This is a genomic window from Luteibacter sp. NPDC031894, assembly GCF_050273135.1.
Taxonomy (GTDB): Bacteria; Pseudomonadota; Gammaproteobacteria; order Xanthomonadales; family Rhodanobacteraceae; genus Luteibacter.
The window spans coordinates 1-55745 of sequence record NZ_JBNNMV010000002.1 but is presented as its reverse complement, the minus strand read 5'-3'; the positions used below and the strand labels follow the sequence as shown (position 1 = coordinate 55745).

At 67.0% G+C, this 55745-nt stretch carries 54 protein-coding genes (1 of these 54 running past the window's edge); 35 read left to right on the top strand and 19 right to left on the bottom strand.

Annotated elements, in window-relative coordinates:
• A protein-coding gene (locus tag ACQKIE_RS06190) for a M14 family metallopeptidase (protein ID WP_427456924.1) crosses the window boundary here: on the top strand, positions 1 to 571 show its 3' portion. It extends 356 nt beyond the left edge of the window; only the last 571 of its 927 coding nucleotides appear in the window; the start codon falls outside the window, past its left edge; its stop codon occupies positions 569 to 571.
• 4 nt (positions 572 to 575) lie between these two features.
• Here ACQKIE_RS06190 and ACQKIE_RS06185 read toward each other — a convergent pair whose 3' ends face one another.
• Both ACQKIE_RS06185 and ACQKIE_RS06180 read right to left on the bottom strand, forming a co-directional pair.
• Positions 576 to 1223: an HD domain-containing protein gene (locus ACQKIE_RS06185; RefSeq protein ID WP_427456922.1), complete on the bottom strand. Its 648-nt coding sequence runs from the start codon at positions 1221 to 1223 to the stop codon at positions 576 to 578.
• Positions 1224 to 1233: 10 nt separating this feature from the next.
• A complete protein-coding gene (locus ACQKIE_RS06180; protein ID WP_427456920.1) occupies positions 1234 to 1650 on the bottom strand; it encodes a cupin domain-containing protein in 417 nt (138 codons plus the stop codon).
• A 93-nt stretch (positions 1651 to 1743) separates the two neighbouring features.
• Between ACQKIE_RS06180 and ACQKIE_RS06175 the strand changes: the two genes are divergently transcribed.
• The 3 genes from ACQKIE_RS06175 (at position 1744) to ACQKIE_RS06165 (ending at position 6853) form a co-directional block, all read left to right on the top strand.
• Positions 1744 to 3150 (top strand): PLP-dependent aminotransferase family protein, encoded by a 1407-nt coding sequence (locus tag ACQKIE_RS06175; RefSeq protein ID WP_427456918.1) that lies wholly within the window; start codon positions 1744 to 1746, stop codon positions 3148 to 3150.
• Between the two features lie 117 nt (positions 3151 to 3267).
• Entirely contained in the window at positions 3268 to 5454 is a 2187-nt protein-coding gene (locus tag ACQKIE_RS06170; RefSeq protein WP_427456916.1) for a penicillin acylase family protein, read from the top strand.
• Between the two features lie 73 nt (positions 5455 to 5527).
• Positions 5528 to 6853 (top strand): amidohydrolase family protein, encoded by a 1326-nt coding sequence (locus tag ACQKIE_RS06165; RefSeq protein ID WP_427456914.1) that lies wholly within the window; start codon positions 5528 to 5530, stop codon positions 6851 to 6853.
• On the opposite strand, the gene ACQKIE_RS06160 is transcribed toward ACQKIE_RS06165, so the two are convergent.
• A complete protein-coding gene (locus ACQKIE_RS06160; protein WP_427456912.1) occupies positions 6850 to 7092 on the bottom strand; it encodes a hypothetical protein in 243 nt (80 codons plus the stop codon). The genes ACQKIE_RS06165 and ACQKIE_RS06160 overlap by 4 nt on opposite strands.
• Positions 7093 to 7516: 424 nt before the next feature.
• Between ACQKIE_RS06160 and gmk the strand changes: the two genes are divergently transcribed.
• From gmk to ACQKIE_RS06125, 7 genes are all read left to right on the top strand, one after another.
• Positions 7517 to 8134: a guanylate kinase gene (gene gmk, locus ACQKIE_RS06155; protein ID WP_427456910.1), complete on the top strand. Its 618-nt coding sequence runs from the start codon at positions 7517 to 7519 to the stop codon at positions 8132 to 8134.
• The gene (locus tag ACQKIE_RS06150) at positions 8131 to 8943 is read left to right on the top strand and encodes an ABC transporter ATP-binding protein (RefSeq protein WP_427456908.1); all 813 of its coding nucleotides are present in this window, start codon (positions 8131 to 8133) and stop codon (positions 8941 to 8943) included. The genes gmk and ACQKIE_RS06150 overlap by 4 nt, the downstream gene beginning before the upstream one ends.
• Positions 8940 to 9707, top strand: a complete 768-nt coding sequence (gene mlaE / locus ACQKIE_RS06145; RefSeq protein WP_427456906.1) for a lipid asymmetry maintenance ABC transporter permease subunit MlaE — start codon at positions 8940 to 8942, stop codon at positions 9705 to 9707. The genes ACQKIE_RS06150 and mlaE overlap by 4 nt, the downstream gene beginning before the upstream one ends.
• A gap of 58 nt (positions 9708 to 9765) precedes the next feature.
• Positions 9766 to 10641, top strand: coding sequence for an outer membrane lipid asymmetry maintenance protein MlaD (gene mlaD, locus ACQKIE_RS06140; protein ID WP_427456904.1), 876 nt, complete (start codon positions 9766 to 9768; stop codon positions 10639 to 10641).
• A gap of 21 nt (positions 10642 to 10662) precedes the next feature.
• Positions 10663 to 11340 (top strand): MlaC/ttg2D family ABC transporter substrate-binding protein, encoded by a 678-nt coding sequence (locus ACQKIE_RS06135; RefSeq protein WP_427456902.1) that lies wholly within the window; start codon positions 10663 to 10665, stop codon positions 11338 to 11340.
• A 17-nt stretch (positions 11341 to 11357) separates the two neighbouring features.
• Positions 11358 to 11642 (top strand): STAS domain-containing protein, encoded by a 285-nt coding sequence (locus tag ACQKIE_RS06130; RefSeq protein ID WP_427456899.1) that lies wholly within the window; start codon positions 11358 to 11360, stop codon positions 11640 to 11642.
• A 78-nt stretch (positions 11643 to 11720) separates the two neighbouring features.
• The gene (locus tag ACQKIE_RS06125; RefSeq protein ID WP_427456897.1) at positions 11721 to 13373 is read left to right on the top strand and encodes a serine hydrolase; all 1653 of its coding nucleotides are present in this window, start codon (positions 11721 to 11723) and stop codon (positions 13371 to 13373) included.
• Here the strand turns inward: ACQKIE_RS06125 and ACQKIE_RS06120 are convergent, their stop codons facing one another.
• Positions 13374 to 14201, bottom strand: a complete 828-nt coding sequence (locus tag ACQKIE_RS06120) for an MlaA family lipoprotein (RefSeq protein ID WP_427456895.1) — start codon at positions 14199 to 14201, stop codon at positions 13374 to 13376.
• A gap of 174 nt (positions 14202 to 14375) precedes the next feature.
• Here ACQKIE_RS06120 and rpoZ point away from each other — a divergent pair, with 174 nt between their 5' ends.
• From rpoZ to recG, 4 genes are all read left to right on the top strand, one after another.
• On the top strand, positions 14376 to 14666 hold the full coding sequence (gene rpoZ, locus ACQKIE_RS06115) for a DNA-directed RNA polymerase subunit omega (protein ID WP_072323734.1): 291 nt from the start codon (positions 14376 to 14378) through the stop codon (positions 14664 to 14666).
• 112 nt (positions 14667 to 14778) lie between these two features.
• The gene (locus ACQKIE_RS06110; RefSeq protein WP_427456892.1) at positions 14779 to 16959 is read left to right on the top strand and encodes a RelA/SpoT family protein; all 2181 of its coding nucleotides are present in this window, start codon (positions 14779 to 14781) and stop codon (positions 16957 to 16959) included.
• Positions 16960 to 17000: 41 nt separating this feature from the next.
• Positions 17001 to 17384, top strand: a complete 384-nt coding sequence (locus ACQKIE_RS06105) for a RidA family protein (RefSeq protein WP_427456890.1) — start codon at positions 17001 to 17003, stop codon at positions 17382 to 17384.
• A gap of 16 nt (positions 17385 to 17400) precedes the next feature.
• Complete coding sequence (gene recG / locus ACQKIE_RS06100) at positions 17401 to 19518, top strand: ATP-dependent DNA helicase RecG (RefSeq protein WP_427456888.1); 2118 nt, start codon at positions 17401 to 17403, stop codon at positions 19516 to 19518.
• Positions 19519 to 19538: 20 nt separating this feature from the next.
• On the opposite strand, the gene ACQKIE_RS06095 is transcribed toward recG, so the two are convergent.
• Positions 19539 to 20531 (bottom strand): mitochondrial fission ELM1 family protein, encoded by a 993-nt coding sequence (locus ACQKIE_RS06095; protein ID WP_427456886.1) that lies wholly within the window; start codon positions 20529 to 20531, stop codon positions 19539 to 19541.
• A 98-nt stretch (positions 20532 to 20629) separates the two neighbouring features.
• Between ACQKIE_RS06095 and ACQKIE_RS06090 the strand changes: the two genes are divergently transcribed.
• The 6 genes from ACQKIE_RS06090 to ACQKIE_RS06065 all read left to right on the top strand — a co-directional run bounded on the left by ACQKIE_RS06090 (position 20630) and on the right by ACQKIE_RS06065 (position 25468).
• Positions 20630 to 21223, top strand: a complete 594-nt coding sequence (locus ACQKIE_RS06090) for a malonic semialdehyde reductase (protein ID WP_427456884.1) — start codon at positions 20630 to 20632, stop codon at positions 21221 to 21223.
• A 75-nt stretch (positions 21224 to 21298) separates the two neighbouring features.
• Positions 21299 to 21889: a YceI family protein gene (locus ACQKIE_RS06085; RefSeq protein ID WP_427456882.1), complete on the top strand. Its 591-nt coding sequence runs from the start codon at positions 21299 to 21301 to the stop codon at positions 21887 to 21889.
• Positions 21890 to 21997: 108 nt separating this feature from the next.
• Positions 21998 to 22204, top strand: a complete 207-nt coding sequence (locus ACQKIE_RS06080) for a zinc-finger domain-containing protein (RefSeq protein WP_427456880.1) — start codon at positions 21998 to 22000, stop codon at positions 22202 to 22204.
• 60 nt (positions 22205 to 22264) lie between these two features.
• Complete coding sequence (locus ACQKIE_RS06075) at positions 22265 to 23404, top strand: glycosyltransferase (protein ID WP_427456878.1); 1140 nt, start codon at positions 22265 to 22267, stop codon at positions 23402 to 23404.
• Positions 23401 to 24684, top strand: a complete 1284-nt coding sequence (locus ACQKIE_RS06070; RefSeq protein ID WP_427456876.1) for an O-antigen ligase family protein — start codon at positions 23401 to 23403, stop codon at positions 24682 to 24684. Before ACQKIE_RS06075 ends, ACQKIE_RS06070 begins: the two co-directional genes overlap by 4 nt.
• A complete protein-coding gene (locus ACQKIE_RS06065; protein ID WP_427456874.1) occupies positions 24677 to 25468 on the top strand; it encodes a glycosyltransferase family 2 protein in 792 nt (263 codons plus the stop codon). The genes ACQKIE_RS06070 and ACQKIE_RS06065 overlap by 8 nt, the downstream gene beginning before the upstream one ends.
• Here the strand turns inward: ACQKIE_RS06065 and ACQKIE_RS06060 are convergent.
• Positions 25415 to 26329, bottom strand: coding sequence for a VirK/YbjX family protein (locus tag ACQKIE_RS06060; RefSeq protein WP_427456872.1), 915 nt, complete (start codon positions 26327 to 26329; stop codon positions 25415 to 25417). The two genes, ACQKIE_RS06065 and ACQKIE_RS06060, sit on opposite strands and share 54 nt — an antisense overlap.
• Before the next feature lie 105 nt (positions 26330 to 26434).
• Between ACQKIE_RS06060 and ACQKIE_RS06055 the strand changes: the two genes are divergently transcribed.
• Positions 26435 to 27067 (top strand): REP-associated tyrosine transposase, encoded by a 633-nt coding sequence (locus tag ACQKIE_RS06055; protein WP_427456870.1) that lies wholly within the window; start codon positions 26435 to 26437, stop codon positions 27065 to 27067.
• A 112-nt stretch (positions 27068 to 27179) separates the two neighbouring features.
• Here the strand turns inward: ACQKIE_RS06055 and lpxL are convergent, their stop codons facing one another.
• Entirely contained in the window at positions 27180 to 28097 is a 918-nt protein-coding gene (lpxL, locus tag ACQKIE_RS06050; RefSeq protein ID WP_427456868.1) for an LpxL/LpxP family Kdo(2)-lipid IV(A) lauroyl/palmitoleoyl acyltransferase, read from the bottom strand.
• Between the two features lie 80 nt (positions 28098 to 28177).
• Between lpxL and waaA the strand changes: the two genes are divergently transcribed.
• Positions 28178 to 29443, top strand: a complete 1266-nt coding sequence (waaA, locus tag ACQKIE_RS06045; protein WP_427458387.1) for a lipid IV(A) 3-deoxy-D-manno-octulosonic acid transferase — start codon at positions 28178 to 28180, stop codon at positions 29441 to 29443.
• Positions 29444 to 29504: 61 nt separating this feature from the next.
• Here the strand turns inward: waaA and ACQKIE_RS06040 are convergent, their stop codons facing one another.
• Positions 29505 to 30905 carry a TolC family outer membrane protein gene (locus ACQKIE_RS06040; protein ID WP_427456866.1) on the bottom strand — a complete coding sequence of 467 codons (1401 nt, stop codon included), beginning with the start codon at positions 30903 to 30905 and terminating at the stop codon, positions 29505 to 29507.
• 34 nt (positions 30906 to 30939) lie between these two features.
• Positions 30940 to 31599 carry a protein-L-isoaspartate O-methyltransferase family protein gene (locus ACQKIE_RS06035; RefSeq protein ID WP_427456864.1) on the bottom strand — a complete coding sequence of 220 codons (660 nt, stop codon included), beginning with the start codon at positions 31597 to 31599 and terminating at the stop codon, positions 30940 to 30942.
• Positions 31600 to 31926: 327 nt separating this feature from the next.
• Between ACQKIE_RS06035 and ACQKIE_RS06030 the strand changes: the two genes are divergently transcribed.
• From ACQKIE_RS06030 to ACQKIE_RS06020, 3 genes are all read left to right on the top strand, one after another.
• Positions 31927 to 32592 (top strand): TetR/AcrR family transcriptional regulator, encoded by a 666-nt coding sequence (locus ACQKIE_RS06030; RefSeq protein ID WP_427456862.1) that lies wholly within the window; start codon positions 31927 to 31929, stop codon positions 32590 to 32592.
• Positions 32593 to 32690: 98 nt separating this feature from the next.
• Complete coding sequence (locus tag ACQKIE_RS06025; RefSeq protein ID WP_427456860.1) at positions 32691 to 33263, top strand: ferritin-like domain-containing protein; 573 nt, start codon at positions 32691 to 32693, stop codon at positions 33261 to 33263.
• Positions 33264 to 33308: 45 nt separating this feature from the next.
• On the top strand, positions 33309 to 34328 hold the full coding sequence (locus ACQKIE_RS06020) for a DUF2333 family protein (protein WP_427456858.1): 1020 nt from the start codon (positions 33309 to 33311) through the stop codon (positions 34326 to 34328).
• Between the two features lie 60 nt (positions 34329 to 34388).
• Here ACQKIE_RS06020 and ppa read toward each other — a convergent pair whose 3' ends face one another.
• From ppa to ACQKIE_RS05990, 6 genes are all read right to left on the bottom strand, one after another.
• Complete coding sequence (gene ppa / locus ACQKIE_RS06015; RefSeq protein ID WP_427456856.1) at positions 34389 to 34922, bottom strand: inorganic diphosphatase; 534 nt, start codon at positions 34920 to 34922, stop codon at positions 34389 to 34391.
• 86 nt (positions 34923 to 35008) lie between these two features.
• On the bottom strand, positions 35009 to 37087 hold the full coding sequence (locus ACQKIE_RS06010) for a prolyl oligopeptidase family serine peptidase (RefSeq protein WP_427458385.1): 2079 nt from the start codon (positions 37085 to 37087) through the stop codon (positions 35009 to 35011).
• Positions 37088 to 37247: 160 nt separating this feature from the next.
• The gene (locus ACQKIE_RS06005; RefSeq protein WP_427456854.1) at positions 37248 to 39296 is read right to left on the bottom strand and encodes a sodium-translocating pyrophosphatase; all 2049 of its coding nucleotides are present in this window, start codon (positions 39294 to 39296) and stop codon (positions 37248 to 37250) included.
• A gap of 90 nt (positions 39297 to 39386) precedes the next feature.
• Entirely contained in the window at positions 39387 to 39782 is a 396-nt protein-coding gene (locus tag ACQKIE_RS06000; RefSeq protein WP_427456852.1) for an RcnB family protein, read from the bottom strand.
• A 15-nt stretch (positions 39783 to 39797) separates the two neighbouring features.
• Positions 39798 to 40226 (bottom strand): RcnB family protein, encoded by a 429-nt coding sequence (locus ACQKIE_RS05995; RefSeq protein ID WP_427456850.1) that lies wholly within the window; start codon positions 40224 to 40226, stop codon positions 39798 to 39800.
• 148 nt (positions 40227 to 40374) lie between these two features.
• Complete coding sequence (locus ACQKIE_RS05990; RefSeq protein WP_427456848.1) at positions 40375 to 41661, bottom strand: amidohydrolase family protein; 1287 nt, start codon at positions 41659 to 41661, stop codon at positions 40375 to 40377.
• Positions 41662 to 41739: 78 nt separating this feature from the next.
• On the opposite strand from ACQKIE_RS05990, the gene ACQKIE_RS05985 reads away from it, so the two are divergent.
• Together ACQKIE_RS05985 and ACQKIE_RS05980 are read left to right on the top strand one after the other, a co-directional pair.
• Positions 41740 to 42954, top strand: coding sequence for a putative DNA modification/repair radical SAM protein (locus ACQKIE_RS05985; RefSeq protein ID WP_427456846.1), 1215 nt, complete (start codon positions 41740 to 41742; stop codon positions 42952 to 42954).
• A gap of 2 nt (positions 42955 to 42956) precedes the next feature.
• Entirely contained in the window at positions 42957 to 44375 is a 1419-nt protein-coding gene (locus tag ACQKIE_RS05980; RefSeq protein WP_427456844.1) for a UdgX family uracil-DNA binding protein, read from the top strand.
• Between the two features lie 121 nt (positions 44376 to 44496).
• Here ACQKIE_RS05980 and ACQKIE_RS05975 read toward each other — a convergent pair whose 3' ends face one another.
• A complete protein-coding gene (locus ACQKIE_RS05975) occupies positions 44497 to 45753 on the bottom strand; it encodes a 6-phosphofructokinase (RefSeq protein WP_427456842.1) in 1257 nt (418 codons plus the stop codon).
• 201 nt (positions 45754 to 45954) lie between these two features.
• On the opposite strand from ACQKIE_RS05975, the gene ACQKIE_RS05970 reads away from it, so the two are divergent.
• The 6 genes from ACQKIE_RS05970 (at position 45955) to ACQKIE_RS05945 (ending at position 52472) form a co-directional block, all read left to right on the top strand.
• Complete coding sequence (locus ACQKIE_RS05970) at positions 45955 to 46536, top strand: adenylate kinase (RefSeq protein ID WP_427456840.1); 582 nt, start codon at positions 45955 to 45957, stop codon at positions 46534 to 46536.
• 32 nt (positions 46537 to 46568) lie between these two features.
• Positions 46569 to 47927 (top strand): UDP-N-acetylmuramate:L-alanyl-gamma-D-glutamyl-meso-diaminopimelate ligase, encoded by a 1359-nt coding sequence (gene mpl, locus ACQKIE_RS05965; protein ID WP_427456838.1) that lies wholly within the window; start codon positions 46569 to 46571, stop codon positions 47925 to 47927.
• 10 nt (positions 47928 to 47937) lie between these two features.
• Complete coding sequence (locus tag ACQKIE_RS05960) at positions 47938 to 48540, top strand: LON peptidase substrate-binding domain-containing protein (protein WP_427456836.1); 603 nt, start codon at positions 47938 to 47940, stop codon at positions 48538 to 48540.
• 11 nt (positions 48541 to 48551) lie between these two features.
• Complete coding sequence (locus tag ACQKIE_RS05955) at positions 48552 to 49370, top strand: SDR family oxidoreductase (RefSeq protein WP_427456834.1); 819 nt, start codon at positions 48552 to 48554, stop codon at positions 49368 to 49370.
• A gap of 206 nt (positions 49371 to 49576) precedes the next feature.
• A complete protein-coding gene (locus ACQKIE_RS05950; protein ID WP_427456832.1) occupies positions 49577 to 50914 on the top strand; it encodes a sigma-54 interaction domain-containing protein in 1338 nt (445 codons plus the stop codon).
• 307 nt (positions 50915 to 51221) lie between these two features.
• Positions 51222 to 52472, top strand: a complete 1251-nt coding sequence (locus ACQKIE_RS05945) for an acetylornithine/succinylornithine family transaminase (RefSeq protein ID WP_427456830.1) — start codon at positions 51222 to 51224, stop codon at positions 52470 to 52472.
• A 143-nt stretch (positions 52473 to 52615) separates the two neighbouring features.
• On the opposite strand, the gene hemL is transcribed toward ACQKIE_RS05945, so the two are convergent.
• Together hemL and thiE are read right to left on the bottom strand one after the other, a co-directional pair.
• On the bottom strand, positions 52616 to 53893 hold the full coding sequence (gene hemL / locus ACQKIE_RS05940; protein WP_427456829.1) for a glutamate-1-semialdehyde 2,1-aminomutase: 1278 nt from the start codon (positions 53891 to 53893) through the stop codon (positions 52616 to 52618).
• Entirely contained in the window at positions 53890 to 54537 is a 648-nt protein-coding gene (thiE, locus tag ACQKIE_RS05935) for a thiamine phosphate synthase (RefSeq protein WP_427456828.1), read from the bottom strand. The genes hemL and thiE overlap by 4 nt, the downstream gene beginning before the upstream one ends.
• A 72-nt stretch (positions 54538 to 54609) precedes the next feature.
• On the opposite strand from thiE, the gene ACQKIE_RS05930 reads away from it, so the two are divergent.
• Positions 54610 to 54801, top strand: a complete 192-nt coding sequence (locus tag ACQKIE_RS05930; RefSeq protein ID WP_036116149.1) for a rubredoxin — start codon at positions 54610 to 54612, stop codon at positions 54799 to 54801.
• Positions 54802 to 55048: 247 nt separating this feature from the next.
• Here ACQKIE_RS05930 and ACQKIE_RS05925 read toward each other — a convergent pair whose 3' ends face one another.
• On the bottom strand, positions 55049 to 55492 hold the full coding sequence (locus ACQKIE_RS05925; protein WP_427456827.1) for a DUF192 domain-containing protein: 444 nt from the start codon (positions 55490 to 55492) through the stop codon (positions 55049 to 55051).
• Positions 55493 to 55745 lie beyond the last annotated feature (253 nt).

The following is a 55745-nucleotide window of genomic DNA, read 5'->3' as shown; positions in this document are numbered from 1 at the left end:
CTGCGTCAGTCCCTGGGCCTACGAGCGCATCAACCGCTGGAATCCGGATGCCATCGATCCGAACCGGAACTTCCGTGAGGGCAGCCCGTCCGGCGAGGCGGCGGCCCTGGTGAAACTGCTGGCACCGCTGCGCGACCGCATCCTCATGCACATCGACCTGCACGAGACCACCGACTCCGACGAATCCGAATTCCGTCCCGCCTTGGCGGCACGCGACGGAAAGGTTTTCGAGCCCGGCGAGGTGCCGGACGGTTTCTACCTCGTGGACGACAGCGACAAGCCGCAACCGGCGTTCCAGCAGGCGATCATCGACGCCGTCGCGCAGGTCACCCACATCGCGCCGGCCGACGCCAGCGGCGAGATCATTGGCTCCCCGCAGGTGGCGCCGGGTGTCATCGAGTACGCGTTGAAGCAGCTCGGGCTGTGCGCGGGCATCACGAACGCCCGCTACACGACCACGACCGAGGTTTATCCCGATAGCCCGCGCGCCACGCCGCAGCAGTGCAATGACGCGCAGGTGGCGGCGGTGCGTGCGGCCATCGATTACGCGCTGGCGCACGCGGCAGGCTAGGGCCTCAGTGCGCCCAGGGCGATGCGGCGATGACGCTGCACATGTCCACGCGCTGGAAGCTCGGATCCCTGCAAGCGATGAAATCGTCGTTGAACGTGCCGGTGGTGCTGGCGGGACGGTGCTTCATGCCGTCGTAGAAGACGTCGATGATGTCGTTCTTGAAGGTCTTCTCGCGCGGATACGCGTGTGTCACGGCCTCGAGCTCCTCGTCCGTGAACTGGGTGTAGTGCCGCCCCGCCACGTCCATGCCCGCGCCGACGTGGAGCAAGGTGGCTTCCGCATGCAGGAACTCGGGGATGCCGGGCGTGGTGTGGAAGGCGATGGCCGCCCAGGTCTTCTGTGCGTCCGCTTCGGCGATGCCATGGCCGCGCAGGAAGTCCCGTGCCGCGTTGGCGCCGTCCACTTCGAAGCGTAGCTGGCTCGTGTGGAAGCGCTCCGTCAGGCCGAGGTCGTGGAACATCGACGCGGTGTAGAGGAGCTCCGGGTCATACGCCAGGTTCTCGCGCTTGCCGAGCAACGCCGCCCAGAAGTACACGCGGTGCGAATGCTGGAACAACAGGTGGTGCCCGGTATCGCGGAGGAGCTCCGCCGCTTCGCGAGCGATGCGACTGTCGGGAATGGCGACGCCGAGGCGGTGGGTGGACAGGTTCACGACGGCCACCTCATTTATCCGGCGTCGTCAGGGTCGTTTCGTTGCTGTCGACGACGAACACGGCGAGCAGCTTCGCGGGTTCCGTCTTGCTCGCATTGCGGCTGACGCCATGGTGCTGGCCGGGCTCTTCGTAGAACGACTCGCCCGCCTTGTATGTGCGCGTCGCGCCATTGTCGACCTGGCTTTCGATCGCGCCGGAGACGACATAGGCGTAGATGAAGGCGGATTTCGCGTGGGTGTGGGGCTGGCTCGAGCCGCCCGGCGGGTACATGACTTCGACCGCGGTGAGTGTCTTGCCGGGGATGTTCGGAATGGCGTGCGAGAAGTTCGGCTTGACGTTGTCGCCGGCACCGTGCGCTTCCGCACCCGCCGACACGGCGGTGAGGCTGGCGCACAGCAGGATCGTGAGGATTCGACGCGGTTTCATGGGGTGACTCCGTGGGGGATGCGCCATGGTGCGCCGCCCGTCAGTGCACAGGAAAGGACCAGGAATACGCGACCCGGATGTACCATCTCGTTCATGACGCCGTTGCTGGATATCCGCCTCGATCGCGCCGCCAGCACTACGCTGGCGGAGCAGATCCGTCTTGGCGTTCTCGCGGCTATCGAAAGCGGCGCGCTGGCACCGGGTGCAAGGCTTCCGTCCTGGCTCACCCTGGCGGCGCAGCTCGGGGTTGCACGGGGTACCGTCAAGTCGGCCTACGAGCGGTTGGCGGACGAGCAGGTCGTCGTGTCGGCCGGTTCCGGTGGCACCAGGGTGGCCAAGCAAGCCGTTCGAGCGGGCAGTGGCATCCCGTCCGAGACTCTCGAAGCGACGCCCTCGCAGTACGCGCACCTCCTTGCGCCGCCAACCATGTTCCAGATGGGCGTGCCGTCGTCGGACCGTTTCCCCGTCGGGCTGCTCGGTCGTCTGCGGGCGCACGCGGTCCGTGCGGAAACGGCAGCGCGCGCCGTGTACCCCGACCCTCGTGGCGAGCTCGCCTTGAAGCGGGAGATCGCGGCTCATCTTGCGCTCGCCAGGGGCTTCGACTGCCGCCCGTCGCAGGTCTTCATCATGGCCGGTTTCACCGGTGCGCTTGGGCATGTGCTCAGGCTGCTGGAGGTCGAGGGCGGTACCGCCTGGATGGAAGACCCGGGATTCTTCCAGAGTCGCCGCGCGCTCGAGCTCGCGCGCGTCACGCCTGTCCCGGTGCCGGTGGACGACGATGGCATGGACATCGCCCACGGCATCGCACACGCGCCCGACGCCGACGTCGTGCTGGTGACGCCGGGCCAGCAGGCGCCGCTCGGCGGCACCCTGTCGTTGCAGCGCCGTATGGACCTGATCGGATGGGCCGCCCGTCGCGGCGCATGGATCGTCGAGGACGATTATCTCGGCGAGTTGCAGCTGAAGCGGCGTGCCGCCCCCGCGCTCGCCTCGCTCGACGGCTTCGGACGCGTGGTCCACATCGGATCGTTCAGCAAGACCGTCAGCCCGTCGCTTCGCCTGGGTTTCGTGGTGGTCCCGCCAGCCCTGGTGGAGCGCTTCAACGAGCTCGTGCTGTGCTTGGGCTCCTCGCCGGGTCCGGCCGTGCAACATGCCATCGCCGACTTCATGCGCGAGGGACACTACATGCGTCACCTGCGGCGCATGAAGCGGATCTACGCGGAGCGGGGCGAGCTGGTGCGGGCGACCCTCGAAGGCCTCGGTTACGAGGTACGCATCGGTGGCCTCGGCGTGCTCTTGCGCCTTCCCGACGGCGCGCCCGATGTCGCGATGGCGCAGGAAGCGCGTGGCCTGGGACTCGGGCCGGAACCACTCAGCCGCTGGTTCGATCCGCAGAGCCAGGCCGACCGCGGTTTGCTCCTCGGCGTCGCCACGGCGGACGAAACACGCATACCGGACGCATGTCGTACGCTGCACGACCTGATCGCCAAGCACCTCTGAAGACGCACCTCGACGCCCGATGGCGTCGCGGAAGCGCGATGCGGGACGACGGGCACTTGACCCGGCGCGGCGTAACGGCGCTAGCATCGACGATCGCTTCCACGGCAGCCCTCCCCGATGATCCTTCGCCGGAACCTCCTGTTTCTCGCACTGGTCCTTGCCAGCCCCGCCGCGTTCGCGCGTCCGGCACCGGCCGACGACGCGCGCTGGAAGAAGGAGGCGGCCGCGGTAACGATCGTCCGCGACGACTGGGGCATCGCGCATGTCCATGGCAAGCGCGATGCCGATGCGGTCTTCGGCATGGCTTATACGCAGGCCGAAGACGACTTCAATCGCGTCGAGACCAATTACCTCACGTCACTGGGATGGATGGCGCAGGCCGAAGGCGAATCGGCGCTGTGGACCGATCTGCGCCAGCGCCTGTTCGTCGACGAGACGGAGCTGAAGGCGATGTACGGCCGTGCGCCGTCGTGGCTCAAGGGCCTGATGGACGCCTGGGCCGACGGCCTCAACTACTACCTCGCCACGCATCCCGACGTGCATCCCCGCGTGATCCGTCGCTTCGAGCCGTGGATGGCGCTCAGCTTCAGCGAGGGCAGCATCGGTGGCGACATCGAGCGGGTGAAACCGTCCGGCCTTCAGGCCTTTTACGGAAAGGATCCTGCCGGCGCGCTCGCGCAAGTCGTGCCTCCGTCGAGCTGGGCCGAACCGACGGGATCGAACGGGATCGCGATTGCGCCGAAGCTCACCACGGATGGTCACGCGCTGCTGTTGATCAACCCGCACACGTCCTTCTTCTTCCGCTCGGAACTGCAGATGTCCAGTGACGAGGGATTGGACGCTTATGGCGCCGTGACCTGGGGCCAGTTCTTCATCTACCAGGGCTTCAACAAACACATCGGCTGGATGCATACGTCGACCGGCGCGGACGTGGTGGACGAATTCGCGGAAACGATCGAACGCAAGGACGGCAAGCTGTTCTACCGGTACGGAAAGGCGCTTCGGCCGGTGACCGTGCGTGAGATCGTGGTGCCGGTTCGCTCCGCAGACGGTTCAACCGTCGAACGTCATTTCACGACGTATGCCACGCACCACGGTCCCATCGTCCGCGCGGAAGGAGACAGGTGGATCGCCGAGGCGCTGATGAACAAGCCGCTGGAGGCGCTGCAGCAGAGCTGGCTGCGCACCAAGGCCAACGACTACGCCACCTATATGAAGGTAGCGGAATTCAAGGCGAACTCGTCGAACAACACCATCTACGCGGACGACAAGGGCAATATCGCCTACCTGCATCCCCAGTTCATACCGAAACGCGACGATCGCTTCGACTATACGAAGCCGGTGGATGGCAGCAACCCCGACACCGAATGGAAGGGACTGCTGCCGCTGGACAAGGCCCCGCGGTTGTTCAATCCAGCGACGGGATGGATCTTCAACACCAACGACTGGCCGTACTCGGCCGCCGGCCCGGACAGCCCGAAGCAGGGGGACTTCCCGCGCTACATGGATGCCGTCGGCGAGAATCCGCGCGGCCTGCATGCCACCCGCGTGCTTACCGGTCGCCAGGGATTCACTCTCGCCTCGCTCATCGACGCCGCTTTCGATCCCTACCTCCCGGCGTTCGCGCGCCAGTTGCCGATCCTCATCGCGGACTACGACGCACTGCCGGCGACCGATCCGATGAAACGCCAGCTCGCCGGTCCGGTCGCCCTGTTGCGCACCTGGGACTACCGCTGGGGCATCGCCTCCCTGCCGACGTCGCTCGCGGTGTTCTGGGGCGACATCCTCTGGGACAAGGCCAGCAAACTCGACACCGCCGAGGGTCTTTCGATCTACGACGTCATGGCCGAGAAGGCCGGGCCTCAGGCACGCCTCGCCGCATTGGCCGAGGCCGCCGACCGCCTGGAAAAGGACTTCGGCAGCTGGGGCGTGCCCTGGGGTGAAGTCAATCGCTTCCAGCGCGTGGACGGCGCCATCAAGCAGCCGTTCGACGACGCGAAGCCAAGCATCCCCGTGCCCTTCACCTCATCGCGCTGGGGCTCGCTCGCGTCCTTCGGTGCCCACCGCTGGCCCGGCACGAAACGCTACTACGGCACCAGCGGCAACAGCTTTGTCGCCGTTGTCGAATTGGGCGACAAGGTGCGTGCAAGGGCGATCACGGCGGGCGGCGAAAGCGGCGACCCGGCCTCGAAGCATTTCAACGACGAGGCCGAGCGCTATACGACCGGGAATTTGCGGAAAGTCTATTTCTGGCCGGAGGATCTGCAGGGGCATGTGGAGCGGACGTACCGTCCGGGCGATTGAAAACGAGCGACTTGTTCGTTGAAATCGACGTGCCATTTCGGTCATATAACTGGTTTGCGAGGGGAGAAACGTAATGGTTCGACGCACCAGGCTGTGGGCGCTGCTTGCCCTGTCGTTGTTCTCCATGGCGTGCGTCGGTGCCGATGCGCCACCGTCCGTTGACTCGGTCCTGCTCAAGGCCGACCGTGTCTTCGACGCCCGTGACGAGCAGACGCACGAAGGGTGGGTGGTGCTCGTGCAAGGCGGGAAGATCGCGGACGTCGGGCCCGTGGCGAAGGTCAGCGCACCCGCCGGTACGCAGACGATCGACCTGCCCGGCACGACCCTGCTCCCGGGACTGATCGACGCGCACTCGCACATCTTCCTGCATCCGTACAACGAGACGCTCTGGAACGACCAGGTACTGAAGGAGACGCTCGCGTTCCGCACCGTGGAAGCGGTGAAGCACGCGCGCGACACGCTGATGAGCGGCTTCACCGCCCTGCGCGACCTGGGTACGGAAGGTGCGGGCTATGCGGATGTGGACGTTCAGCGCGCCATCGACAAGGGGCTGATCCCTGGTCCGCACCTCTTCGTCGCGACGCGCGCGACCATCGCGGGACATTGTTACGGACCTGGCCCGCTGGGTTTCCGCGACGACATCGACCTGCCGCAGGGCGGCATCCCGGTGAGCGGAACGGCGCAAATGATCGACGCCGTGCGCGACCAGGCGGCGCACGGCGCGGACTGGATAAAGATCTACGCCGACTACCACTGCGGCAAGAGCAAGGGCTCCGTGCCTACGTTCACCGAGGAGGAACTGAAGGCGGGCGTCGACATAGCGCACTCGCTCGGCTTGCCCGTGGCGGTGCATTCCAGCACGGCCGAAGGCATGCGGCGTTCGGTGCTTGCCGGCGTCGACACCATCGAGCACGGTTACGACGGCACACCCGAAGTGTTCGCCCTCATGAAGAAGCACGGCGTCGCGTACATGCCGACGCTCGAGGCGAGTGCGGCCTACGCCGAGTATTTTGGCGGTTGGAAGCCCGGCCAGCCGCCCACGGAGGCCATCGAGAAATCGGCGCAGGCGTTCAAGCGGGCGATGGACGCCGGCGTGACCATCGGCAACGGCAGCGACGTGGGCGTGTTCACCCACGGCACGAACTACAAGGAACTGGAGTGGATGGTGCGCGACGGCATGCGACCCGCCCAGGCCTTGCTGGCCGCCACCGCGGTCGACGCAAAGGTGCTGCGCCAGCAGGACCATATCGGCCAGCTGCGCAGCGGCCTCGATGCCGACATCATCGCCGTCCCGGGGGATCCGACGAAGGACATCGGGACGCTGGCGCACGTGACCTTCGTGATGAAGGGTGGGGTGGTCTACAAGCGGCCCGAGGGCGGCACGGACGACGCGCGCTAGGCGTCGGCCGTTTCGACATCCGCATCGGGTGCGGCCTGGCGAGGCTCGGCAGGGGCCGCGGGCTGCGCAAGATCTCGCGCGGCGATTTCGTCCAGGGTGTGTCCCAGCGCGACGTCATCGCTGGTGCCGTAGTAGCCCGGCGACCAGTTATGCCGCCGGGAGGCGTCCTGCCGCGCGGTCTCGAACTCCAGCTTGTGCGGATAATAGTTGAGCGCATTCATGGTAAGGGCGACGTACATGGCCATGCCTCGGTGCACGAACTCGTGCGGAAGCGGATGGGCGAGCCGGGTCTCGCGTCCTCGCCCGCGGCGACTGCCTAAGGGGCGAGCGTAAATCGATGGACCGGTCGTGCGCCGGGCGGTTGCCCCGACGCAGATTCAGGTTGCGCCGGCGCGCATTAAACACGCGTAATCGAATTGCGTTTTGAGCCCTGTTTTATAGGGGTTTCGTGCATGACTGATGGCACAGGAACGTTGCTTGCGAAACTGATTTTCCAGCTGGCGGACCCACACCCTTGCCGTGCTCGCGTCCCGCGCTGGCCGACCCGGCCCGGAAACCCGGTACAATCCCCTTTTGCACAACAGGATGCGTGCCGATACCGACCCGTTCGGTGCGCCGGTGCCACCGGGAGCGAGCCATGTACCCCCAACGAGTTACCCGCGGATGACCGAAGGCACCCTGTTCGTGGTGGCTGCGCCCTCCGGCGCGGGCAAGTCCACGTTGGTCAACGCGCTGCTCGAGTGCGAGCCGGACATCTCGCTGTCGATCTCGCACACGACGCGCCCGCCCCGGGTGGGCGAGGAGTACGGCAGGCATTACTTCTTCGTGGAGCGGCCGGACTTCGAGCGGGAGATCGCCGATGGCATCTTCCTCGAGCATGCCGAGGTCCACGGCAACCTCTACGGCACCTCCCGCACCGTGGTCGAGGGCACGCTGGCCCAGGGCCGCGACGTGCTGCTCGAGATCGACTGGCAAGGCGCGCGCCAGGTACGTAGCCGGAAGCCCGACTGCGTGAGCGTCTTCATCCTGCCGCCGTCGCGGGTGGAGCTGGAGCGCCGCCTGCGCGGCCGGGCCTCCGACAGCCCCGAGGTGATCGAGCGCCGGCTCTTCAACTCGCGCGAGGAGATCGCCCATGCGCACGAGTTCGACTACATCATCGTCAACGACCGCTTCGAGGACGCCCTGGGCGATCTTCGGTCGATCGTCCGCGCCGTGCGCCAGCGCGCGCCACTGGCCGCGCGCCGCCATGAAACGCTGATCGAGGAGCTCCTCGCCCCATGACCGACGACGCCATCGTCCGCGTGCGCGGACTCACCACGGTCCTCAACGGCAAGACCATCTTCGACAATCTCGACCTCGACATTCCCCGCGGCAAGGTCACCGCCATCATGGGGCCCAGCGGCACGGGCAAGACGACCTTGCTCAAGCACATCACCGGCCAGATGCGCGGCGACGCGGGCAGCGTCGAGGTCGACGGCCGGAACGTGCCGGCGCTGTCGCGCGAGAAGCTGTTCGAACTGCGTGAGCGGATCGGCTACCTGTTCCAGAACTCCGCGCTGCTCACCGATTTCGACGTGTTCGAGAACATCGCCTTCCCGTTGCGCCAGCACACGAAGCTGCCGGAAGAGCTCATTCGCAATATCGTGCTGAACAAGCTCCAGGCCGTGGGCTTGCGCGGCGCCGCGCGTCTCATGCCCACGGAGCTTTCCGGCGGCATGGCCCGCCGCGTGGCCCTCGCGCGCGCCATCGTCTTCGATCCCGCGCTGATCCTCTACGACGAGCCCTTCGTGGGTCTCGACCCCATCGCCCTGAACCAGGTGCTGCTGCTGATCCGCACGCTCAACGAGACACTGGGTATCACCAGCGTCCTCGTGGCGCACGAGTTGGCCGCCGTGCAGAAGGTGGCCGACCACGTGTACCTCATCGCCAACGGCAAGGTCGTGGCGCAGGGCAATCCCGCCACGCTGGCCAGCGACGGCTCGCCGTGGACGGCGCAGTTCTTCGGTGGCGAGGCCGACGGCCCGGTGCCGTTCCAGTATCCCGCCGGCGACTACGCCAGCGCGCTCGGTTTCCCCGGAGGCAAGGCATGACCAGCAGGGACGACAACGTCGTCGTTCGCAGCCTGGCGCAGATCGGCGCCTGCGGGCTGTTCCTCCTGACGATCCTCGCGGCCATCCCGCGCAGCTTCCGGCACGGCCGCGAGACATTGCGGCAAATCTGGTTCGTCGGTGCGATGAGCCTCACCATCGTGATGACCTGCGGCCTCTTCGTGGGCATGGTGCTCGGCCTGCAGCTGTACGACGTGCTCTCGATCTTCGGCGGCACGTCGGCGACCGGCACCGTCGTCGCCATCGCCATCTACCGTGAACTCGGACCTGTCGTCACCGCCTTGCTGTTCGCAGGCCGCGCCGGTACGTCGGTCACCGCCGAGATCGGTCTCATGCGTGCGACCGACCAGCTCGACGCCATGGAGATGATGGCGGTCGATCCGATCGCCTACGTGGCCGCGCCGCGCTTCCTGGCCGGCGTCATCGCACTGCCGCTGCTCGCCGTGGTGTTCTGCGCCATGGGCGTGTTCGGCGGTCACCTGGTCGGCGTGACCTGGCTGGGCATCGACAACGGCACCTTCTGGTCGAACATGACCGCCACCGTCGACATCCATAAGGACATCGTCGACGGCGTGCTCCTCAAGTCCATCGCCTTCGGCATCGTGGTCTCGCTGATCGCGGTGTTCCAGGGCTACACCACCCCGCCCACCAGCGAAGGCGTCGCCTATGCGACGACGCGCACGGTGGTGGCCTCGTCCATCGCCATCCTGGCGCTGGACTTCGTCCTCACCTCGTTCCTGATCTGAGGCACCGGAGACCCGCCATGACCGCCCATTCCCCCATCGCCCACCCGAGGATCGTGCCGTGACCCAGAGACGTTCCTATGCCGTCGGCACCGGCCTGTTCATCGTGCTCGGCTTTGCCGCCCTGGCGTACCTCGCCACCCAGACCACCTCGGTGGCCAATACCAGCCGTGGCTCCACCTATAACGTGGAGACCCGGTTCGCCAACGTCGGGCAGCTCAAGGTCCGCGCGCCCGTGAAGGTCGCCGGCGTCCGCGTCGGCTCGGTGCAGGCCATCGACCTCGTGCCGGGCAAGGAAGAGGCGAAGGTCACCCTCGCCATCGACGACAGCCACAAGGACATCCCCGCTGATTCGGTCGCCACCATCTACACCAGCGGTCTGCTCGGCGACCAGTACGTCGGCATCCAGTTCGGGCAGTCGAAGACCCCGGTGAAGGAAGGCGGCGAGATCGGCCTGACCCGTCCCGCGCAGCAGCTGGAGGAAATGCTCGGCAAGTTCTTCGGCGGCGGCAGCGCGCCGGATCGCCTGGGTGGAACCTTCCACGTGACCGGCAGCTTCACCAATATCGGCGGCCTGCAGCCGGGCGCGGCGGTGAAGATGGCCGGTGTGCCGATCGGCAGCGTCGAATCGGTCGTGGTGAAACCGGGCGCGGTGGAAGCCACGGTGACCCTTGCGATCGACAAGCGCTACTCCCAGATACCGGATGACTCCTCGGCCGCCGTATTCACTAGCGGTTTGATCGGCAGCCAGTATGTTGCGATCCAGCCCGGCGGGTCGCCGGAATACCTGGCGGACGGCGACAGCTTCGTGCTGACGCAGTCCGCGCTGCAGCTGGAAGACCTGATCGGCAAGTTCCTGGTGAACGGTTCGCCGAGCGAGAACAAGTCCGGTGGCGCCCAGGGTGCCACCCCATCCGATAACGCCGGCAAGAAGTAAGGCCGGACCAGGAGACACCGCATGATGCGTCAGCTTTCCCTAGCCATCGCCCTCGCCGTGACCGCGGCGGTGGCCATGCCCGCCATCGCCCAGGATGCCGCCGCGCCGGCGGCCGCGGCTACCGAGTCCCCGCAAGCGATCGTTACCACGATCTCCGACGACCTCGCCAAGGCCATCGAAGGCCACCAGGCCGAACTGAAGAGCGACAAGGAAAAACTCATCGCCGTCATCGACGATGTTTTCCTGCCGCACTTCGACATCGACTACGCGTCCATCCTGGTCCTCGGACAGAACGCGTCGAAGGCCTCCCCGGAGCAGCGCGAGCGCTTCGCGAAAGCGTTCTACAACTCGATCACCCACCGCTACGCCGAAGGTCTGCTGAACTACACCCGTGGCCGCGTGAAGGTGCTGCCGTTCAGCGGCGACCTCAACAACAAGCGCACCGTGGTTCGCACCCAGGTCATGCTCGACGATGGCAAGTCGGTGTCGGTCGACTACGCGTTCCGCAAGTCGAAGACGGGTGACTGGAAGGCCTACGACGTGATCATCGAGGGCATCTCGTACATCACCAACTACCGCAACCAGGTCGATGCCGAGATCAAGAAGGAAGGCCTCGACCAACTCACGGCCGACCTCGAGCAGAAGGGCTCGGCGGCCATCGACGAGATGCAGCAGCAGGGCGGCGGCGCGAAGAAGTGAGCCAGGCCGCGTTCCAGTTGAGCCATCCGGCGCCGGAGACCCTCGCGGTCTCCGGCGCCCTCACGTTCGCGACCGCGTCGGACGTCCTCGACGCCGGCCGGGCCGAACTGGACCGGGGGCGCCAGGTCGCGCTCGACCTCTCCGGTGTCGCCCAGGCCGACAGTGCCGGGCTCGCCACGGTGCTGGCGCTTCTTGCGCACGCGCGCGGCAAGGGCACGGCGCTTTCGGTCGTCGGTGCGCCGGCCGGTCTGCTCGCCCTGGCCCGCGTCTCCGGCGTCGATTCGCTCCTCATCTCCGCCTGAGCACCGCCGACGGCTACCTGTTCCGGCCATTGGCGGCCGTGCTAGCTTTCGGCCACCTCAAGCCAGGTCGGAGCAGCCATGCGCCTTGTCCGGTCCGTCGTCCTCGCCACCGCCATCGCGACCTGCCTCGGCGTCGCGCCCGAGACCCCCGCCCAGTCCGCATCGGCGACTAGCCGGCACAAGCAGGTCGACCGCCTGTTCCAGCCGCCGGATGGCAAGCCCTCGCCCGGCTGCGCCGTGGGCATCTCGAAGGACGGCGCGCTCGACTATGCGCGCGGCTACGGCATGTCGAACCTCGAGCAAGGCGTGCCCATGGCGCCGGACACGGTGCTCCATGTCGGGTCGATAGCCAAGCAGTTCACGGCGTTCTCGATCGGACTGCTCGCCCAAGAGGGCAAGCTGTCCCTCGACGACGATGTCCGGAAGTACGTGCCGGAGATGCCCGATTACGGCAAGACGATCACCCTTGCACACCTCGTCCACCACACCAACGGCCTGCGCGAGCAAGGCCAGTTGCTGAACCTGGCGGGCTGGCGCGGCGACGACGTCTATACGGAAGCGGACATCCTTCGCGTGCTGAGCCGGCAGCGCCAGCTGAATTTCGCGCCGGGAACGGAGGTCGTCTACGGCAACGCCGCTTACACCCTGCTTGGCCTGGTGGTGAAGCGGGTGTCGGGCAAGCCGTTGAGAGAGTTCGCGCAGGAGCGGATTTTCGAGCCGCTGGGGATGACCGACAGCCGGTTCCGCGACGATCACACCGCCCTCGTACCGCGGCGCTCACCGGCCTATGTGGCCCGCGCGGGAGGCGGCTGGGACATCGCCGTCCCGAACATCGACCATTACGGTTCGACCAGCTTGCTCACCACGGTCGGCGATCTGCTGAAGTGGGAACAGAACCTGGTCGATGCCCGCGTGGGCGGCCCCGCGCTCATCAAGTGGATGGAAACGTCCGGCGTACTCAACGACGGCACCCCGATCGAGTATGGCGCGGGCCTGCGCCTCGGCAGCTATCGCGGCGTGCGCATGGTGAGCCATGACGGCGCGGACGGCGGCTACCGTGCGGATTCGATCCTGTTCCCGGACCAGCGCCTCGCGATCGTGGCGCTGTGCAACGCCGGAGGCTCTGGTCCCAACGAGCTCGTGCGGAAGGTGGCTGACATCTATCTCGGGGACAGCGCGCGAGGCCGGAGATTCGCACCGCCGGTCGCGATGCCGGAAGCCGAGCAATCCGTGCTCGCCGGTGCGTACTGGAGCCCGCTCACGGACGAGGTCGTACGGTTGGAATGGAAGGATGGCGCCCTGCGCCAGGTCGACGCGCCGACCGTTATGGTCCCGGTGGGGAAGGGCGTGTTCCGCCTGGGCGAGTCCCAGCAGGAATGGCGGTTCAAAGGCTCCGAACTGACCATCCGGGATTTCTGGCCGACCACGAGGGGCTTCGTTCGCATCACCGATCCGCTGCCCGGGCCTGAGGCGCTCGCGGTGTTGGCCGGCGACTATCGCAGCGAGGAAACGGAGATGACCTACACGGTCCGCGTCGAGGGCGGCAAGTTACGGCTTACCTGGCCGCGCGCCTACGACCTGACACTCGAAGCCGTGGGTGGCGACCGTTTCATCGGCTCGCGCGGCACCGTCACCTTCGCCCGGGAAGCCTCCGGCGAGGTGACCGGTCTGACCATCAGCAATCGCCGCCTGCGCCGGCTGGCCGCCAGCCGGGTCGACGCCGAGAGCTGATCATTCCGGCTGTTCGCCGTTCTTCCGTTCCCACGTGTGCTGTTCTTCCAGCAGCTTGTCGGGATCGAAGTCCTTGCTGTCGTTCAGGCCCTGCATCTGCTCGATCGCTTCCGGCGGCGGGTTGCCGTAGTAGTTCTTGTAGAGACGCTGCTGACGGTAGGCGTCGCGCATGAACACGTACGGATCGTAAGCCGAGGCCAGGAAGCTTTCGGCATCGATGCCGCGCGAGCGAAGGGTCACGAGGTAGAGGACCTGCGGCACGTACTGCTGGTCGTACTTGAACTCGTGGTTACGCGAGTAGTAGCTGATCGGATCGAAGAAATAGCTGTCGACCGGCAGGCGCCAGACGTCGCGGACGGTGGTCGGGCCGACGAAGGGCAGCATCAGGAACTCGCCCTCGGGCACGCCCCACTGGGCCAGGGTCACGCCGAAGTCGTTCTCTTCGAGCGGGAGACCGAGCAGGCTGGCCGGGTCCTTGAAGCCCAGGAAGCCGATGGTGAGGTTGACCACGAAACGGCTGGTGGACTGCAGGGCCTGCTTCGGACGGGCCTGGAGCAGGTCGTTGGCCACCGTGATCGGCAGGCGGATGTTCGTGTAGAAGTCGCTGATCGCCGTGCGGACGGGCGGGTTGGTCACCTTCCGGTACCCGACGGCGACAGGGCGGATGACCGCCTTGTCCAACGTGTCGTTGAAGGCGTAGACCTTACGGTTGAAGTTCTCGTTCGGGTCGTCCGTCCGCGGCGGTGCCACATGGCAGGCGGCCAGGAGGAGGATAACGAGGGCGCCGAGCGCCGTGCGGACCATCCGGGGCAGGTTTCTGGGGTGCATCGATGCGGCTTTGGGGGTGGGGCGGTTCTTTATTGTACCGTGCGGTATTATTATTTGCACCAGGGCCGTCCGTCTTGGCAGAACCGCGCATCATACCCCTCCCCCAATTGCCAGCCAACGGGGCGGGCAAGTACACTGCTCACCCAGAAGTGTCTTTGATGTCAAGGATTTGAAATGGCCCGTATTACCGTCGAAGACTGCCTCGAGGTAGTCGACAACCGCTTTGAGCTCGTGCTCATGGCGACCAAGCGCGCCCGCCAGCTGTCCAAGGGTGCCGAACCGACCCTCGATCCGAGCAACGACAAGCCGACCGTGCTTGCCCTGCGCGAAATCGCCGATCGCCGCGTCAACGACGAGATGATCGACGAGATCGACCGCGCCGCGCGCGAGCGTGCCGAGCGTGAAGCCCTCGAGTGGGCCGCCACGGAAGTGGACGACGACCTCTCGAAGGGTGGGGATGACTGATGACGCCGGGTCGCTGTCGGCCCTGCAATCATCCGGATCCTGCGCACGTTGATGCGCGGCCCCTGAAGCCGCGCGCGGGAGGCTCCGTCGCCTGAAGGCGGAAGGTTCCTCCATGAACGTCATACCTGCGAAAAAACTGACCGACGTGGTCGATGACCGACCGGTGCCTCCGTATGTGCAGGCGCTCGAAGAGCGCGTGGCTGCGTACCTGCCGCATGAGCAGGTCATGCGCATCCGCCGCGCCTTCCTCGTCGGTGCCGCCGCGCACGAGGGCCAGACCCGCAAGTCGGGTGAGCCCTACATCACCCACCCGGTGGCCGTGGCCCACGTGCTCGCCGAGCTGGGCCTGGACGCCGAGACGATCATCGCGGCCATCCTGCACGACACGCTGGAGGACACCCGGCTGGAGCGTGCCGAGCTCGCCGGTGCCTTCGGCGAAACCGTGGCCGAGCTGGTCGACGGCGTCACCAAGCTGGACAAGATGCGCTTCTCCAGTCGCGCCGAGGCCGACGCGGAGAGTTTCCGGAAGATGCTGCTGGCGATGGCGCGCGACCTGCGCGTCATCCTCATCAAGCTCTCCGATCGCCTGCACAACATGCGCACGCTGGGGGCGAAGGATGCCCCGTCGCGCCGGCGTATCGCTCGCGAGACGCTGGAAATCTACGCGCCGATCGCCCAGCGCCTGGGCATGAACAAGTTCAAGGCCGAGCTGCAGGACCTCGGCTTCAAGGCCCTGTATCCCGACCGCCACCGGATCATCGGCGAGCGCATCCGTGCCGCCCTCGGCAATCGCCGCGAGGCCATGGCGAAGATCGAGATGGCCCTCGAGGGCCGCCTCGCCGCCGAGAAGATTCCCGGCCGCGCCGTCAGCCGCATCAAGTCGGCATGGAGCATCTATTCGAAGATGCGCAACGAGCACAAGTCGTTCGCGCAGCTGATGGATGTGTACGGTTTCCGCGTCATCACCGATTCCGCGATGCACTGCTACATGGCGCTTGGCGCGGTGCATGGCCTCTACAAGCCGGTGGACGGACGTTTCAAGGATTTCATCGCCATTCCCAAGGGCAATGGCTACCAGTCGCTGCACACGGTGCTGCTCGGGCCCTTCGGGGCGCCCATCGAGATCCAGATCCGCACCTCGGAAATGGAATCGGTGGCGGAGCGCGGCGTGGCGGCGCATTGGGCGTACAAGAGCGATTCCGGTCCGGCCAACAGCGCACAGGCGCGTGCGCGCGAATGGCTTTCCGCGCTGGCCGACAGCCAAGCGAACACGCCATCGGCGTCGGAGTTCCTCGAGAACGTCAAGATCGACCTGTTCCCGGACGAGGTGTACCTGTTCACGCCTCGTGGCGACATCTTCTCCCTGCCGCGCAACGCGACGGCGCTCGATTTCGCGTACGCCGTGCATACCGACGTCGGCGACCACGCCGTGGCGGCGCGCGTCGACAAGAAGCTCGTGCCGCTGCGCACGCGCCTCGTGTCCGGACAGCAGGTGGAGATCATTACCGCGCCCTCCGCCGTGCCGAATCCCGCATGGCTCGAGGCCGTGGTCACCGGCAAGGCGCGCACGGCCATCCGTCAGTACCTCAAGCACCTGCAGCACGAGGACGCCGTCGACTTCGGTCACCGCATGCTCGATCGCGCGCTGGATGCCCGCGGCCTCAGCCTCGACGCGGTGCCCGCGGCCACGCTCGACCGCTTCCTTGAAGAATCCAAGCTGAAGCGCCTCGAGGAACTGTTGTCCGAGATCGCCTTGGGCAATCGTTTCGCCGACCAGATCGCGGCGCAGCTCGTCGCGCTCCTCGGGCCGCGGGAAGAGCGCGCGGCGCAACCAGCCGAGCACGCCGCGGAAAAGATCCGCATCAGCGGCGCCGAGCGCGGCGTGCTCAGCTTCGGCAATTGCTGCCACCCGCTGCCTGGCGACGAAATCATCGGTTTCCTGTCCTCGGGCAAGGGCATCGTGGTGCACCGGGTGGAATGCCTGAACGTGGCGGAGTTCCGCAAGACGCCGGAACGCATCGTGGCCATCGAGTGGGATCGCGATGTGACGGGCGATTACCGTGCCGAACTGCGCATCGAGGTGCTCAATCGGCCGGGCGTCCTCGCCACCGTCGCGGCGGCCATCGCCGATGCCGGCTCGAACATCGAGAACGTGGAATACATCGAGCGAGACAGCACCGCGGCCACGCTCCTTTTCGCCATCGAGGTGAAGGATCGCAAGCACCTCGCCGACGTCATGCGCCGCGTTCGCCGCACCGGTGTCGTCAGCGGCGTCTACCGCCACCCGTTGTAGGTCTCCTATAAACTGTCCCGATACCCCATCGAGGACAGCCCATGAGCCGCAGCACCATCGCCACCGACAAGGCACCTTCCGCCATCGGCCCGTATTCGCAGGCCGTGCGTGCCGGCAACACGGTGTATTTCTCCGGCCAGATTCCGCTCGATCCCGCGACCGGCAACCTCGTGGAAGGCGACATCACCGCGCAGACGCGCCGCGTGTTCGACAACCTCGTGGCCGTGGCCGATGCCGCCGGCGGGAAGCTCTCCGACATCGTGCGCGTGGGCATCTACGTGACCGACCTCGGCAACTTCGCCGCCGTGAACGCCGTCATGGCGGAGTACTTCCAGCAGCCATATCCGGCGCGCTCGACCATCGAGGTGTCCGGTCTTCCGAAGGGCGCCCAGGTCGAAGTCGACGCGATCCTCGTCCTGCCCTGAGGTTGCAGCGATCCCCGTGGCCGGCAGCCGCACGCCCGCACCCGCAGTCATCCCGACGGATCCGGGGCGCGCGCCGCTGACGTCGCTCGGCGGCGTGGGGCCCGCGCTCGCGGAGACGCTGGGTCGCCTCGGCCTGCGCACCGTGCAGGACCTGTGGTTCCACCTGCCGCTGCGCTACGAGGACCGCACCCGCGTGCTGCCGCTCGCCGACCTGCGCCCGGGCGACCGCGGCCAGGTCGAAGGCATCGTCGACTTCGTCGAACGCGGGTTCCGCTTCCGGCCCCAGCTGAAGGTCGTCATCGGCGACGAGTCCGGTGGTGTCCTGTTGCTGCGCTTCTTCCACTTCCGCAAGGCGCAGGTCGACCAACTTGCCAAGGGCACGCGCCTGCTCTGCTTCGGCGAGGTGCGTCAGGGGCCGCAGGGCCTCGAGATGGTCCATCCGCAGTACCAGCGGATCGAGGCCGATGAGCCCGTCGTGGTGGACGAGCGTCTGACGCCCGTCTACCCGACGACGGAAGGGCTGGGTCCGCGCCGGCTGGCCGGCGTGGTGTCGCGCGCGTTGGCGCACTTGCCCGCCGACGATCGGCTGGAACTCATCCCGGACGGCGTGCCGCTCCCGCCGGGCCTCACGTCGCTGCGCGACGCGCTGCTCTACGTGCACCGGCCGCCGCCGGAAGTGGACCTGCGCCAACTCGGCGAAGGCCGTCATCCGGCTCAGAAGCGCCTCGCTTTCGAGGAACTGCTGACCCAGCACCTCACGCTTCGGCGCATGCGCGCCGCGGTGAAGAAGCGCAAGGCCCCGGCGCTCAAGAGTGCCGGCACGCTGCACGATCGCCTGCTGGCCGCGCTGCCGTTCGCGTTGACCGGTGCGCAGGCGCGCGTGTCCAGCGACGTAGCGCGCGACCTCGCGCGGCCCCATCCCATGTTGCGCCTCGTGCAAGGCGATGTCGGCAGCGGCAAGACCGTGGTCGCCGCGCTTGCCGCCGTCGCCGCGGTGGAAAGCGGGTACCAAGTGGCCTTGATGGCGCCGACGGAACTGCTCGCCGAGCAGCACCTTCGCAACTTTCGCGCGTGGCTCGAGCCGCTTGGCCTAGTTGTCGAGTGGCTGGCGGGCAAGGTGCAGGGCAGGGCGCGCAAGAGTGCCCTCGGCCATGCGGCGGATGGCAGCGCGCACGTCGTGGTCGGCACGCACGCGCTCATGCAGGAAGGCGTGGCATTCGCGCGCCTCGGCCTGGTGATCGTGGACGAGCAGCACCGCTTCGGCGTGCACCAGCGCCTGGCCCTGCGCGACAAAGGCGCCGAGGGCGATCTCATTCCGCACCAGCTGGTGCTTACCGCCACGCCCATCCCGCGCACGCTCGCCATGAGTGCCTACGCGGACCTCGATGTGTCCTCGATCGACGAATTGCCGCCGGGACGCACGCCCGTGCAGACGGTGGCGCTCTCCAACGAGCGCCGCTACGACGTCATGGAACGCATCCACGCGGCGTGCATGCAGGGCCGCCAGGTGTACTGGGTATGCACGCTGATCGAGGAGTCCGAACAACTCGATGCGCAGGCCGCCGAAGTGGCGCATGCGGAACTCACGACGGCGTTGCCCGATCTCGCGGTGGGGCTTATCCATGGCCGCATGAAGCCCAAGGAAAAGCAGGCGATCATGGATGCGTTCAAGTCCGGCGAACTCGCCGTGCTCGTCGCGACCACCGTCATCGAGGTCGGCGTGGACGTGCCCAATGCCAGCCTCATGGTCATTGAAAACAGCGAGCGCCTCGGGCTCGCCCAGCTGCACCAGTTGCGCGGACGCGTCGGGCGCGGTGCCATCGCGTCCAACTGCGTGCTCCTTTACCAGACGCCGTTGTCGCGCCTGGCGAAGGAACGGTTGCAGGTCATGCGGGAAACCAACGACGGGTTCCGCATCGCGGAGAAGGACCTCGAACTGCGCGGCCCCGGCGAAGTCCTCGGCACACGCCAGACCGGCCAACTGCAGTTCCGCATAGCCGACCTCGCGCGCGACGCGCACCTCATGCCCGACGTGCAGCGCGTGGCCGAAGCGATGATGAAGCACCATCCCGAACGCTGCGAGCACCTGATCGCCCGCTGGGTCGGCGACGCCGCCCGCTACGTCGACGCCTGAGCGGTTTCGCGACCCACCGCCTAAAGCAAGCCGAGGTGCCGTTTCACTTCCGCGGCGATCGCCGCCGTCTCGCGAAGAGGAACCTGCTCCGCCGGCGTCACGGCATCCACATCGTGCAGCAGCCCTGCCGAGCGCAGTTCCGTGTGAAACCGCGCCAGCTTCCCTGGCAACGGAGCCGACACGACCGTATGTACCGGCCGTCCCGTCGCGCACGCCTCCGAAAGCATGTTCACCGAATCGGGTGTCACGACGAGCCGATCCGCCCAGCCGAGGATGCCGGGATAGGGGTTCGGGCCATCGGTGCTCCCCGTCCAGACCACCCCGGGCAGATCGGCGAAGGCATCGCGGATGCGGGGCAGGGCCGCCGCGGGCGTTCGCCGTGAGGCAGCGACGAGTACGGAGCCGCCGTCCGCCGCGTGTCGCGCACAGACGGCGGCGAGGAAGCCCTCGCTCGCCGGTGCGTCGAACGGCGCGCCGTGGCGCGCGCCGCCGACGAGGACCCCCAGCCGGGGTCCCGGCAGCAGGGCGAATTGGGCGAAGGCGTCACGACCGTCGGCGAGCCATGCATCGTCGATGGGATGCAGCGAGCCCAAGGGATTGAGCACGTTGTCGCCGCGCAGGCCATCGTGCCGCGGCGCCACCACCAGGTCCCAGTGTGCCGGGTCGATGCGCGGGTCGAGGATCTGCACCGTGAGGGCGGCGCCGGCCGACCAGCGGCGGATGTGCCGCGTGGCCCAGGCCGCCTGGCGCCCGCATCCGATCGCGAGTTTTGGCCAGGGAGGCAGCAGGGTTTCCTCGTCGCGGCCGAGCGCCAGCCTTGCTCCCGGCAGGAGCCGGGGCGCGAACCACGACCAGGGCGCGCGGAGGTCCACGACGATCTCCCGGATCGACGGGGTCAGGGCTTCCGCCAGGGCCAGCGCCTGCCGCCGGTTGCCCGCGGCACCATCCGTCAGGACCCAGCACGACTCCCGGGGCAGCGCGCCGATGGACTCGATTGTTGTCGATTTCGGCACAGTTCGTTCCTTGTTCGACCGGCCACGGGGGCATGGTGACGCTTACACTGTGTGAATGCCGGGATCGCCCTGGCGCACCTCACTGTACAAGGATACCTATGAGCGCCCCGTTGACCGATGCCGCCCTCGACCAGCTCTTCCTCACCGCGCGAACCTACAACGCGTGGCTTCCGAAGGAAGTGACCGACGAGCAGGTCCGCCGCATCTACGACCTCGCGAAGATGGGTCCCACCTCGGCCAACATGTCGCCCATGCGCCTCCGCTTCATCAAGTCGCCGGACGCCAAGGCGCGCCTCAAGCCGTTCCTGAGCGAAGGCAACGCCGAGAAGACCATGGCAGCGCCGGTCACCGCCATCGTCGCCACCGACTTCGACTTCTACGAGCACCTGCCGAAGCTCTTCCCGCACGCCGACGCGCGCAGCTGGTTTGCCGGCAAGCCCGAAGCCATCAAGGAGCACGGGGCCCGTAATGGCACCTTGCAGGGCGCCTACCTGATCATGGCCGCCCGTTCGCTGGGCCTGGACTGCGGGCCGATGACGGGCTTCGACTTCGCCGGCGTCGACGCGGAGTTCTTCGCCGGTACGCAGATCAAGGCGAATTTCCTGGTAAATATCGGCTACGGCGATCCCGGCACGAACATGTTCGGCCGCCTGCCGCGCTTCGAATTCGACGAAGTCGCCGAGATCCTCTGATTCCTTTCCCGCGGTGGCCGCCCCCGGTCCCGCTTGTTGTCTGGCAGTTCCCACTTTCACCGCAGGAGATCCACCATGCGCATCCTTCGTTATGTCGCCCTCGCGGGCCTGCTCGCCACCGCCGGCACCGCCGTCGCCGCCCCGGTGACCTACAAGCTCGACCCGGGCCATACGATGGTCCTGTTCAGCTGGAACCATTTTGGCTTCTCGAACCCGAGTGCCAACCTCGGCCAGGTCGACGGCACGCTCGTCTATGACGAAAAGGATCCCTCCAAGGCCACCGTCGAGGCGACCCTGCCGATGGCCGGCCTCGACACCTTCGTGCCCAAGCTCGACGAGCACCTGAAGTCGGCCGACTTCCTCGACGCCGCCAAGTACCCCAACGTGACCTTCAAGAGCACCAAGGTGACCCCGGCCGGCAAGGGCAAGCTGAAGGTCGTCGGCGACCTCACGGTGCACGGCGTGACCAAGCCGGTGACGCTCGACGTGACCCTGAACAAGGTCGGCCCGCATCCGATGATGAAGATGCAGACGATCGGTTTCGACGCCACCACCACCCTCAAGCGTTCGGATTTCGGCGTGGGCGCCTACGTGCCCAACGTCTCCGACGAGATCAAGGTCCGCATCACCAGCGAGGCCCACGACGCCGCTGCCGAAAAGAAGTAAGCCGCCCCCTTCCTGGTGGGCCACGAAACCCGCGCCGGCAACGGCGCGGGTTTCCTTTTTTGCTACCATCGCTGCTCCCTGTTTCACCGCATCGCCCGGAGTTTCCCCATGCGCCCCAATCCCGCGGCCGCGCCGCTGATCCCGGCGAACGCCGAAAACCGCTATGACGTCACGCGGGCCGACCTCCCGCTGTCCTGCCCGATGCCGGGGATGTACCTCTGGAACTCGCACCCGAGGGTCTACCTGCCCATCGAGGACGACGGCGGCACGTCGAAGTGTTCCTATTGCGGCGCGGTTTACGTACTGAAAGACTGATCGGCCTCAGGGGCATGCTTCCTGCATGTCCTGCGTACCTCCCTCCCATCGGACCGACCCATGGCCACCGTCTCCGCCAACCGGACGATGACCGTTGTACAACTGATCCCCGCCCTTCACTCGGGCGGCGCCGAGCGTTCGACCCTGGAAATCGGTCGCGCCCTGGTCGAGGCTGGCCACCGCTCCATCGTCGTGTCCGCCGGCGGGCGCATGGTCGAGCAGTTGGAGGCGGAGGGCAGCGTGCACGTCACGCTTCCCATCGGCAGGAAATCCTTCGGCACGCTGTTCACCGTGGGCAAGCTGCGCAACCTTCTGCGCGAGCTGCAGCCGGACATCGTGCACGCCCGCTCGCGCCTTCCCGCGTGGATCGGCTGGTGGGCCATGCGCGGCATGAAGCCCCGGCCGCACTTCGTCACCACCGTCCATGGCCTGAACACGCCGGGACGCTATAGCGCGATCCTCATGCGCGGCGAGCGGGTGATCGTGGTCTCGCAGACCCTGCGCGACTACGTGCTCCGGCATTACCCCGACGACGTCGATACGGCACGCATCACGGTGATCCCACGCGGCATCGACACCGACGCGTTCCCTTACGGCTATCGCCCCGACGACACCTGGCAGCGAGCCTTCTTCGAGCAGTACCCGCAACTGGCGGGCGCGCCGCTGCTCACCTTGCCGGGCCGGGGCACGCGGCTGAAGGGCCACGCCGACGCCATCGAACTGATCGCCGACCTCGCCCAACGCGACATCGACGCGCGCCTGCTCCTGCTTGGGGCGGACGAGCCGGGGCGTGAAGCCTACATCGCGGAATTGCGCGCCCTGGTCCACCAGCGTGGATTGGACGACAAGGTGGTGATCACCCCGCAGCGCGCGGATGTGCGCGATGTCTACGCGATGTCCGCCCTGATCCTCCAGCTGTCGCGACGCCCGGAGTCCTTCGGGCGTACGGTGGTCGAGGCGTTGGCCCTGTGCCGGCCGGTCATGGGTTACGCGCACGGCGGTGTCGGCGAACTGTTGGCGGAGCTGTATCCCGCGGGGCGCGTGCCGCTGGGCGATCGCGAGAAGCTGGTCGAGCGCGCGGCGGAACTGCTGCGCTTCGCGCCGCCGATCCCGCCGCCGCGCAGCTACCGGCTGGCGGATATGCAATCCGCCACGCTGGCGCTCTACGCCGAGGTGGTGCAAGGCGTGCCCGCGGCGTGAGCGGGCGCAGCCCCGGCGCGGCGATCCGGGCGGGCCTTGCCTCGCCGCTGCTTCCGATCTGGCTGGTCCCGGCGTTACTGCCCCTCGGCCGTAGCGCCGAGCTGGGCGTCTTCCTGGCGCTGGTGGGGAGCATCCTGCTCCTCGTGCGGGAACCCGCGTCCCTGCGACACCACCCCGGCGCCCGTCTTTTCCTCTGGTTGTTCGCCGCGTACGCGGGCGCGGCGCTCATATCGGCCGTCGACGCGGTCGCGCCGGGGAAGAGCTGGGGCACGGTGGCTGGGATCCTCCGTTTCGCACCGCTCGGCGTGTACACCTGTTTCGCCATGCGTCGGCCCGGCAAGGTCCGCGCGCTGTACGTGGCAACCGCCGCGGTGATTGCCGTCTGGGTCGCCGACGCCTGGGTCCAGGCGGTGACCGGCTACGGCCTCGCCGGGGCATCCGATCCGGAGCGGTTGTCGGGCATCTTCGGCGCGACGAACCTGAAACTCGGACCGGCGCTTTCCGCCCTGTCCCCCTTCCTGCTCTGGGCGGCCCGCGAGCGCTGGGGTCGCCGTGGGCTGGTGGTGGCGTTCCTGCTGGCGCTCGGGCCGGTGCTGCTTTCCGGATCGCGCGCCTCCTGGCTTTGCTACGCGCTCGTGGCCGTCGCCTTCCTGTGGCGCGAGGCCGGGTCGGTCCGTCGCTTCGCCGCCGCGTGCCTCGGCGCCGGGTTGGTCGTGGCGGTGGCCGCAACGCTCGCCTGGCAGGTCTCGCCGCGCTTCCGCGATCGTGTGGCGCACACGGCACCGGCGCTCTCCGGTACGTCCGCGGGCGTGGACTCGGCGCTCACGGGGCGACTCGACATCTGGACGACGGCGGCGCGCCTCTATGCGGCGCATCCCGTCAACGGCGTCGGCGTGCGCGGCTTCCGCGTGGCTTATCCGTCGGTCGCGTCGCCGGACGACCACTTCCTCACGATGGAAGCGTGCGGGGAAGGTGAGGGGGCATGCCATGCGCACCAGGTGCTGCTCGAGGTGGCGACGGAAACCGGCACGATCGGGTTGCTCGCGTGGCTCGCGGCTGTCGTGCTCGCCGTTCGCACGTGGTGGCGAGCCGGTCCCGTCGCGCGCGCGCGGGCCTTTCCGGCGACCGTGGCCCTCGTGGCGATCCTGTTCCCCCTGAACACGCATATGGCCTTCTATTCGGCCTGGTGGGGGTTGCTCTCGGCGTGGCTGTTCGCAGTATGGGTCGCCGCCCTGTTCGCCGACCTTCCCGACGACGCGGGGGGCCGGCGAGGTGCGTGAGCCGCTGTCCGTCGTCGTCACCACGTTCGACAATGCCGCGACCCTCGGCGCCTGCCTTGCTTCCGTCGCCTTCGCGGACGACATCGTTGTCCTCGATTCCGGATCGAGCGACGCCACCCGGGACATCGCCATCCAACACGGCGCGCGTGTCGAGGTGCAGCCGTTCGCCGGGTATAGCGCGCAGAAACAGGCGGCCATCGATCGTGCGCGGCATCGCTGGGTACTACTGCTGGACTCCGACGAGGCGCTTACGACAACGGCTGCCGAGCACATTCGCCGGGTGCTGGAGGCGCCGGATGCCGCCGGCTACGTCCTGCTCCGCCGCGAATGGGTGTTCTGGCGCTGGCAGCCCGATCGCGCGCGGCTCAACCACTATGTTCGGCTGTTCGACAGGACGCGGGCGCGGATGAGCGGGCACGAGGTACACGAGAGCGTCGTTGTCGACGGCCCCGTGCACCGACTCGATGCCATCATCGACCATTACGGCGAACGTGACATCGAAGGCCGCGTCGACAAGGCCAATCGCTATTCCTCGCTACAGGTGCGCGACCGGCATACGCGCGTGCCGCGCTTCCTTCGGCTGCGCATGGTCTTCTATCCCGCTATCGCCTTCGCCCGCTACTACTTCTGGCGTGGTCATTGGCGCGGGGGCTGGGCGGGCTTCGTCGCGGCCCGCGTGCACGCGTTCTATGCGTTCCTGAAATACGCCAAGCTCTACGAGCTTCGCCACTCAGGCGGCGAGCGCCACCGCCGTCCGTTCGAAACCGAACGTCGCGACGAGTAACTCGCAGGCCTCACTGCGCAGCGCTTCGCGCCGGCGGAATTCGGCGCGCCGCTTGCTTTCGATCTCCGAGGCGCAGCGCACGGGCTCGCGCGGCGGAAGCTCGTAGAAGCCGTCGTCACCCAGGACGCCGCCGGCTTCCATCCAGAACGCATCGTAGTCGGCCTTGACCTTGTCGGGGATGCCGGCGAAGACATGGGCGGCATTGCCGATGCCAGCGACACGCTCGATATCGAGTGCCTCGGCCAGTGCGCGGATCATCGACAGGAGGAGGTTCTTCGGTCGCAGGCCGTGGCACTGGCGCGTGAGATCGCGCACCACCTCGCGCCCGGCGTCCTTGGAGGCGCCTTGCAGGCATCCGATGACCATGGCCTGGCCGCCACCGATGATCGTAATGGTGGCGCAGGAGATCTGCAGGCCATTCGCGTCCATGAGCAAGAGACCGATTTCGCCTTCGCGACTGCGACGAAAAGGGGCCTTCAGGAAGAGCGAGAGATGGTCGCCGTCACGCAAGCGCAGTTTGCCGATAAGCAGCTGGCGCTCGCGATAGAGCATGTGGAACAGCGATCGCGGGAAGCGGGCGAGGGCGAAGTCGTAGTGGTCGCGCAAAGCCTGCAATCGTTGCTGCCTGCTCCACGTGAGGTTGATGTAACGGTACTGATAGCGCTCAGGCAACACGCGATCGATCGACGCGATACCGGCCATCGGTGCCGACTCGAGGAAGGCAAGCCAGGCATCGTGCTGGCGCCAGCGCGCAATACAGCGACCGATGTAGGTAAGCGTGGCACTAAGGCCACGCCCGCGTGTGCTGTGCGAGCCGACACGCCCGCTCAACGAGCGTACAAAACGCAGAATGGATGACATGGGAAGATCCGTTTCGTGACCACGACGCACGTTCTACGCGCGTCCATTTTCCGGAGGCTTTCAGCATGACATCATCCCTCTCGCGGTTCTGTCAGCGTTCGGCATATGGAAAGATCAGCGAAAGCCGAACGGTTCGAAAAACCGGTTCGCGCGCCAGCGCGCTTCCCACAACATGGTGAGCGCCGTTGCCATCTGCTGTGGGAAGCGCGCTGGCGCGCGAACGAGCTTACGGCGCCCTTTCATCCGAGCCCGAATCCACTTTCCCGATCATTCTCGATGCTCGACCCTGCATCGGTGCCAATCCGATTTCACAGCCACGCGTTTCGTTCCGGTCGGGTGTCGCTGCCAGGTCACGTTTATCTCGTTACGACGACCACGGCGTCGCGCCTTCCTCTGTTCAGGGATCACGACAAGGCGAGAGTGGTGGCCCGGATATGCCACGCAGCAAACACATGGCCGCGCTCTGCATGTCTGGCCTGGGTGCTGATGCCCGATCATTGGCATGGCCTCATCGAACTCGGCGATGAACCGCTGTCTCGCGCGATGTCCCGGTTCAAAGGCATCGCCTCGCGCGAACTCGGAACGCCCGGGTTATGGCAAAAGGGATTTCACGACCGGGCGCTGAGGGCGGGTGACGATATCAAGCGTGCTGCTCGTTACGTCGTCGCGAATCCGGTGCGGGCCGGGTTGGCGGGAGCGGTGCTGGAGTATCCGTACTGGGATGCGGTCTGGTTGTGATTCGCTCCGGCCGTTCGCGCGCCAGCGCGCTTCCCACACCACGAACACGTAACGCCATCTGCTGTGGGAAGCGCGCTGGCGCGCGAACGGCCAGGGCGAACGCTCCCGTGATTCAATAAACCTTCGGCTCGCCCGGTGGACGCGTCTTGAAGCGCTTGTGCACCCAGAGGTATTGCTCGGGGGCCTCGCGGACCATCTGCTCGATCTGCGCGTTCACGCGTGCCGTGTCTAGTGCGGCGTCCTTGCTGGGGAAGGCTTCCATTGGCGCGCCCAGGCGCATGGCATAGCCGGCGTCGCCGGGCAGTCGGCGATGGTAGAAGGGAATGACCAGCGCGCCGGAGAGTCGTGCGAGGTGGTGAGTGGCGGTGATCGTCGCGGCCTGCACGCCGAAGAACGGCACGAAGACATTGTCCTTGCTGCGCATGTCCTGGTCAGGCGCGTACCACAGCGTGCCGCCGGACTTCAGGTATTTGACCGTGCCGCGGATGTCGTCTTTCTCGAACATCGCGGACGCGTAGTGCAGGCGCGAACGCAGGACCGCGAACTCGAACACGTCCGAGTCCATCCGCCGGTACATGCCCGCGATGCGGATGCGCTGCGACACCAGGCGGGCGCACAGCTCCAGGTGGGAAAAGTGCCCGCCGACGAGGAGGACGCCACGCCCGGCCTTGCGCGCCGTCTCGAGGTGCTCGAGCCCTTCGACGGTGACGGGCACGTTGGCGATGGCGCGATCCGAGCCCATCCAGCCCAGCGCGAATTCGGCCAGCATCATGCCCACGTCGCAAAGGTTAGCGCGCACCAGGGCCGCCTGCGCTGCCGCATCGAGCTCGGGGAAGCACAGGGCGATGTTGGTCGCCGCGACGCGCCGCCGCTCGGGATTGAGGTGCAGGGCCAGGCGACCCGCCAGACGCCCCAGGCGCATCAGGAGGCGGAACGGCAGGTGGGCGATGAGCCAGATGAAGGCGACACCCAGCCACGCCGGCCAGTGGCGGGGCGCGAGCAGGGCACGCGTGAGTTGGGGACGGGGCATACCGGGCATGGCCGGGCATTGTAGCGAATGGGGGCGGCTATACTGCCGGGCTATCGGCAATACCTGGGATACGCGTGCTCCTGCGCCTGCTCTACAACTTCGCCATGTACCTGTTCACGCCGCTGGTGATGCTTCGCCTGATGGCGCGCGGCATGCGCTATGGCGATTACCACGTGCGCTGGCGCGAGCGCTTCGGCCGGTTCCGCGAGCCCCGTCTGGCGGGCTGCCTTTGGGTGCACGCGGTGTCGGTGGGCGAAGTGAACGCCGCCGAGCCGCTGGTGAAGGCCCTGATGGAGGCCTACCCGCGCGCGCCCATGCTGGTCACCACCGTGACCCCGACCGGCTCCGAGCGCGTGCGCCAGCTGTTCGGCGACAGCGTGCACAGCGTTTACCTGCCCTACGACCTGCCGTTCGCGGTCAAGCGCTTCCTGCGCAACACGCGGCCGCGACTGGCCGTCATCGTCGAGACGGAGATCTGGCCGAACCTCTACTTCGCGTGCCGCCGTCACGGCATTCCCCTGCTCATCGCGAACGCGCGCCTCTCGGAACGTTCGCTGCGCGGCTACGCGCGCATGAGTTCGCTGGTGAAGCGCGCACTGCGCTGCGTGAGCCACATCGCCGCGCAATCGCGCACCGACGCCGCGCGCTACCGCCTGCTCGGAGCCGAGCCGAGCCAGCTCACGGTGGCCGGCAACCTCAAGTTCGACATGCCTGTGCCGCAGGCGGCGCTCGAAGCCGGCACGGCGATGCGCGAAGCCTGGGGCACGGGTCGCCCCGTCTGGATCGCGGCCAGCACGCACGAGGGCGAGGAGATGTGCGTCCTCGAGGCCCACCTCGACGTGATGCGTCGCCTGCCCGACGCCCTCCTGCTCATCGCGCCCCGCCACCCGGAACGCTTCAAGGCCGTGGAAGCGGCCGTGCGGAGCCTCGGGTTCAACGTCGCCACGCGCAGCGCCGACGGCGCGCCCGGGCACGCCACGCAGTGTTTCGTGATCGACTCCATGGGCGAGCTGTTGCGCTTTTTCGCCTCGGCCGATGTCGCTTTCGTCGGCGGCAGCCTCGTGCCCATCGGCGGCCACAACGTGCTCGAGCCGGCCGCGCTGTGCAAGCCTGTCCTGGTCGGCCCGCACACGTTCAATTTCGAGGAAATCACCCAGGCCCTGCTCGACGAAGGCGGCGGTCAGCGCGTCGCTGACCAGCATGATCTCGGCGAGCAGGTGCTTTCGCTCCTTCGCGACCGGGAACGGCGCGAGGCGATGGGCACCCGCGCCCGTCACGTGTTCGACAGCGAGCGCGGATCGGTGGGCAAGGTGATGGAGCTGGTCGACCGGCTGTTGCAGGAATAGGCAAAAAAAAAACGGGCCACATGGTGGCCCGTTCTTCAACGCACGGCACGTCCGCTTCGCGTTACTGCAGCAGCGCGTTCACCGCTTCGAGGTCCTTCACGTCCACCGTGCCGGCCGTCTGCTTCAGCAGCAGCTTGTCGAGGATGAACTGGTGGCGGGCCTGCGAGTAATCGCTGAGTGCCTGCGTGAGGTTCTGCTGCGCGATCAGCACGTCGACGATCGTGCGCGTACCCACTTCGAAGCCGGCCTGCGTCGCGTCGCGTGCGCTCTCCGACGACTCCACCGCGGCCTTGGTCGCCTCGACCTTGCTGATGCCGGCAACGACCGAGCGATAGAAGTTCAGCGTGTCGCGGACGACCTGGCGGCGCGTGCCTTCCAATGAGTCCTGCGCGGCGTCGCGCTGGTAGATCGACTGGCGAACCCGCGACTGCGTGGCGCCGCCGGAGAAGATCGGCACGTTGAGCGTGAGGCCGACGGTGGTGCCGCCGCGACCGTTGCCGCCGTTGCCCAGCGTACCGGCCGTGGTGGCGGTACCGGCATTCTGCGTCCAGGCCGTGGTCTTGCTGTAGCCGAGCGTGGCGTCGATCGTCGGCAGGTGGCCGGCGCGCGCGGACGAAATGCTGTGCTCGGCCGAGTCGACGTTGTACTGCGATGCGATGATCGACGGGTTGTTCTTCACCGCTTCGGCCACCCAGGCCTTCGGATCGTTCGGCGACGGCGCTTCCATCGGCAGCTGCTCGCGCAGCTTCTTCAGGTTGTCGGCGGGCTTGCCGGTGATCTGGGTGAGCGCTTCGCGCGAGTCGGCCAGCGTGTTCTCGGCCGTGATGACGGCGGCGACCGCGGTGTCGTGCTGAGCCTTGGCATCCTGCACGTCGGTGATGGCGGAGAGGCCGACGTCGAAGCGCTGCTGGGCCTGCTCGAGCTGGCGCGCGAGTGCCTGTTCGTTCGCCTTGGCGAAGGTCAGCGCGTCGTCGTTGGTCAGCACCTGGAAGTATGCCGTGGCCACGCGGGTAGCGAGCTGCTGCAGGGCGGCCTCGTAAGTGGCGTCCTGCGCCTGCGACGACGACTTCGCCGCCTTCAAGTCGGAGTAGCGGCTGAGGTCGAGCACGCTCTGGTTGATCGTGGCGCTGACGTCGCGGGTGCGCGTGTGGCCGGCATCGCCGGTGAGGACCGGGTTGCCCGCGCCGTCGACCACCGGGTTGCCGGCGGCGTCGGTGACGAACGAGCGCGACGGACCGTTCGGGTCGCTCTGGTTGAGGCTGAGCTGCGCGTTGACCTGCGGCAGCAGCAGGGCGCGTGCCTGGACCACGCCCTCGCCCGTGGCGAGGCGGTTGGAATCGGCCTGCGACAGCACCGGGTCGTTGGCCCGGGCCTGCCGGTAGGCGTCGAGCAAGTCTTCCGCCTGGCTCGCGAAAGGCATCGCAGCCAGTGCCAGCGCGACGGTGAGCAGCTTCAAGCGCATGGTTTCGCCTTGTAAGTGATGGGTAGCTGGTGGGTCAGAGCACGAAGCGCTTCACCGGCGCGGCATGCGCCAGGTACGGCAGGTCCGTTTCGAACAGCGACTCCTCGCGAAAGCGCCCTTCACCCTCATGGGTGAGCAGGACCGCCGTCTGCGCGGGGGAATCGCCGCGTACCACGAACATGCGTCCGCCCGGCTTCAGCCAGCGAACGAACTTCTCGGGAACGGCATGCACGGCGCCCGTGACCACGATGGCGTCGAAAACGCCCGCCGGGGTGTAGCCGTTGACGGCCTCGGCCGTTTCCAGCGACACGTTCGCCACGCCCGCGGCGGCGAGGCGCGCACGCGCGGCCTCGACGAAATCGGCATGCATGTCGATGCTGGTGACCTTGCTGGCGAGGCGGGCGAGGCAGGCGGTGAGGTAACCGGACCCGGTGCCGATCTCGAGCACCTCGTCGACCTTGTTGAGCGCGAGGGCCTGGAGCACGCGACCCTCGATCACCGGCTTCATCATCACTTCGCCGTGGCCCAGGGGCAGGGTGAGGTCGGCGAAGGCGACGTTACGGTGGGCCGGCGCGACGAAATCCTCGCGGCGAACGCTCTTCAGGGTATCGAGGACATCGGCGTCGAGGACTTCCCAGGGACGCACCTGGTTCTCGACCATGTTTTGCCGGGCCTGCTCGAAATTCATCGCCATGGTGGTATTCCGTACGAAAGCTGCAAAAAGATTCGGAAGGATAAGCGCTTAGCGCCCGTTTTCCCAATAGCTCAAGGCTGCGGTGCCGGTGCCCCGGGACGAAGTGCCGGAAGTCACCGGACGGGACTGACGGAAGTCATGCCCGAGTCGCGCCGGATGGCCTCAGGTACCTGAACAACCCTTGGCGTCGGGCCCCGATCCCATGGGGAACCGCCGTTGCACCCCCATTTACCATTCTAAGGTAGACGAGGCGCTCAGGACCCTGCTGGAAATAACTGAACCGCCGCGTATAATAAAGTCATAATCTCTGTTTGTGAAGGTGCAGCCATGAACGCCAGCCCGAAACTCAAGACCCAGGGCCCCGGGCGTCCGAAGGACATGGAGAAGCGCGCGGCCATTCTCGACGCGGCCAAGGCGCTCTTCACCCAGGGCGGTTTCGCGGGTACCAGCATGGACGCCGTCGCGGCGTCCGCGGGCGTGTCCAAGCTCACTGTCTACAGCCATTTCGGCGACAAGGACAACCTCTTCCGCGAGGTCATCCGCGCCCATGTGCAGGAGCGCCTGCCGGACGACCTGTTCGACTTCAGCCAGGGCGCCGACATCCGCGCCACGCTGACCAACATCGCCAGCCGTCACGCGGCCATGGAAACGAATACGGAGTCCGTCGGTACCTTCCGCGCCATCCTTTCCGACTGCCACTCGGGCGGCAATCCCCGTTTCGGCCGGCTGGTGTGGGAAGAAGGCCCGGTGCGCATGCACAAGCTCATGCAGCGCCTGCTCGAAGGCGCGGCCGCGCGCGGCCAGCTCGACATCCCCGACGTTTCCCGCGCCACCACGCAGTTCCTGGCCCTGCTCAAGGGCGACCTGCTGATCCGCCGCCTGTTCGGCTGCGAAGACTGCGCCGTGCAGTTCGCCGAAGAGGTCAAGGCCAATGCCCTGGCCGCGGTGGACATGTTCATGCGCGCCTATTCGCCGCGCAACGTCAGCGTCTGACCGGGCGGATGCCTTAAACGGCCCGATCCTTCACCGGGATTTCCCGCCCGGAGCCCTACCGTCCTCGTCTTCCCAGTCCCATCCCCAGGAGACGAGGCATGTCGGTATCCAAGCCCTTCATCAGCGATATTGAGAACATCCGCAAGCGCGCCCGCGAGCACATCGACAACGGCGCGGTGACGTCCGGCTACCGCGCGGATCGCGAAACCGTGATCAAGCTGCTCAACGAGGCGCTCGCCACGGAGCTGGTTTGCGTGCTGCGCTACAAGTACCACTACTACATGGCGCCGGGCATCCATTCGCAGAGCGTCAAGGCGGAATTCCTCGAGCACGCGAACGAGGAACAGGCGCACGCCGACCGCATCGCCGAGCGCATCACCCAGCTCGACGGCACGCCCAATTTAAATCCGGACGGCCTGCTTTCCCGCAGTCATGCCGATTACGTGGAAGGCACCACGCTGGTCGACATGATCAAGGAAGACCTCGTCGCCGAGCGCATCGCCATCGACAGCTACCGCGCGATCGTGCAGTACATCGGTGACGACGACCCGACCACCCGTCGCATCATGGAAGACATCCTCGCGCAGGAGGAAGAACACGCGGAGGACATGGCCACCCTGCTGGAGAACCTCGGCGCGAAGGGCGACACCGCGGCGCCTTCGGCGCATTGAGCAAGGTAAGCTAGGCGCTCACGTTCGCGACGAAAAGGAAGGCCCATGAATGCGACCGCCACCCCCGCGCCGGCACGTCGCCGGCGTAACCCGCTCGGCCTGGCGATCGCCTTGCCGTTGGCCTTCCTGATCCTGCTGGTCCTGGTGCTCATGTGGTGGTGGGACAAGGAGCCCGCGCCATTCGACCCCGTCGCGGTCACCACGACACACATGAAGGACATCGGCCGGCCGATGAGCACCGGCGCGGTCACGACGTACACGCTGATCCGCTCGGTCGAAACCTTGATGGACAAGCGCGGCGGTTACCTGAGCAACGACAGGTTGCCGCCCGGCGTGTTCATGGACAACGTCCCCAACTGGGAATTCGGCTCGCTCACCGCCTCGCGCGACCTGGCGCGCGCCTTGCGCAACGACTTCAGTCGCTCGCAGACGCAGTCCACCGAGGACAAGGATCTTGGCGAGGCCGATCCGCTGCTCAACAGCCCCAACGATCGCTGGCTGCTGCCCAGTTCGGAATCGCAGTACGGCAAGGCGGTGGACGATCTCGGCAATTACCTCTCGCGACTGTCCGACGCCGCGGATTCGAACGCGCACTTCTACGCGCGCGCGGACAACCTCGCCGACTACCTGCAGACGGTGTCGGCGCGCCTGGGCTCGCTGTCGCAGCGTCTGTCGGCCAGCGTGGGGCAGCTGAAAGTGGATGCCGCGCCGGATGCGGCCGTTGGCGCGAATGCCGGGCCGGCGAAAGCGATCTACGTGAAGACGCCCTGGTCGAAGATCGACGACAACTTCTACGAGGCCCGCGGCTACACCTGGACCTTGCTGGAGCAACTGAGGGCGATCCGCCACGACTTCGCCCCGATCCTGCGCAGCAAGAATGCCGACGCGAGCCTGCAGCAGGTGATCCGGGAGCTGGAAGAATCGCAGAAGTCGCTGGGCAGCCCGGTGGTGCTGAATGGCTCGCCGTTCGGCTTCTTCGCCAACCACTCCCTGGTGATGGCCAACTACGTGTCCCGCGCGAACGCGGCGATCATCGACTTGCGCGCATTGCTCGGCCGCGGCTGAGAGACCCTGCGAGCCAGCGGCGCGCCCGGAAGGCGCGTCCGCGGCCCCGCAACGCTGCGCTTAGTTGTCGGCCTTGTAGCGGCCCATGCCGGCCGTGATCTCGGCCTTGGCCTCGTCCGCGCCAACCCAGCCGTCGACCTTCACCCACTTGCCCTTCTCGAGATCCTTGTAGTGCTCGAAGAAGTGGCCGATGCGCTCCAGCCAGTGGCCGGACACCTGCTTGATGTCACGGATGTGCGCGTAACCGGCGAAGACCTTCTCGACCGGCACCACGACGAGCTTCTCGTCGGCACCCGCTTCGTCGGTCATCTTGAGCATGCCGACCGGATGGCAGCGGATCACCGAGCCCGGCACCAGCGAGAGGGGGAGGATCACCAGGGCGTCGAGCGGGTCGCCGTCGCCGCCCAGCGTGCCCGGCACGTAGCCGTAATTGCACGGGTAGCGCATCGGCGTGGAGAGGATGCGGTCGACGAAGATCGCGCCGCTTTCCTTCTCGACTTCGTACTTGACCGGCTCGGCATCCTTCGGGATTTCGATGATGACGTTGATTTCGTCCGGCACGTTGCGGCCGGCGGAAACGAGGTGCAGACCCATGGGGTTCCTTGATTCTTCTAGGGGTTAGGCGGGCCGTATAGGATACGGCCCGCCCACCCCGGGGGGAACCCTGGGGCCGCCAGGTCCTACTTCAGGTGTTCCCAGAGGTAGGTGTACGCCAGGGCGTTCATGAAGGCCGACTGCTTGTTGTCCGCCGCCGCGCCATGGCCGCCCTCGATGTTCTCGTAGAAGCTGGCGTCGAAGCCCATGGCCTGCATGCGCGCGGCCATCTTGCGGGCGTGCACCGGGCCCACGCGGTCGTCGCGGGTCGAGGTGGTGAACAGCACCGGCGGGTACGTCGTGCCCTTATGGAGGTTGTGGTACGGCGAGAAGGTCTGGATGTACTTCCATTCCTCCGGCTTGTCCGGATCGCCGTATTCGGCCATCCAGGACGCGCCAGCCGACATGTGCGGGTAGCGCTTCATGTCGAGGAGGGCCACCTGGCTCACCACGGCACCGTACAGCTGCGGGTACTTCGTCAGCATGTTGCCGGCGAGGAGGCCGCCGTTGCTGCCGCCCATCATGCCCATGTGCTTGGGGCTGGTGATCTTGCGGTCGATCAGGTCCTGCGACACCGCGGCAAAATCCTCATAAGCCCGCGGCCGATTGGCCTTCAGCGCCGCCTGGTGCCAGCGCGGGCCGTACTCGCCGCCGCCGCGGATGTTCGCCACGACGTACACGCCGCCCTTCTCCAGCCAGGCACGACCCACGCCCGCCGAATACATCGGCTGCAACGGGATCTCGAAACCGCCATAGCCGTAAACCAGGGTCGGATTGCGGCCATCCGCCTTCATCGACTTCGGCGCGATCTCGAAATAAGGCACCTTCGTGCCGTCCTTCGAGGTGGCGAAGTGCTGGCTCACCACGTATTTCGAGGCATCGAAGAACGCGGGACTGTGCTTCAGCGCCTCGCGATCGCCGTGGCCAAGCACGCCGTAGTACAGCGTGGTCGGCTGGAGGTAACCCGACACGGTGAGGAAGTACTCGTCGCTGTCGTCGGCGTCGATGCCCGCGGCCTGCATGGTGCTCAGCGCGGGCGCGCCACCCAGGACCTCGTTCTTCCACTCGCCCTTGGCGGACGGCGTGAGGATGCGCACCTCGTTCACCACGTCGCGCATCACATTGAGGATCAGGTGGTGCCGCGTCCACGAATGGCCGGACATCGAGGTGTGCTCGTCCGGCGTGAACAGCACGACGATGTCGCGCTTGCCCGCCATGAAGTCGTCGAAGTTCGCCGCCAGGAGCGAGCCGGAAGGATAGGTCTTGCCGCCCACCGTCCAGGCCGTGCGCAGCTCGACCAGTAGCCATTCGCGCTCGACATCGGTCTCGGCATCGTTCGGCACGTCGATCTTCGTGAGCTTGCCGTCCTTGCCACGCAGGAAGGTCTCGCTGTTGTAGAACTCCAGCGCGCGCGACACGAAGTCGCGCTCGTAGCCCGGCGTGCGATCGCGGAAGGCCCAGATCGACATGTCGGTCTTCTTGCCTTCGTACACCGTGGTCGCGGACGAGAGGGGCGTGCCACGCTTCCACTCCTTCACGATGCGGGGGTAGCTCGAATCGGTCATGGAACCGGGGCCGAAGTCCGTCGCCACGTAAAGATGGTCGTCGTCGATCCAGGCGACCTGGCTCTTGGCTTCCGGCAGCGTGAAGCCGTCCTTCAGGAAGGTCTTGGTCGTGAGGTCGAACTCACGGACCACGTCGGCGTCGGCACCGCCGCGCGAAAGCGAGACGAGGCACCTGCGGTAATCCGGCTTGAGGCACTGCGCGGCGTGCCACACCCAGTTTTCCTTTTCCGTCGCGGCGAGCGCGTCGAGATCGATCACGGTTTCCCACGCGGGGGATTCCTTGCGGTACTCCGCCAGCGTCGTGCGCCGCCAGAGGCCCTTCGGATGCTGCTTGTCGCGCCAGAAGTTGTAGTAGTGGTCGCCGATCTTGCTGACCATCGGGATCTTCGCCTCGGAATCGAGCACCTCGAGGATGCGCGCGTCCAGCGTCTTGAAATCCTGGCCCTGGGCATACTTCGCCACGGTATCGGCGTTGCGTGCCTTGACCCATTCAAGCGGCTTTGCGCCGTCGATGTCGTCGAGCCAGAGGTTTTCGTCCTCGGCGCCGGCCTGACTGGCGGGCGAGGGAGCGGTCTTCGGGGTGTCGGTGGCGTGTGTCATGCCACAGAAGGTAAGGGCGAGGGCCAGCGCAATCCAGCGTCGATGCATCGGTTCGTTTCCGTATGTGGAGCGGAATCCGGACCTTAGCTCAGCGATCGGCTTGGCGAAGCCATGACTTCCGGCAGGGGCGCTCCCTATCGGGAGCGCCCCCCATGCGGGATCAGAGCAACGGAATCAGCAACAGCGCCACGATGTTGATGATCTTGATCAACGGATTCACCGCGGGGCCCGCCGTGTCCTTGTACGGATCGCCAACGGTGTCGCCCGTCACCGCCGCCTTGTGGGCGTCCGATCCCTTGCCGCCGAGATGGCCGTCTTCGATGTACTTCTTGGCGTTGTCCCAGGCGCCGCCGCCGGTGGTCATGGAAATGGCGACGAAGAGACCGGTGACGATGGTGCCGATCAGCACGCCGCCCAGGGCCTGCGCCCCGGCCAGCGGTCCACCCAGCCATTTGAAGCCGAAGATCACCACGACCGGCACGAGTACCGGCAGGAGCGACGGCACCAGCATCTCGCGGATGGCGGAGCGGGTCAGCATGTCCACCGCGCGCGAGTAGTCCGGCTTGGTGGTGCCCTGCATGATCCCGGCGATCTCGCGGAATTGGCGGCGCACTTCCTCCACCACCGCCCCCGCTGCGCGACCGACCGCTTCCATCGCCATGGCGGCGAAAAGGTAAGGGATGAGGCCGCCGATCAGCAGGCCGATGATCACGTAGTGGTTCGACAGGTCGAACGTCACCGGCGTGCCGCCGAAATGCAGGCCGAGGTTATGCGTGTAATCGGCAAAAAGCACCAGCGCGGCAAGGCCGGCCGAGCCGATGGCGTAGCCCTTGGTCACGGCCTTGGTGGTGTTGCCTACCGCGTCCAGCGGGTCCGTCACACCGCGCACCTCGGCCGGCAGTTCGGCCATCTCGGCGATGCCGCCGGCGTTGTCGGTGATCGGGCCGTACGCGTCGAGCGCCACGATCATGCCCGTCATGCTCAGCATCGCCGTGGCCGCGATGGCGATGCCGTAAAGGCCCGCCAGCGCGAAGGCTCCCCAGATCGCCGCGCAAACGGCGAGCACCGGCAGCGCGGTGGATTTCATCGAGACACCCAGGCCGGCGATGATGTTGGTCGCGTGGCCCGTGGTGGACGATTGCGCCACGTGACGCACCGGCCGGTATTCGGTAGCGGTGTAGTACTCGGTGATGACCACCATGGCGCCGGTCAGCACGAGACCGATGAGCGTGCAGCCGTAGATGCGGCCCGGCCCCGCGCCAGAGTCGGCCATCAGCGCCTGCGTGATCGGCCAGAAGGCGATGGCCGCGAGTACGCCAGACACGGCCACGCCCGCGTACAACGCGTTCATGATCTTGCCGCCGCGCGTCTTCACGAAGTACGTGCCGATCACCGAGGCGACGATCGACGCGCCGCCGAGCACCAGCGGGAAGAGGACGCCGTTCGGCCCGACTTCCGCCGCCATCACGCCGCCCAGCAGCATCGTGGCGATCAGCGTCACGGCGTAGGTCTCGAACAGGTCGGCGGCCATGCCGGCGCAGTCGCCGACGTTGTCGCCCACGTTGTCGGCGATCACGGCCGGGTTGCGCGGGTCGTCCTCGGGAATGCCGGCTTCCACCTTGCCCACGAGGTCGGCACCCACGTCGGCACCCTTCGTGAAGATGCCGCCCCCAAGGCGCGCGAAGATCGAGATGAGCGAGGAGCCGAAGGCGAGGCCGACCAGCGAGTGCAACACGTGCGTTTGCTCATACCCCATGTGGGTGAGCACGCCGTAATAGCCGGCCACGCCGAGCAGGCCAAGGCCCACGACCAGCATGCCGGTGACGGCGCCGCCACGGAAGGCCACTGCGAGGGCAGAAGAAAGGCCGCTCCTGGCGGCCTCGGCGGTACGCACGTTGGCACGAACCGAAACGTTCATGCCGATGTAGCCGGCGGCTCCCGAGAGGATCGCCCCCAGCGCGAAGCCGATCGCGGTACCCCAGTCGAGGAAGATGCCTATGAGAAGGAAAAGTACGATGCCGACGACACCGATGGTGGCGTACTGGCGGTTGAGGTAAGCGCGGGCGCCTTCCTGGATGGCAGCGGCGATCTCCTGCATGCGTTCGTTGCCCGGCGATCTCGCCAGTACCCAACTGACCGACAGCGCGCCGTACAGAATCGCGACGACCGCACATGCCAGCGCGATCCATAAACCGTACTGTTGCAGCATCGAAGCCTCCCCGAATTGTGGGAGCCCAACATGGGGCCCGGCACGAGTATAGGCAGGGGAGGCTTCGAATGCCGTTGTGCGCTGCGGAACTTACTGCGAGACGATGTCCGCGATGATGCCGGTGGCGATCGCCACGAGCAGCAGGTCGTTGTTGTCCGCGCGCACCCAGTGGTAACCGCGCGGCGGTGCCCGCAGGTGGCGCACGCGGTAATCGTTCACGATGACGACGCGCCCGTCGTAGCGGTGACCGCGTTCCCAATGACCGCCCGGACCCGGGTGCCAGTCGCCGCGATGGTTGTCGTGTCCGTAGTGATTGCCGTTGTCGTGGTGGTCGCGGCGATCGTCATGCCGGTTGTCGTGATGGTCATCGTGGCGGTCGTCGTGCCAGTCGCGATGGTCCTGCACCGGAGCCGGCGCGAAAGCGAAGGCCGGGGCGATAACGCCGGCGGCGGCGAGGGAGAAAACCAGCTTGCCAAGGATCTTCATGAGGTGTTTCTCCGATCAGCGGGTGGCGATGTCGAGGATGACGCCGGTGGCGATGGCCACGAGCAGGAAGTCGTTGTTCTCACGAACCCAGTGGTAGCCCCGCGGCGGCGGACGCAGGCGGTAGCTGCCGTAGTCGTAGACAACGACGTGGCGCCCGCCGTAGCGGTGGCCGCGCTCCCAGTGGCCGTAGTGGCCGTAATAACGCGGCGCCGGGTGGTGGTAGTACACCGGGGCCGGACGGTAATAGCCGTGGCCATGCCCGTAGTAGCGCGGCGGCGGACCACGATGCCCGTGCCAGCCGTTGTCGTGGCGCCAGCGACCGCCGTCGCGACGGTCATCGTGCCCGTGGCGGCCGCGATCGTGGCCGTGATGATCGTCGGCGAAGGCCGCGGTGGTAGCGACCATCGCGAGGGCGGCGAAGGCGGTGCGCAGCATCGTTTTCATTCCTGTCTCCCGGTGCGATCGTCACGCCGCGCGTCACGCGGCCGATCGACGATTCGGATGCTAGGAAGGCGAGGCTGAACGCGAAGTCCTACGAATCGAAAGTCCCGCGAAAGCGTTCACTGTCGCGACAGCTATTGAACCGCCGGGTTCAGGAAATCGACCCCGGCCGGAACTCGAGAGTGAGCTCTGACGGGCGTTCCGGCAGGTCTAGGCGTGCAAGCCGTTCAGGTGAGCGGGACAGGATTCGACCTTCGCGGACCACCAGCAGGCGGTTCGCCCTGAGCCGGATCGCTTCATGCACGTCACCGGCCTGCAGCAGCAGGAAGTCCGCGCGGTTTCCGGGGGCGAGACCGTAATCGTCCAGGCCGAGCACGCCCGCCGCGTGCGTGGTGACGGCGTCGAAACATCGCGCGACGCCCTTGGTGGATGTCATCTGCGCCACGTGCAGGCCCATGTGCGCCACGTCCAGCATGTCGGCGGCACCCATGCCGTACCAGGGATCCATCACGCAGTCGTGCCCGAAGGCGACGTTGACGCCGGCATCCATGAGTTCCGGGACGCGGGTCATGCCTCGTCGCTTCGGGTACGTGTCGTGGCGGCCCTGCAGCGTGATGTTGATGAGCGGGTTCGCGATGGCATGCACGCGGGCTTCCGCGATCAGCGGCAGCAGCTTGGACACGTAATAGTTGTCCATCGAATGCATCGACGTCAGGTGCGACGCGGCGACACGGTCCTGCAGCCCGGTGCGGATCGTTTCCGCCGCCAGCGTCTCGATATGCCGCGACAGGGGGTCGTCGGACTCGTCGCAATGCATGTCCACGCGCAGGCCGCGGTCGGCGGCGAGCTCGCACAACCAGCGGATCGAGTCAGCTCCGTCGGCCATCGTCCGTTCGAAGTGCGGGATGCCCCCGACCACGTCCACGCCCATGTCCAACGCGCGGACGAGATTGGCGCGGGCGGTCGGCGCGCGCAACAGGCCGTCCTGCGGGAAGGCGACCAGCTCCAGGTGCAGGTAGGGCGCGACACGACGCTTCACGTCGAGCAGTGCCTCGGTGGCGAGCAGGCGGTCGTCGCAGACGTCGACGTGGCTGCGGATCGCCAGCAGGCCTTGCGCCACGGCCATGTCGCAGTAGGCCATGGCGCGGTCCGCCAGGGCCTGCTGGGTCAGGTCCGGCTTCAGCTCGCCCCAGAGCGCGATGCCTTCCAGAAGCGTGCCCGAGGTATTCAGCCGTGGCAGGCCCAGCGACAGCGTGGCGTCCATGTGGAAGTGCGCGTCGACAAAGGGCGGGCAGACCAGGCGCCCGGCGGCGTCGATCTCCTCCGCGCCCCGCACCGGCAATGCCGGCTCGATCGCGGCGAACCGCCCGCCCTCGATGCCGACGTCCACGTCGATACGGCCGTCGGGCAGGTTGGCGTGGCGGATGACGAGGTCCATGGGGGGCTCCTTGGTGAGGCGACGATCATAACGGTCTTCACGCGCGCGGCAGGGCGTTTTGGCACCATGAATCTCCCCATGAACGTCACCGAAAAGCTCGCCATCCTCGCCGACGCCGCGAAATACGATGCATCCTGCTCGTCGAGCGGCGGTAAGGGCCGCAACTCGCTCAAGAGCGGCGGCATCGGCTCGACCGAGGGCATGGGCATCTGCCATGCGTATGCGCCCGACGGGCGCTGCATCTCGTTGCTGAAGATCCTGTTGACGAATTTCTGCGTGTACGACTGCGTGTACTGCGTGAACCGGCGCAGCAGCAACGTGCAGCGGGCACGCTTCACGGTCGAGGAAGTCGTGGAGCTCACGCTGGCGTTCTACCGCCGCAATTATATCGAGGGGCTGTTCCTCTCCTCGGGCATCATCCAGTCGCCCGACTACACCATGGAACAGCTGGTACGCGTCGCGCGCACCCTGCGCACGGAACACCGGTTCGCGGGCTACATCCATCTCAAGACCATCCCCGACGCCGCGCCCGAGCTGATCGATGCCGCGGGCCGATGGGCCGATCGCCTCAGCATCAATGTCGAGATGCCTACTGAAGGCGGACTCAAGGCGCTCGCGCCGGAGAAAGACCTGGGCGACATTCGCAGCGCCATGGGACGACTGCGCCTTTCGATCGACGAGGCGAAGGCCGAGAAGAAGGCGCCGCGTTTCGCACCGGCAGGGCAGAGCACGCAGATGATCGTCGGAGCGGATGCCGCTAGCGATCGCGACGTCCTCGCAGCGAGCACGAACCTCTACACAAACTACCACTTGCGCCGCGTGTACTACTCGGCCTTCAGCCCGATACCGGACTCGTCGAAGATCCTGCCGCTGAAGCCGCCGCCGCTGGTGCGCGAGCACCGCCTGTACCAGGCGGACTGGCTCATGCGCTTCTATGGTTTTGCCGCCGACGAAATCGCGCCGCCAGGCGACGACGGCATGCTCTCCCTCGACGTCGATCCCAAGCTCGCCTGGGCATTGCGCCATCGCGAGCGCTTCCCGGTGGACGTGAACCGCGCATCGCGCGACATGCTCCTGCGGGTGCCGGGCCTCGGTGTGAAAACCGTGGACAAGATGATCGCCATGCGCGCGCATCGGCGCATCCGCTACGACGACCTCGTCCGTCTGCGCGTGCCGGTGAAGAAGGTCGCACCTTTCGTCGAGACGGTGGATTACCGTCCGCGCGGCGACTGCGACAGTCCTGCATTGCGTCGCGACTTGCGCGAACCGGCCCAGCCGGACCTCTTCGGCTGACGATGCTCGTCGTCACGCTCGACGATCCCTCGGACCTCGAGGCGTGGCGCGCGAAGGCCAGGGCGCTGCTGCTCGCTGAAGTGGCGCCTGCCGATGTCGAGTGGCGCACCGGCGATGCCGGCGGGTTGTTCGGAAGCGACAGCGCCATCCCGCCAGCGCGCCGGGACAGCGTGCCGGCGGTTCCGCGTGTTTTCCTTGGCCTTGCCGGCGCAGTGCTGGCGCATCGCGATCCGCGCCGTCACGCCACGCTCTACCGCATGCTCTGGCGCATCGCGCACGGCGAGAGGGAACTGTTGCGCATCGCCACCGACGACGACGTGGCGTGGGCGGCGACCTGCGCGCGCCAGGTCAGTCGCGACATGCACAAGATGAAGGCGTTCGTGCGGTTCCGCGAAGTGCGCCACGGCGAGGACAGCGTCTATGTCGCGTGGTTCGAGCCGGAGCACGACATCGTCGCGCGTGTCGCACCATTCTTCGTCCGACGCTTTACGGGCATGCACTGGTCCTTGCTCACGCCATCACGCAGCGCGCACTGGGACGGCGCCACCCTCGTCGTCGGGCCGGGCGCCGAGCGCGCCGACGCGCCGTCGGAGGACGCCCTGGAAGACCTCTGGCGGACGTACTACGCGAGCATCTTCAACCCGGCCCGGCTGAAGGTGGACGCGATGCGCCGCGAGATGCCGGTGAAGTACTGGAAGAACCTGCCGGAAGCGCGGCTCATCCCCGAACTGGTGCGCGATGCGCTGCCGAGGATGCAGGCGATGGTGGACAAGCAACCGACGGTGCCGAGGAAGAAGGTGACGCCCCTGCAGAAGGCGGCGGCGGCCGCGCCCGAGGGCAGCATCGCGGCGTTGCGCAAGCAGGCGCGCGATTGCCGCGCGTGCGACCTGTGGAAGCCGGCCACGCAAACGGTCTTCGGCGCGGGGCCGTCGGATGCGCGCATCGTCGTGATCGGCGAGCAGCCGGGCGACCAGGAAGACCTTTCGGGCAAGCCTTTCGTCGGCCCTGCGGGGAAATTATTCGATCGCGCGCTGGAAGCGGCCGGCATCGATCGCGGCCAGCTCTATGTCACCAATGCGGTGAAGCATTTCAAGTTCGAGCCGCGGGGCAAGGTGCGCCTGCACAAGCGTGCGAACGCCGTGGAGCAGGCGGCGTGCCGGCCGTGGCTGGCGGCGGAGATCGACCGCATCGCCCCTGACGGCATCGTCTGCATGGGCGCGATGGCGGCGCAGGCGGTGTTCGGTTCGTCGTTCCGGCTGATGGCGCAGCGCGGGGAGTGGCTGACGTTGCCCGACGGGCGCAAGGCGCTGGCGACCGTCCACCCGTCCTATCTGTTGCGCCTGCCCGACCACGAAGCGCGCGAAGCCGGGTTCGCCGACTTCGTGCGTGACCTGAAGCTCATCCGCAAAGTGTTGGCTTGAGGCGGCTCGTATCGCCGACAGGGTCGGCTCCCACCAAGCATCGCTCCGATCCAATGGTCGTTGTCTCGAGGGCTCCGGGTTCGCGGGCTCGGTGGGAGCCGACCCTGTCGGCGATGCCAGGTCACCCCACCGTGAACTTCCGCAGCTTCTTCGACACCGGCGCGTTCTTCAATGTCACATACACCGGCAGGCCGTCCGGTCCGTACGGCGGCGGTGCTTCGCCCTGGATCAGCGGTGCCAGGTAGCGTCGCGCGGCGGCGGTGATGCCGAAGCCATCCTTCGAGATGAAATTCTTCGGCATCTTCTTCTCGTGGTTCGCGATCTTGTCCAGCGGCGCCGCCTCGATCTTCCACTTGTACGGCTCGTCGGACGTGCGCACGATCACCGGCATCACCGCGTTGAGACCTTCCGCCGCGAACTCCACGGCCTTCTTCCCCACCGCGTAGGCCTGCTCGAGGTCCGTCTTCGAGGCGACGTGGCGCGCCGAGCGCTGCAGGTAGTCGGGCAGGGCCCAGTGGTATTTGTAGCCGAGCTTCTCGCGCACCAGCGCGGCGAGCACTGGCGCGGCGCCGCCCAGCTGGGCGTGGCCGAAGGCGTCGCGCGCACCGGATTCCGCCAGGAACTTCCCGTCGCTGCCCTTGACGCCCTCGGATACGACGACGGTGCAGTAGCCGATCTTTTCCACCGTGCCCTTCACCTTGGCAAGGAAAGCCTCGGGATCGAAGACATTTTCGGGAAAGAGGATCACGTGCGGCGGATCGCCCGCCGCCGAGCCCGCCAGGCCCGCCGCCGCGGCGATCCAGCCGGCATGGCGGCCCATCACCTCGATGATGAAGACCTTGGTCGACGTGTCCATCATCGATACGACGTCCAGGCTCGCCTCGCGCACGGCGATCGCCGTGTACTTCGCCACCGAGCCGAAGCCCGGGCAGGTGTCGGTGACCACCAGGTCGTTGTCGATGGTTTTCGGGACGCCGATGCAGTTGACCTGGTAACCAAGCGCATGGCCGATCTTCGAGACCTTGTTCGCCGTGTCGGCCGAGTCGTTGCCACCGTTGTAGAGGAAGGTCCGGATGTCGTGCGCCTTGAACACTTCGATCAGGCGCTCGTATTCGGCACGGTTCTCTTCCAGCGACTTGAGCTTGTACCGGCACGATCCGAAGGCGCCGCCAGGCGTGTGCTTCAGCGCGGCGATGTTGGCCTTGGCCTCCTTGGTCGTGTCGATCAGCTCCTCGCGCAGCGCGCCGAGGATGCCGTTGCGCGCGGCATAGACGGGGATGCCCTTGTCGCGTGCTGTCTCGATCACGCCCGCGGCGGTGGCATTGATGACGGCGGAGACACCGCCCGACTGGGCGTAGAGGAGTTTGCCGGCGGCCATGCTTCGGGTCCTTCTGGTGGTCGAAGGTCCCAGCGTAACGCGCCCCGCGTCGTGGCGCCTTGAAGGCCCTCGCCCGCGGTGCCGCCTACACCCCTAGCATGTCGGCCGTTTGACGCGGCGGCGCCCCTGCCGTTACCTTGGGACCCATTTTTCTCGTGTCCGACGGGCGGGTTTGCCGTCCGTCCGGCGATTGGAGCATCCATGCGACTCGTGCTATTCGGCGCCCCCGGTTCGGGCAAGGGCACCCAGGCGGCCCGCCTCAAGCAGGACCTGGGCATCCCGCACATCTCCACAGGCGATCTCCTGCGTGCGGAGATCAAGGCCGAGAGCGAGCTGGGCAAGAAAGCGAAGAGCATCATGGATGCCGGCCAGTTGCTGTCCGATGACATCATGCTCGGCATCATCGAGGACCGCCTCGGCCAGGCCGACGCGAAGCCCGGCTTCATCCTCGACGGCTACCCGCGCAACCTCGCCCAGGCCGAAGCCCTCGACGCCGTGTTGGCCCGCATCGGCCAGCCGCTCGACGTGGTGATCAAGCTCGACGTGCCGAACGAGGCGATCGTCGACCGCTGCGTGGTCCGCTTCAACAAGGAAGGCCGCCCGGACGACAATCCGGACACGGTGAAGAAGCGCCTCGCCATTTACGCCGACCAGACGGCTCCGGTCGCGGCGTTCTATGAGAAGCGCGGCAAGCTCAAGGTCGTGGACGGCGTCGGGGAACTCGACGACGTCACCGCCCGCATCAAGACGGCCCTCGGACAGACCACCGCCGCCAGCGCCTGACCAACGGCCCGGCCGAAACGACCAGCTCCCGCATGCGCGTCCATATCCTCGGTATCTGCGGCACCTTCATGGGTGGCGTCGCCGCGCTTGCGCGCGAACTCGGCCTGCAGGTCGAAGGGTCGGACGCCAACGTCTACCCACCCATGAGCACGCAGCTCGAAGCATTGGGCATCGGCCTGATGCAGGGCTACTCGGCCGCGCACCTCACGCCGGCCCCGGACCTGGTCGTGGTGGGTAACGCCATGACGCGCGGCAATCCGGCCGTGGAATACATGCTCGACGAGGGCATGCGCTACATCTCCGGGCCACAGTGGCTCGGCGAGACGCTGCTCGGCGGCCGCGACGTGCTGGCGGTCGCGGGCACGCATGGCAAGACCACGACGACGAGCCTGTTGGCGCACCTGCTGGAATCGGCGGGACTGTCGCCCGGTTTCCTCATCGGTGGCGTGCCGGGCAATTTCGACGTCTCCGCCCGGCGCGGCGAGGGCAAGCCCTTCGTCATCGAGGCGGACGAATACGATTCGGCGTTCTTCGACAAGCGCTCGAAGTTCGTGCACTACCGACCGCGTATCGCGATCCTCAACAACCTCGAGTACGACCACGCGGACATCTTCCCGGACGTGGCCGCGATCCAGCGTCAGTTCCACCATCTCGTGCGCACCGTGCCGGGCAATGGCCGGCTGATCGTCAACGCCGAGGATGCCTTCCTCGCGGAGGTGCTGGCGATGGGCGCCTGGACGCCGGTGGAAACCTTCGGCGTCGACACCGGCGACTGGCGGGCGGAACTCATCGCCGCCGACGGCTCGCATTTCCGCGTGCATCGCGCGGGCGTACTGCTCGGCGACGTCCGCTGGGCGTCGCTGGGCCGGCACAACGTGATGAATGCATTGGCCGCGCTCGCCGCGGCCGCCGCGGCAGGCGCCGATCCGGTGGCCCTGCTTCCGGCTTTCGCGGACTTCACCAGCGTCAAACGGCGCATGGAGGTCATCGGCGTGGCGCGTGGCGTCACGGTGTACGACGATTTCGCCCACCACCCCACCGCGATCGCCACGACCCTCGCGGGACTGCGCGCGAAAGTCGGCAACGCGCGCATCCTCGTGGCGCTCGAGCCGCGTTCGAACTCGATGCGACTGGGCGCCCATGCCGATGCGCTCGCCCCGTCGCTGGCGGACGCCGATCGCACGGTGTTCCTGCATCGCCCGGAGTTGGCGTGGGACGCCGGCAAGGTCACGTCGGCCCTGGATGGGCGCGGCAGTACCGCCTCGACGGTGGATGACCTGGTCGCCGCGCTCCTCGCTGAAGCGCGCGAGGGCGACCATGTCGTCTTCATGTCCAACGGCGGTTTCGAGGGCGCGCCCCGCCGCTTCTTCACGGCCTTGGACGCGGGTTAGACTGCCGGGCATGGCCGCGACGACGCCCGCCCTCGACCTTCCGCTGTTTCCCTTGTCGAACGTCCTCTTTCCGGGCGGTCACCTGCAGCTGCGCATTTTCGAGCCCCGTTACATCGACCTCGTCCGGGAATGCGCGCGCACGGGACGCGCGTTCGGCGTGTGCATGATCCTCGAAGGCCGGGAGGCGGGGCAGCCTGCCGTGCCGGCCGCCGTGGGCACGCTGGCCACGATCACCGACTTCCACACGCGCGACGACGGCCTGTTGGGCATCGTCGCCGAGGGCGGCCGCCGCTTCCGCGTCACGCGCACGCGCGTGCGCTCGGATGGACAGGTGCGCGGCGACATCGCCACCTGGGCGGACGAGGAAACCCTTCCGCTACCCGCGGAGTTCGGCCTGCTGGCCACGATCCTCGAACGGCTCGCGGAGCAGATGGGACCGCCGTGGCGCCACGACGTATCCGCGCGCTCGGACGACGCGAGCTGGGTCGGCTTCCGCCTTTCCGAGCTGCTGCCGCTGGACGCCAACGAGTGCCAGCACATGCTCGAACTCGATGATCCCTTGCAGCGGCTGGCCGAGCTGCGCGACATCCTTCCGCGATTCCAGCGAGCCTGAGGCACACCCCCATGAACACCCTCGCCGGCAAGACCCTCTTCATCACCGGCGCGTCGCGCGGCATCGGCCTGGCCATCGCCCTGCGCGCCGCGCGTGACGGTGCGAACGTCGTGATCGCCGCGAAAAGCAACGTGCCCAACCCGCGCTTGCCCGGCACCATCCACACGGCGGCCGCGGCTATCGAGGCCGCCGGCGGCACGGCGTTGCCGCTCAAGGTCGACATCCGCGAGGAAGCCGAAGTGCGCATGGCCGCGGCTACCGCGGCGGAACGCTTCGGTGGCATCGACATCGTCGTGAACAACGCCAGCGCCATCTGGCTCGCCGGTGTGGAACACACGCCGATGAAGCGCTTCGACCTGATGCACGAGGTCAACACGCGCGGCACCTTCCTCACCACGCAGGCCTGCCTGCCGTTCCTGAAGCAAGCCGACAATCCGCACGTGCTGATGTTGTCTCCGCCACCCAGCATCGATCCGCGCTGGTACGCGCCCCATGTTGCCTACACCATCGCGAAATTCGGCATGAGCCACTGCGTGCTGGGGATGGCCCCGGAGTTCGCGCCGCTCGGCATCGCCGTAAATGCCCTGTGGCCGAAGACGGTGATCGCCACGGCGGCCATCGCCATGCTGGGCGACACCGTGGACGCCGCGCACTGTCGCAAGCCCGACATCGTCGCCGACGCGGCCCATGCGATCCTCACGAGACCCTCACGCGCGTTCACCGGGCGCTTCCTCATCGACGAAGAGGTCCTTCGCGAAGAGGGCGTCAGCGACTTCGAAGGCTATTCGGTGGTTCCGGGTAACCCGCTGCTTCCCGACCTGTTTTTATAGCTATCGCGACAACTATGAACGGTGTGAAGAGGCTAGCCCGTTTGGTGTATGGCCGCTTGCGGTGACCCGGTATAACGTCGACCCGTCGTCCGCGCTGGTCGCGAGCGACGAAGTGGGGCTTGCCGGCCTGCAGGGGTGCCGGCGGCGGGTCCGGAGCTGAACCCGCGAAGCCGACAGCAGGCCACGAAACTGGGTGAGGAGCGGGCATGTCGCGCGGGGAATCGACGGGTCGTTGCGTCGTTTGGATTGGAAGGCCGAGCGTTGAAGAACACTTCGGACTGATCCGCGCAGGATGGCGCACTTTGGTCGCCGACCCTGCAAGGAACGGCGCCGAACTTCCCGAGTGCGGCAACGGCGCCATCGCCGTGGTGGACCTTCGCACGAAGGCCCAGGCCGCTGTCCGTATTCTCGATGACCTTCGCCAGACCTATCCCGGCATCGCCTGGATCGGCCTCACCGGGTCGCATACACAGGCCGCCGATCCTTCCGTGCGCCACGTGCTGCCGCACGCGTTCGAGGTCATCGACGGGCCGTCTTCCCTCGGCGCGTTGCGCCAGGCGCTCGCTCGCATCCCGGGCGACTCGCCCCTTCCTCGCGACGACGACTCGCCGAGTCTTCTTACCGGCAACAGCCCGGCCATCCGCGCGTTGTCGCAGAACATCCGTAAATTCGCACCCGTGGAGCTGCCGCTGCTGATCACCGGGGAAACCGGCACCGGCAAGGAGATGGCCGCGCGTGCGCTGCACGATCTGTCGGCCCGGCACGCAAAGCCGTTCGCGGCGATCAACTGCGGCGCGTTGCCGGCGAACCTCGTCCAGTCCGAATTGTTCGGGCACGAACGCGGTGCCTTCACCGGCGCCACCGCGCGACGGATCGGTCACTTCGAATCGGCCGACGGCGGCACCGTCTTCCTCGACGAGATCGGCGACCTGCCGCTGGACGCGCAGACGAATCTGCTGCGTGTCCTGCAAGAAGGCACGATCGATCGCATCGGCAGTTGCACCTCGATCAAGGTGAACGTGCGCGTGCTCGCGGCGACGCACGTCGACCTGGAGAAAGCCGTGGCGCAAGGACGCTTCCGCGAAGATCTTTTCTACCGGCTGAATGTGCTGCGCCTGCGCATGCCGCCGCTGCGCGAACGCAATGGCGACATCGAACTGCTGGCACAGCATTTCCTCGACAGCTTCCGCGAAAGCTACGGCACCCGCGCACGCGCCTTCAGCTCGAGCGCGCGCAAGGCGATGAACGCGTTCTCCTGGCCAGGAAACGTGCGCGAACTGATGAATCGCGTGCAGCGGGCGGCGGTGATCGCCGACGACGCGCTGATCACGCCGGAAGACCTGGAACTCACGGTGGACAATCCGCTGGGCGACCGCGACAGCCTCGGCAGTGCACGCACGTCGGCCGAGCGCGAGGCGATCGTCGACTGCCTTCGGGCAAGCGCGTTCAACATCAGCGAATGCGCCCGGCGCCTGCGCGTGTCCCGCGTCACCGTCTATCGTCTCTGCAAGAAGCATCAACTGGCCCTCGACCAACTTCGCTGAGTCCGAAGAAAAGAAAACTCCCGGTCCTCTGGGAGGACCGGGAGTTTCCCCATTCGTCGTCCGGCTTGGCAGGGTCGTCGGGCGAACGAACTACGCGGCTTCACAGGGCCTTGTCCCCAAAGGGGAGCAAGCGCCGTGCCATGGGAAAGCTCCTTTGATTCGCAAGGAATTTCCCCACGTGCGCTCCGCGAGGGCCGTTCAGCCTGTGTAGCGACCTGTAACAGCACGTTGCATCGGCGGAACACGGCATCCGTTGTCGACGCCGCCCGCGCCTTATACGATGCCTTTCCTGATTGGAGTCGCTTCAATGTCGTCGTCGCACCCCGTGGAACCTTCCGAGCTGACCGCCCTGGGCAAGCGTTACTGGCTTTCCGTCTACCGCCCCCGCGATGTCGTGCTCGACCACGGCAAGGGGGCGCGGGTGTGGGACACGGAAGGCCGGGACTACCTCGACTTCGGCGCTGGCATTGCCGTGAATTCGCTGGGCCACCAGGACCCCGACCTCGTCGACGCGCTGGTCGCGCAGGCGCACAAGCTCTGGCACGCGAGCAACGTCTTCTATTCCGAGCCGCCGTTGCGCCTTGCGCAGGAACTGGTGGAGCGGGCGCCGTTCGCCGAGCGTGTCTTCCTGTGCAATTCCGGAACCGAGGCAAACGAGGCGGCGATCAAGCTCGTGCGCAAGTGGGCCGCGTCGCAGGGCAGGGCGCCGGAGAACCGCGTCATCGTCACCTTCCAGGGCTCCTTCCACGGCCGCACCCTCGCCGCGGTCACCGCGACGGCACAGCCGAAGTACCAGGAAGGCTACGAGCCGTTGCCCGGCGGCTTCCGCTACGTGCCGTTCAACGATCCGGCGGCGCTGGAAGCGGCCTTCGCCCAGGGCGGCGTCGCGGCGGTGATGCTGGAGCCGGTGCAGGGGGAGGGTGGTGTGATGCCGGCCGCCCCCGGATTCCTGAAGACCGTCCGCGAGTTGTGCGACGCGCACGGCGCGCTGATGGTGCTCGACGAGATCCAGTGCGGCATGGGCCGCACTGGCATGCTCTTCGCCCACAGCCACGACCATGTCACGCCCGATATCGTCACGCTCGCCAAGGCCCTGGGCGCCGGTTTCCCGATCGGCGCCATGCTGGTGGGCCCGAAGGTGGCGGACGTGATGCAGTTCGGTGCGCACGGCACCACATTCGGCGGCAACCCAATGGCTGCCGCAGTGGCACGCGTGGCGCTGGCGAAGATCGCCTCGCCCGCCGTGCTGCTCAACGTGGAACGCCAGGGCAACGACATCCGGGCGGGCCTCGCGAGGATCGACGAGGACCTCCAGCTCTTTTCCGAGGTGCGCGGCCGCGGTCTGATGATCGGCGCGGTGCTCGATACGCCATACAAGGGGCGGGCGGGCGAGATCCTGGACCTGGCCGCCGCCCACGGCCTCCTGATCCTGCAGGCCGGCCCGGACGTGCTCCGTATCGTCCCGCCGCTGACGATCACCGACGAGGAAACCGCCGAGGGCCTGGAGCGCCTCGAAGCGGCGCTCACTGCGTTCGCAAGGGAATCCAAGGTCGCCTGACGGCGACATCCCCCAAAGGATCTGCCGCCGCGCCCGCCGCGCCGCGCGCCGCGCGCCGTTCGGTGGGAGCCGACCCTGTCGGCGATGGGTGCTCGTCGCAAGCCCCCATCGCCGAGAGATTGGCCTCCCGCCAGCCACGTCCCTTACAACGTCGCGAACACCGCCCGCGCCGCCGCGATCGTCGCCTCGATTTCCTCGTCCGCGTGCGCGCTCGACATGAAGCCCGCCTCGAATGCCGACGGGGCGAGGTACACGCCGCGCTCCAGCATGCCGTGGAAGAAGCGGTTGAACCGGGCCACGTCCGCGGCGGTGGCCTGCGCGTAGCTTTCCACCGTCTCACCGGTGAAGAACAGGCCGAACATCGCCCCGACGCGATTGACGCTGAAGGGAATGCCCGCCTCGCGCGCCGCGCCGAGGATGCCGTCGGTGAGCCGCACGGTGCGCGCGGCGAGATCCTCGTGGAATCCCGGCGCATGGATCAGCTCGAGCATCGCCAGGCCCGCGGCCATGGCTACCGGATTACCGGACAGCGTGCCCGCCTGGTAGATCGGACCCGCCGGCGCCACCTGCTCCATGAGGTCGCGCCGGCCGCCGTAGGCACCGACCGGCATGCCGCCGCCGATGATCTTGCCGAAGCATGTGAGGTCCGGCGTGATGCCGTAATGCGCCTGCGCACCGCCGAGTGCCACGCGGAAACCCGTCATCACCTCGTCGAAGATCAGCAGCACGCCGTGCGCCGTGCACAGTTCGCGCAAGGCCTGCAGGTAGCCGTCCTTGGGCGGGATGCAATTCATGTTGCCCGCCACCGGCTCGATGATCAGGCCAGCGATATCGTCGCCCTGCGCGGCGAACAGTTCGCGCGCCGCCTCGATGTCGTTGAACGGCAGGGTAAGCGTCAGGTCGGCCGCGGCCTTGGGTACGCCTGGCGATGTCGGTACGCCAAACGTGAGCGCGCCCGAGCCGGCCTTCACCAGGAAACTGTCGCCGTGGCCGTGGTAGCAGCCCTCGAACTTCACGATCTTGCCGCGGCCGGTGGCGCCGCGCGCGAGCCGGATCGCCGACATGGTGGCCTCGGTTCCCGAGTTCACCATGCGTACCATCTCGACCGAGGGAACGATCGAGACGATGGTCTCGGCCATGGTCACTTCGGCGGCGCAGGGCGTGCCGAAGGAGAGGCCGTCGCGCACCGCGCGTTCCACCGCTTCGCGTACGGCCGGATGGTTGTGGCCCACGATCATCGGGCCCCACGACCCGACGTAGTCGATGTAGCGGTTGCCTTCGACGTCCCACAGGTAAGCGCCGTCGGCACGCGCGGTGAAGAACGGTTCGCCGCCCACCGACTTGAAGGCGCGCACGGGCGAGTTCACGCCCCCGGGCAGCAGCTGTCGGGCGCGGGCGAAGAGTTCGTGGTTCGTGGTCATCGAATGAGTCCGGGACGTGGGTCGAAAAGGTCGGCGAGGCGACGCGTCGCCGTCTGGATGTCCGGCGCGGCGAAGATGGCGGAGACCACCGCGAGGTAGTCGGCGCCCGCGTCGATCAGCACCTGCGCATTGTCGGCGGTGATGCCGCCGATCGCCACGACCGGAAGTCCCAGGGTCGCCGCCTGCGTCACTACGTCATGCGAAACGACGGACGCGCCGGGCTTCGTCGTGGACGGGTACATGGCACCGAAGGACAGGTAGTCGGCGCCTGCCGCATGCAGATGGCGGGCGCGTTCGATGGACCCGTAACAGGACACGCCGATGATCGCCTCTGGACCGAGCTGCTCCCGGGCAGCCTCGACGGACACATCTTCCTGCGACAGGTGAACCCCGCCGCCCGTCTCGCGGGCCAGTGCGACGTCGGCATCCACAATGAACGGGACTTCATAGCGTGCGCAGATGCGCGAGATCTCGTCCGCTTCGGAGCGCCGGCGCTCGGCGTCCGTCGTGCCGTCGCGGTATTGCAGCAGGCGGGCACCCCCGGCGAGGGCGGCCTCGACCGCGGCGAACAGGTCGTCGCGCGGTCCGTCGGTGATGGCATAGATGCCCTTGCCCGTGGGCCGGGAGCGTAGGAGCGTAGTCATGGGATTCCTTGGGTTTGGGCGCCGGGGGTGACAGAATGAGGGACTACCCGCACGATGACTACACGCAAAACCATGAGCCAGAGCACCGAAACCACCCTTCGCAAATGGATGTGCGTCGTTTGCGGCTTCATCTACGACGAAGCGCTGGGCCTGCCTGATGAAGGTATCGAGCCGGGTACCCGGTGGGAAGACATCCCCGATACCTGGACCTGCCCGGACTGCGGCGTCACCAAAGACGACTTCGAGATGGTCGAACTGGACTGACATCCCTGTCCGACCGGTTTCCGGGATGGGGCTGACATCATTTCGCCCCATCTCGCCAGCGATAACGCAGGAAAACCTGCTTCCATGGTCCCCAGGCCGCACGCAACGTGCGCCGACATGCGGAGGAAGCAGTCATGCAGCGGTTCATTCCCTTCGACGACCAGTGGGACGAGCTCGCGGGGATCGATCCGGCCCTGCTGGTCCCCTATCACGTCGGCGTGCCTTGCGAGCACCGGCTTTCGCCGGATCAGCGGACGTTGCCGGGCTCGTCTTCGACGGTGAGCGGCTCGCCCAGCTTGAGACCCAGCTTGCCCGCCGTACCTGCCGCCACTTCAAGGACGTAGCGGGCGCTTCCGTCGCTCGGATAGATCGCGCACGGGTCGGCCTTGCACGGCTGCGCGTTCAATTGCATGGAGACGAGCTTCCTCTCCTTGTCGAAGTAGAGGATGTCGAGCGGGATGAGCGTGTTCTTCATCCAGAAGGCGCGTGGCTGCTCGTCGGTGAAGATGAAGAGCATGCTGTGGTCCGCGGCAAGCGCCGTGCGGTTCATCAGGCCCAGCTCGCGCGACGCGTCGTCGGTGGCGAATTCGGTGGAAAACCGCTTGCCGTGCAGCGTCACGGATGGTTCGGAGGCGGCGTGTACGCCGAGCGAGAGCAGTAGCAGTGCAACCGGCAGGAACCGCTTCGACATCGTCTGACCTTATTAGTGTGGAAGGGATGCGCGGAGTCTAGCGCGCGCGAATCTTTCGAAAAGATGTCGAGACCCCCTTCACACCGACGCGTGGTCAGCCTATACTTTCAATCCCTCGCGACGAAAGCCTCCCAGCGAAGGGTTCCGCAGCGTCGACCACCTCGAAAAAAGCTTCACGAGGGTGTTGACGGACAGGAAAAACGATATAGAATGGGCGGCTCACCTCGGGACGAAATGTTCAGAGGGCGACAGC

Coding starts and splice junctions, on each gene's coding strand:
- ACQKIE_RS06175 (WP_427456918.1), top strand. CDS start 1,744: ATGACGCCGTTGCTGGATATCCGCCTCGATCGCGCCGCCAGCACTACG.
- ACQKIE_RS05960 (WP_427456836.1), top strand. CDS start 47,938: ATGGCCGCGACGACGCCCGCCCTCGACCTTCCGCTGTTTCCCTTGTCG.
- ACQKIE_RS06080 (WP_427456880.1), top strand. CDS start 21,998: ATGCGCCCCAATCCCGCGGCCGCGCCGCTGATCCCGGCGAACGCCGAA.
- ACQKIE_RS05975 (WP_427456842.1), bottom strand. CDS start 45,753: ATGGCCGCCGGCAAACTCCTCTACGCCCAGTCGGGCGGTGTCTCCGCC.
- ACQKIE_RS06085 (WP_427456882.1), top strand. CDS start 21,299: ATGCGCATCCTTCGTTATGTCGCCCTCGCGGGCCTGCTCGCCACCGCC.
- mpl (WP_427456838.1), top strand. CDS start 46,569: ATGCGCGTCCATATCCTCGGTATCTGCGGCACCTTCATGGGTGGCGTC.
- ACQKIE_RS05950 (WP_427456832.1), top strand. CDS start 49,577: ATGTCGCGCGGGGAATCGACGGGTCGTTGCGTCGTTTGGATTGGAAGG.
- ACQKIE_RS06005 (WP_427456854.1), bottom strand. CDS start 39,296: ATGCTGCAACAGTACGGTTTATGGATCGCGCTGGCATGTGCGGTCGTC.
- ACQKIE_RS05985 (WP_427456846.1), top strand. CDS start 41,740: ATGAACGTCACCGAAAAGCTCGCCATCCTCGCCGACGCCGCGAAATAC.
- ACQKIE_RS06110 (WP_427456892.1), top strand. CDS start 14,779: ATGAACGTCATACCTGCGAAAAAACTGACCGACGTGGTCGATGACCGA.
- ACQKIE_RS06075 (WP_427456878.1), top strand. CDS start 22,265: ATGGCCACCGTCTCCGCCAACCGGACGATGACCGTTGTACAACTGATC.
- ACQKIE_RS05970 (WP_427456840.1), top strand. CDS start 45,955: ATGCGACTCGTGCTATTCGGCGCCCCCGGTTCGGGCAAGGGCACCCAG.
- ACQKIE_RS06025 (WP_427456860.1), top strand. CDS start 32,691: ATGTCGGTATCCAAGCCCTTCATCAGCGATATTGAGAACATCCGCAAG.
- ACQKIE_RS06035 (WP_427456864.1), bottom strand. CDS start 31,599: ATGGCGATGAATTTCGAGCAGGCCCGGCAAAACATGGTCGAGAACCAG.
- mlaE (WP_427456906.1), top strand. CDS start 8,940: ATGACCAGCAGGGACGACAACGTCGTCGTTCGCAGCCTGGCGCAGATC.
- rpoZ (WP_072323734.1), top strand. CDS start 14,376: ATGGCCCGTATTACCGTCGAAGACTGCCTCGAGGTAGTCGACAACCGC.
- ACQKIE_RS05930 (WP_036116149.1), top strand. CDS start 54,610: ATGAGCCAGAGCACCGAAACCACCCTTCGCAAATGGATGTGCGTCGTT.
- ACQKIE_RS05995 (WP_427456850.1), bottom strand. CDS start 40,226: ATGAAAACGATGCTGCGCACCGCCTTCGCCGCCCTCGCGATGGTCGCT.
- ACQKIE_RS06010 (WP_427458385.1), bottom strand. CDS start 37,087: ATGACACACGCCACCGACACCCCGAAGACCGCTCCCTCGCCCGCCAGT.
- ACQKIE_RS06180 (WP_427456920.1), bottom strand. CDS start 1,650: ATGAAACCGCGTCGAATCCTCACGATCCTGCTGTGCGCCAGCCTCACC.
- ACQKIE_RS05945 (WP_427456830.1), top strand. CDS start 51,222: ATGTCGTCGTCGCACCCCGTGGAACCTTCCGAGCTGACCGCCCTGGGC.
- ACQKIE_RS06090 (WP_427456884.1), top strand. CDS start 20,630: ATGAGCGCCCCGTTGACCGATGCCGCCCTCGACCAGCTCTTCCTCACC.
- ACQKIE_RS06040 (WP_427456866.1), bottom strand. CDS start 30,905: ATGCGCTTGAAGCTGCTCACCGTCGCGCTGGCACTGGCTGCGATGCCT.
- ACQKIE_RS06105 (WP_427456890.1), top strand. CDS start 17,001: ATGAGCCGCAGCACCATCGCCACCGACAAGGCACCTTCCGCCATCGGC.
- lpxL (WP_427456868.1), bottom strand. CDS start 28,097: ATGCCCCGTCCCCAACTCACGCGTGCCCTGCTCGCGCCCCGCCACTGG.
- hemL (WP_427456829.1), bottom strand. CDS start 53,893: ATGACCACGAACCACGAACTCTTCGCCCGCGCCCGACAGCTGCTGCCC.
- gmk (WP_427456910.1), top strand. CDS start 7,517: ATGACCGAAGGCACCCTGTTCGTGGTGGCTGCGCCCTCCGGCGCGGGC.
- thiE (WP_427456828.1), bottom strand. CDS start 54,537: ATGACTACGCTCCTACGCTCCCGGCCCACGGGCAAGGGCATCTATGCC.
- ACQKIE_RS06020 (WP_427456858.1), top strand. CDS start 33,309: ATGAATGCGACCGCCACCCCCGCGCCGGCACGTCGCCGGCGTAACCCG.
- ACQKIE_RS06135 (WP_427456902.1), top strand. CDS start 10,663: ATGATGCGTCAGCTTTCCCTAGCCATCGCCCTCGCCGTGACCGCGGCG.
- ACQKIE_RS06060 (WP_427456872.1), bottom strand. CDS start 26,329: ATGTCATCCATTCTGCGTTTTGTACGCTCGTTGAGCGGGCGTGTCGGC.
- ACQKIE_RS05990 (WP_427456848.1), bottom strand. CDS start 41,661: ATGGACCTCGTCATCCGCCACGCCAACCTGCCCGACGGCCGTATCGAC.
- ACQKIE_RS06120 (WP_427456895.1), bottom strand. CDS start 14,201: ATGCACCCCAGAAACCTGCCCCGGATGGTCCGCACGGCGCTCGGCGCC.
- ACQKIE_RS06170 (WP_427456916.1), top strand. CDS start 3,268: ATGATCCTTCGCCGGAACCTCCTGTTTCTCGCACTGGTCCTTGCCAGC.
- ACQKIE_RS05980 (WP_427456844.1), top strand. CDS start 42,957: ATGCTCGTCGTCACGCTCGACGATCCCTCGGACCTCGAGGCGTGGCGC.
- ACQKIE_RS05925 (WP_427456827.1), bottom strand. CDS start 55,492: ATGTCGAAGCGGTTCCTGCCGGTTGCACTGCTACTGCTCTCGCTCGGC.
- ACQKIE_RS06125 (WP_427456897.1), top strand. CDS start 11,721: ATGCGCCTTGTCCGGTCCGTCGTCCTCGCCACCGCCATCGCGACCTGC.
- ACQKIE_RS06150 (WP_427456908.1), top strand. CDS start 8,131: ATGACCGACGACGCCATCGTCCGCGTGCGCGGACTCACCACGGTCCTC.
- ACQKIE_RS06165 (WP_427456914.1), top strand. CDS start 5,528: ATGGTTCGACGCACCAGGCTGTGGGCGCTGCTTGCCCTGTCGTTGTTC.
- ppa (WP_427456856.1), bottom strand. CDS start 34,922: ATGGGTCTGCACCTCGTTTCCGCCGGCCGCAACGTGCCGGACGAAATC.
- ACQKIE_RS05955 (WP_427456834.1), top strand. CDS start 48,552: ATGAACACCCTCGCCGGCAAGACCCTCTTCATCACCGGCGCGTCGCGC.
- ACQKIE_RS06160 (WP_427456912.1), bottom strand. CDS start 7,092: ATGTACGTCGCCCTTACCATGAATGCGCTCAACTATTATCCGCACAAG.
- ACQKIE_RS06000 (WP_427456852.1), bottom strand. CDS start 39,782: ATGAAGATCCTTGGCAAGCTGGTTTTCTCCCTCGCCGCCGCCGGCGTT.
- ACQKIE_RS06055 (WP_427456870.1), top strand. CDS start 26,435: ATGGAAAGATCAGCGAAAGCCGAACGGTTCGAAAAACCGGTTCGCGCG.
- ACQKIE_RS06030 (WP_427456862.1), top strand. CDS start 31,927: ATGAACGCCAGCCCGAAACTCAAGACCCAGGGCCCCGGGCGTCCGAAG.